54 protein-coding genes and 2 tRNA genes (1 of these 56 running past the window's edge) are annotated in these 57,671 nt (G+C 71.6%); 25 read left to right on the forward strand and 31 right to left on the reverse strand.

Features of this window, described 5'->3' with window-relative positions:
• The 7 genes from UO65_RS30675 to pknB form a co-directional block, all read left to right on the forward strand.
• Positions 1–404: FHA domain-containing protein (locus tag UO65_RS30675; protein WP_035289758.1), on the forward strand; the 404-nt coding region annotated here is incomplete at its 5' end.
• Positions 405–567: 163 nt separating this feature from the next.
• The gene (locus UO65_RS30680; RefSeq protein WP_035289761.1) at positions 568–1,026 is read left to right on the forward strand and encodes an FHA domain-containing protein FhaB/FipA; all 459 of its coding nucleotides are present in this window, start codon (positions 568–570) and stop codon (positions 1,024–1,026) included.
• On the forward strand, positions 1,023–2,456 hold the full coding sequence (locus tag UO65_RS30685) for a PP2C family protein-serine/threonine phosphatase (protein WP_052022037.1): 1,434 nt from the start codon (positions 1,023–1,025) through the stop codon (positions 2,454–2,456). Before UO65_RS30680 ends, UO65_RS30685 begins: the two co-directional genes overlap by 4 nt.
• A complete protein-coding gene (locus tag UO65_RS30690) occupies positions 2,456–3,925 on the forward strand; it encodes an FtsW/RodA/SpoVE family cell cycle protein (protein ID WP_035289764.1) in 1,470 nt (489 codons plus the stop codon). The genes UO65_RS30685 and UO65_RS30690 overlap by 1 nt, the downstream gene beginning before the upstream one ends.
• Complete coding sequence (locus UO65_RS30695) at positions 3,922–5,415, forward strand: peptidoglycan D,D-transpeptidase FtsI family protein (RefSeq protein WP_035289767.1); 1,494 nt, start codon at positions 3,922–3,924, stop codon at positions 5,413–5,415. The genes UO65_RS30690 and UO65_RS30695 overlap by 4 nt, the downstream gene beginning before the upstream one ends.
• 2 nt (positions 5,416–5,417) lie before the next feature.
• Positions 5,418–6,902 (forward strand): serine/threonine-protein kinase, encoded by a 1,485-nt coding sequence (locus tag UO65_RS30700; protein ID WP_035289770.1) that lies wholly within the window; start codon positions 5,418–5,420, stop codon positions 6,900–6,902.
• A gap of 64 nt (positions 6,903–6,966) precedes the next feature.
• Positions 6,967–8,964 (forward strand): Stk1 family PASTA domain-containing Ser/Thr kinase, encoded by a 1,998-nt coding sequence (gene pknB, locus UO65_RS30705; RefSeq protein ID WP_052022038.1) that lies wholly within the window; start codon positions 6,967–6,969, stop codon positions 8,962–8,964.
• A 60-nt stretch (positions 8,965–9,024) separates the two neighbouring features.
• On the opposite strand, the gene UO65_RS30710 is transcribed toward pknB, so the two are convergent.
• From UO65_RS30710 to UO65_RS30715, 3 genes are read right to left on the reverse strand one after another with little or no spacing between them, the layout of a single operon-like run.
• Positions 9,025–9,675 (reverse strand): aminodeoxychorismate/anthranilate synthase component II, encoded by a 651-nt coding sequence (locus UO65_RS30710; protein WP_035289773.1) that lies wholly within the window; start codon positions 9,673–9,675, stop codon positions 9,025–9,027.
• A gap of 28 nt (positions 9,676–9,703) precedes the next feature.
• Positions 9,704–9,859 (reverse strand): hypothetical protein, encoded by a 156-nt coding sequence (locus UO65_RS37700; RefSeq protein ID WP_181400039.1) that lies wholly within the window; start codon positions 9,857–9,859, stop codon positions 9,704–9,706.
• On the reverse strand, positions 9,859–10,731 hold the full coding sequence (locus tag UO65_RS30715) for a class E sortase (protein WP_035289775.1): 873 nt from the start codon (positions 10,729–10,731) through the stop codon (positions 9,859–9,861). Before UO65_RS30715 ends, UO65_RS37700 begins: the two co-directional genes overlap by 1 nt.
• A gap of 190 nt (positions 10,732–10,921) precedes the next feature.
• Here UO65_RS30715 and crgA point away from each other — a divergent pair, with 190 nt between their 5' ends.
• Both crgA and UO65_RS30725 read left to right on the forward strand, forming a co-directional pair.
• Positions 10,922–11,191, forward strand: a complete 270-nt coding sequence (gene crgA, locus UO65_RS30720; protein ID WP_035289778.1) for a cell division protein CrgA — start codon at positions 10,922–10,924, stop codon at positions 11,189–11,191.
• A 156-nt stretch (positions 11,192–11,347) separates the two neighbouring features.
• A complete protein-coding gene (locus UO65_RS30725; RefSeq protein ID WP_233427908.1) occupies positions 11,348–11,758 on the forward strand; it encodes a PH domain-containing protein in 411 nt (136 codons plus the stop codon).
• A gap of 7 nt (positions 11,759–11,765) precedes the next feature.
• Here the strand turns inward: UO65_RS30725 and UO65_RS30730 are convergent, their stop codons facing one another.
• The gene (locus UO65_RS30730; RefSeq protein ID WP_052022039.1) at positions 11,766–12,695 is read right to left on the reverse strand and encodes a rhomboid family intramembrane serine protease; all 930 of its coding nucleotides are present in this window, start codon (positions 12,693–12,695) and stop codon (positions 11,766–11,768) included.
• Positions 12,696–13,250 carry a peptidylprolyl isomerase gene (locus UO65_RS30735; protein ID WP_035289784.1) on the reverse strand — a complete coding sequence of 185 codons (555 nt, stop codon included), beginning with the start codon at positions 13,248–13,250 and terminating at the stop codon, positions 12,696–12,698.
• Positions 13,251–13,362: 112 nt separating this feature from the next.
• Here UO65_RS30735 and UO65_RS30740 point away from each other — a divergent pair, with 112 nt between their 5' ends.
• Positions 13,363–14,142, forward strand: a complete 780-nt coding sequence (locus UO65_RS30740; protein WP_052022040.1) for a hypothetical protein — start codon at positions 13,363–13,365, stop codon at positions 14,140–14,142.
• A 71-nt stretch (positions 14,143–14,213) separates the two neighbouring features.
• Here UO65_RS30740 and UO65_RS30745 read toward each other — a convergent pair whose 3' ends face one another.
• A complete protein-coding gene (locus UO65_RS30745) occupies positions 14,214–14,762 on the reverse strand; it encodes a DUF2020 domain-containing protein (protein WP_035289787.1) in 549 nt (182 codons plus the stop codon).
• Between the two features lie 151 nt (positions 14,763–14,913).
• Here UO65_RS30745 and UO65_RS30750 point away from each other — a divergent pair, with 151 nt between their 5' ends.
• Complete coding sequence (locus UO65_RS30750; protein ID WP_035289790.1) at positions 14,914–15,336, forward strand: DoxX family protein; 423 nt, start codon at positions 14,914–14,916, stop codon at positions 15,334–15,336.
• 95 nt (positions 15,337–15,431) lie between these two features.
• Here UO65_RS30750 and UO65_RS30755 read toward each other — a convergent pair whose 3' ends face one another.
• From UO65_RS30755 to dnaA, 12 genes are all read right to left on the reverse strand, one after another.
• Positions 15,432–16,598: a pyridoxal phosphate-dependent aminotransferase gene (locus tag UO65_RS30755; RefSeq protein WP_035290071.1), complete on the reverse strand. Its 1,167-nt coding sequence runs from the start codon at positions 16,596–16,598 to the stop codon at positions 15,432–15,434.
• Between the two features lie 61 nt (positions 16,599–16,659).
• A tRNA-Ala gene (locus tag UO65_RS30760) sits at positions 16,660–16,732 on the reverse strand.
• A 39-nt stretch (positions 16,733–16,771) separates the two neighbouring features.
• Positions 16,772–16,912 carry a DLW-39 family protein gene (locus UO65_RS37705; RefSeq protein ID WP_110080690.1) on the reverse strand — a complete coding sequence of 47 codons (141 nt, stop codon included), beginning with the start codon at positions 16,910–16,912 and terminating at the stop codon, positions 16,772–16,774.
• 485 nt (positions 16,913–17,397) lie between these two features.
• Positions 17,398–17,471, reverse strand: a tRNA-Ile gene (locus UO65_RS30765).
• 57 nt (positions 17,472–17,528) lie between these two features.
• The gene (locus UO65_RS30770) at positions 17,529–18,305 is read right to left on the reverse strand and encodes a DUF3566 domain-containing protein (protein WP_035290074.1); all 777 of its coding nucleotides are present in this window, start codon (positions 18,303–18,305) and stop codon (positions 17,529–17,531) included.
• Between the two features lie 177 nt (positions 18,306–18,482).
• Positions 18,483–22,013 (reverse strand): DNA gyrase subunit A, encoded by a 3,531-nt coding sequence (gene gyrA, locus UO65_RS30775; protein ID WP_035289793.1) that lies wholly within the window; start codon positions 22,011–22,013, stop codon positions 18,483–18,485.
• Positions 22,014–22,074: 61 nt separating this feature from the next.
• Positions 22,075–24,051, reverse strand: a complete 1,977-nt coding sequence (gene gyrB, locus UO65_RS30780) for a DNA topoisomerase (ATP-hydrolyzing) subunit B (RefSeq protein ID WP_035289796.1) — start codon at positions 24,049–24,051, stop codon at positions 22,075–22,077.
• Between the two features lie 208 nt (positions 24,052–24,259).
• The gene (locus UO65_RS30785; protein WP_035289799.1) at positions 24,260–24,763 is read right to left on the reverse strand and encodes a DciA family protein; all 504 of its coding nucleotides are present in this window, start codon (positions 24,761–24,763) and stop codon (positions 24,260–24,262) included.
• A gap of 265 nt (positions 24,764–25,028) precedes the next feature.
• Positions 25,029–26,186 carry a DNA replication/repair protein RecF gene (gene recF, locus UO65_RS30790; RefSeq protein ID WP_035289802.1) on the reverse strand — a complete coding sequence of 386 codons (1,158 nt, stop codon included), beginning with the start codon at positions 26,184–26,186 and terminating at the stop codon, positions 25,029–25,031.
• Positions 26,186–27,100 carry a phosphogluconate dehydrogenase (NAD(+)-dependent, decarboxylating) gene (gene gnd / locus UO65_RS30795; RefSeq protein ID WP_035289804.1) on the reverse strand — a complete coding sequence of 305 codons (915 nt, stop codon included), beginning with the start codon at positions 27,098–27,100 and terminating at the stop codon, positions 26,186–26,188. Before gnd ends, recF begins: the two co-directional genes overlap by 1 nt.
• Positions 27,101–27,131: 31 nt before the next feature.
• A complete protein-coding gene (dnaN, locus tag UO65_RS30800) occupies positions 27,132–28,265 on the reverse strand; it encodes a DNA polymerase III subunit beta (RefSeq protein WP_035289807.1) in 1,134 nt (377 codons plus the stop codon).
• Positions 28,266–30,606: 2,341 nt separating this feature from the next.
• The gene (dnaA, locus tag UO65_RS30805) at positions 30,607–32,220 is read right to left on the reverse strand and encodes a chromosomal replication initiator protein DnaA (protein ID WP_035289811.1); all 1,614 of its coding nucleotides are present in this window, start codon (positions 32,218–32,220) and stop codon (positions 30,607–30,609) included.
• A gap of 431 nt (positions 32,221–32,651) precedes the next feature.
• Here dnaA and rpmH point away from each other — a divergent pair, with 431 nt between their 5' ends.
• The 8 genes from rpmH to UO65_RS30845 all read left to right on the forward strand — a co-directional run bounded on the left by rpmH (position 32,652) and on the right by UO65_RS30845 (position 38,135).
• A complete protein-coding gene (gene rpmH, locus UO65_RS30810) occupies positions 32,652–32,789 on the forward strand; it encodes a 50S ribosomal protein L34 (protein ID WP_035289814.1) in 138 nt (45 codons plus the stop codon).
• A 15-nt stretch (positions 32,790–32,804) separates the two neighbouring features.
• Positions 32,805–33,245 carry a ribonuclease P protein component gene (rnpA, locus tag UO65_RS30815; RefSeq protein ID WP_035289817.1) on the forward strand — a complete coding sequence of 147 codons (441 nt, stop codon included), beginning with the start codon at positions 32,805–32,807 and terminating at the stop codon, positions 33,243–33,245.
• Entirely contained in the window at positions 33,242–33,565 is a 324-nt protein-coding gene (gene yidD / locus UO65_RS30820) for a membrane protein insertion efficiency factor YidD (protein ID WP_035289819.1), read from the forward strand. The genes rnpA and yidD overlap by 4 nt, the downstream gene beginning before the upstream one ends.
• 3 nt (positions 33,566–33,568) lie before the next feature.
• On the forward strand, positions 33,569–34,648 hold the full coding sequence (gene yidC / locus UO65_RS30825) for a membrane protein insertase YidC (RefSeq protein ID WP_035289822.1): 1,080 nt from the start codon (positions 33,569–33,571) through the stop codon (positions 34,646–34,648).
• 72 nt (positions 34,649–34,720) lie between these two features.
• Positions 34,721–35,233, forward strand: a complete 513-nt coding sequence (locus tag UO65_RS30830) for a Jag family protein (RefSeq protein ID WP_233427916.1) — start codon at positions 34,721–34,723, stop codon at positions 35,231–35,233.
• Positions 35,234–35,471: 238 nt separating this feature from the next.
• On the forward strand, positions 35,472–36,176 hold the full coding sequence (gene rsmG, locus UO65_RS30835; RefSeq protein ID WP_035289827.1) for a 16S rRNA (guanine(527)-N(7))-methyltransferase RsmG: 705 nt from the start codon (positions 35,472–35,474) through the stop codon (positions 36,174–36,176).
• 67 nt (positions 36,177–36,243) lie between these two features.
• On the forward strand, positions 36,244–37,140 hold the full coding sequence (locus tag UO65_RS30840; protein WP_035289830.1) for a ParA family protein: 897 nt from the start codon (positions 36,244–36,246) through the stop codon (positions 37,138–37,140).
• Positions 37,137–38,135 carry a ParB/RepB/Spo0J family partition protein gene (locus UO65_RS30845; RefSeq protein ID WP_035289833.1) on the forward strand — a complete coding sequence of 333 codons (999 nt, stop codon included), beginning with the start codon at positions 37,137–37,139 and terminating at the stop codon, positions 38,133–38,135. Before UO65_RS30840 ends, UO65_RS30845 begins: the two co-directional genes overlap by 4 nt.
• 70 nt (positions 38,136–38,205) lie before the next feature.
• Here the strand turns inward: UO65_RS30845 and UO65_RS30850 are convergent, their stop codons facing one another.
• On the reverse strand, positions 38,206–39,156 hold the full coding sequence (locus UO65_RS30850) for a D-alanine--D-alanine ligase family protein (protein WP_035289835.1): 951 nt from the start codon (positions 39,154–39,156) through the stop codon (positions 38,206–38,208).
• Positions 39,157–39,281: 125 nt separating this feature from the next.
• Positions 39,282–40,601, reverse strand: coding sequence for an aminotransferase-like domain-containing protein (locus UO65_RS30855; RefSeq protein WP_110080683.1), 1,320 nt, complete (start codon positions 40,599–40,601; stop codon positions 39,282–39,284).
• A 204-nt stretch (positions 40,602–40,805) separates the two neighbouring features.
• On the opposite strand from UO65_RS30855, the gene UO65_RS30860 reads away from it, so the two are divergent.
• Positions 40,806–41,435, forward strand: a complete 630-nt coding sequence (locus UO65_RS30860) for a GNAT family N-acetyltransferase (RefSeq protein ID WP_110080682.1) — start codon at positions 40,806–40,808, stop codon at positions 41,433–41,435.
• Positions 41,436–41,477: 42 nt separating this feature from the next.
• Here UO65_RS30860 and UO65_RS30865 read toward each other — a convergent pair whose 3' ends face one another.
• The 9 genes from UO65_RS30865 to UO65_RS30905 all read right to left on the reverse strand — a co-directional run bounded on the left by UO65_RS30865 (position 41,478) and on the right by UO65_RS30905 (position 51,961).
• Entirely contained in the window at positions 41,478–42,623 is a 1,146-nt protein-coding gene (locus UO65_RS30865) for an N-acetylmuramoyl-L-alanine amidase (RefSeq protein WP_035289844.1), read from the reverse strand.
• A 217-nt stretch (positions 42,624–42,840) separates the two neighbouring features.
• The gene (trxA, locus tag UO65_RS30870; RefSeq protein WP_035289847.1) at positions 42,841–43,170 is read right to left on the reverse strand and encodes a thioredoxin; all 330 of its coding nucleotides are present in this window, start codon (positions 43,168–43,170) and stop codon (positions 42,841–42,843) included.
• A 31-nt stretch (positions 43,171–43,201) separates the two neighbouring features.
• Positions 43,202–44,200, reverse strand: coding sequence for a thioredoxin-disulfide reductase (trxB, locus tag UO65_RS30875; protein ID WP_035289849.1), 999 nt, complete (start codon positions 44,198–44,200; stop codon positions 43,202–43,204).
• A gap of 152 nt (positions 44,201–44,352) precedes the next feature.
• Positions 44,353–45,141 carry a hypothetical protein gene (locus UO65_RS30880; protein ID WP_035289852.1) on the reverse strand — a complete coding sequence of 263 codons (789 nt, stop codon included), beginning with the start codon at positions 45,139–45,141 and terminating at the stop codon, positions 44,353–44,355.
• Complete coding sequence (sigM, locus tag UO65_RS30885; RefSeq protein ID WP_035289855.1) at positions 45,138–45,764, reverse strand: RNA polymerase sigma factor SigM; 627 nt, start codon at positions 45,762–45,764, stop codon at positions 45,138–45,140. Before sigM ends, UO65_RS30880 begins: the two co-directional genes overlap by 4 nt.
• Before the next feature lie 85 nt (positions 45,765–45,849).
• Entirely contained in the window at positions 45,850–47,406 is a 1,557-nt protein-coding gene (locus tag UO65_RS30890; RefSeq protein WP_035289859.1) for a protein kinase family protein, read from the reverse strand.
• Positions 47,407–47,487: 81 nt separating this feature from the next.
• Positions 47,488–49,170 carry a murein biosynthesis integral membrane protein MurJ gene (gene murJ / locus UO65_RS30895; protein WP_084176416.1) on the reverse strand — a complete coding sequence of 561 codons (1,683 nt, stop codon included), beginning with the start codon at positions 49,168–49,170 and terminating at the stop codon, positions 47,488–47,490.
• Positions 49,171–49,221: 51 nt separating this feature from the next.
• The gene (locus UO65_RS30900; RefSeq protein WP_052022042.1) at positions 49,222–51,390 is read right to left on the reverse strand and encodes a DUF6049 family protein; all 2,169 of its coding nucleotides are present in this window, start codon (positions 51,388–51,390) and stop codon (positions 49,222–49,224) included.
• A 22-nt stretch (positions 51,391–51,412) separates the two neighbouring features.
• The gene (locus tag UO65_RS30905) at positions 51,413–51,961 is read right to left on the reverse strand and encodes an NUDIX hydrolase (protein ID WP_035289861.1); all 549 of its coding nucleotides are present in this window, start codon (positions 51,959–51,961) and stop codon (positions 51,413–51,415) included.
• Between the two features lie 80 nt (positions 51,962–52,041).
• Here UO65_RS30905 and UO65_RS30910 point away from each other — a divergent pair, with 80 nt between their 5' ends.
• Genes UO65_RS30910 through UO65_RS30920 form a run of 3 tightly spaced genes read left to right on the forward strand, consistent with a single transcriptional unit; the run spans position 52,042 to position 53,977 of the window.
• On the forward strand, positions 52,042–53,478 hold the full coding sequence (locus UO65_RS30910) for a CCA tRNA nucleotidyltransferase (protein ID WP_052022043.1): 1,437 nt from the start codon (positions 52,042–52,044) through the stop codon (positions 53,476–53,478).
• 22 nt (positions 53,479–53,500) lie between these two features.
• Positions 53,501–53,743 carry a hypothetical protein gene (locus tag UO65_RS30915; RefSeq protein ID WP_035289863.1) on the forward strand — a complete coding sequence of 81 codons (243 nt, stop codon included), beginning with the start codon at positions 53,501–53,503 and terminating at the stop codon, positions 53,741–53,743.
• Positions 53,744–53,773: 30 nt separating this feature from the next.
• Positions 53,774–53,977, forward strand: coding sequence for a hypothetical protein (locus tag UO65_RS30920; protein WP_035289865.1), 204 nt, complete (start codon positions 53,774–53,776; stop codon positions 53,975–53,977).
• A 398-nt stretch (positions 53,978–54,375) separates the two neighbouring features.
• Here UO65_RS30920 and UO65_RS30925 read toward each other — a convergent pair whose 3' ends face one another.
• Complete coding sequence (locus UO65_RS30925) at positions 54,376–55,629, reverse strand: MFS transporter (RefSeq protein ID WP_035289867.1); 1,254 nt, start codon at positions 55,627–55,629, stop codon at positions 54,376–54,378.
• Between the two features lie 251 nt (positions 55,630–55,880).
• Here UO65_RS30925 and UO65_RS30930 point away from each other — a divergent pair, with 251 nt between their 5' ends.
• Entirely contained in the window at positions 55,881–56,453 is a 573-nt protein-coding gene (locus UO65_RS30930) for a YqgE/AlgH family protein (RefSeq protein WP_035289869.1), read from the forward strand.
• Here UO65_RS30930 and UO65_RS30935 read toward each other — a convergent pair.
• The gene (locus UO65_RS30935) at positions 56,450–56,866 is read right to left on the reverse strand and encodes an SdpI family protein (RefSeq protein ID WP_035289871.1); all 417 of its coding nucleotides are present in this window, start codon (positions 56,864–56,866) and stop codon (positions 56,450–56,452) included. The two genes, UO65_RS30930 and UO65_RS30935, sit on opposite strands and share 4 nt — an antisense overlap.
• Positions 56,867–57,105: 239 nt before the next feature.
• Here UO65_RS30935 and leuS point away from each other — a divergent pair, with 239 nt between their 5' ends.
• Positions 57,106–57,671, forward strand: the start of a protein-coding gene (leuS, locus tag UO65_RS30940; RefSeq protein WP_035289873.1) for a leucine--tRNA ligase. The gene runs 2,260 nt beyond the window's last position; only the first 566 of its 2,826 coding nucleotides appear in the window; its start codon is at positions 57,106–57,108; the stop codon falls past the right edge of the window.

Genomic DNA, 57,671 nt, shown 5'->3' on the forward strand with positions numbered 1-57,671 from the left:
GCCAGCAGCAGGGCGGCTACGACCAGCAGGGCTACGGCCAGCAGCAGGGGTACGGCCAGGACCCGTACGGGCAGCAGGGCGGTTACGCCCCGCCCGCGGTACAGACCCAGCGGCAGCTCTCGGCCAGCCTGCAGCTCGACGACGGTTCCAACCGCAACTACTCGCTCAAGCAGGGCGGGAACGTCGTCGGCCGGGGCCAGGACGCGGACTTCCGGCTGCCGGACACCGGCGTGTCGCGCAGGCACCTGGAGATCACCTGGGACGGTCAGAGCGCCACGCTGGCGGACCTGGGCTCGACGAACGGCACCACGGTCAACGGCACCCCGGTGCAGACCTGGCAGCTCGCCGACGGCGACGTGGTGCGCATCGGGCACTCTTCGCTGGTGTTCCGTACGCAGGGCTGACCGGCCTGCCCGCAGGGGCGGGCAACGTCCGAGAGGGGCCAGACGTCCTGGGGGGCTGTCCGGGGGTTCGTGGGCCCGGGCAGTCCTCGTGCTGGATCTGGCCCGGTGGGGTGGGTCCGGCGCGAGCGGACCTGCCGGTGAGAAGCGGGAGCGGCAACAACAAGTGCCAGAGTTGGTCATGCAGTTGACCAGAGCGGGGTTCCTTGCCCTGCTCTGGCTCTTTGTGCTTGCCGCGCTGCGGGTGGTCCGGTCGGACCTGTACGCCGCGTCCGGGCTCCGCGTGGCGGTGCCCGGGTTCCGCAGGTCGTCGGAGAAGAAAGTGCGCGGGAAGGCGCCCAGGCAACTGGTGGTGACGCACGGGGCCCTGCAGGGCACCCGGATCACCCTGGACGGGCGGCCGATCATGATGGGCAGGGCGGACGACTCGACGCTGGTGCTCGACGACGACTACGCCTCGACCCGGCACGCCCGGCTGTCGCTGCGCGGAACGGACTGGTACGTGGAAGATCTGGGCTCGACGAACGGGACGTACCTGGACCGGGCTAAGGTCACCCAACCCCTCCGGGTGCCGCTAGGCGTCCCGATCCGCATCGGCAAGACGGTGATCGAGCTGCGCTCATGACCCTGGTACTCCGTTACGCGGCCCGCAGCGACCGGGGCCTGGTGCGCTCCAACAACCAGGACTCCGTGTACGCGGGCCCCCGCCTGCTCTCCCTGGCCGACGGCATGGGCGGCCACGTCGCGGGCGAGGTGGCCAGCAAGGTGGTCATCGCCGCCCTGGCCCCGCTGGACGACGACGAGCCCGGCGACGACCTGCTCGGGCAGCTCCGCGAGGCGACCCTCGCGGGCAACGGCGCCATCGCCGAGCTGGTGGCGGGCGACCCGGACCTGGACGGGATGGGCACGACGCTGTCGGCGATCCTGTTCGCCGGGAACCGCCTGGGCCTGGTGCACGTCGGCGACTCGCGCGTGTACCTGCAGCGCAACGGCCAGTTCACCCAGATCACGCACGACGACACGTTCGTGCAGTCGCTGATCGACGAGGGCCGGATCACCGAGGACGAGGCCGCGGTGCACCCGCAGCGGTCGCTGCTGCTCAAGGCGCTGACCGGGCACGAGGTCGAGCCGACGCTGACCGTGCGCGAGGCCCGCCCCGGCGACCGGTACCTGCTGTGCTCGGACGGGCTGTCGGGGCCGGTGAGCCACGAGACGCTGAGCGAGGCCATCCAGATCCCGGACCCGCAGGAGTGCGCGGACCGGATGATCGAGCTGGCGCTGAAGTCCGGTGGGCCGGACAACGTCACGGTGATCATCGCCGACGTGGTGGACATCGACTACGGCGACAACAACCCGATCGTCGGCGGTGCCGCGGGCAACGGTTCCGACGAGCGGCCGCCGCCGGATTCCCCGGCGTCGCGCGCCGGTGCGATCACCGCGCCGCGCCCGGCGCCCCGGCCGCAGGTCCAGCCGGAACCGCCGGACCCCAAGATCAAGAAGCGCAAGCGGTTGCGCGCGCTGCTGGTCCTGCTGCTGGTGGCGCTGCTGCTGGGCGCGGGCGCGGTGGGGGTCCGGTACTGGGTCAACACGCAGTACTTCATCGGGGAGGGCGGCGCGGGTGAGGTCGCCATCTTCCAGGGCATCCAGGGCAGCGTCCTGGGGTTGTCGCTGAACAGCCAGGTCCAGGGGAGCTGCGGCCCGGAGGACCCGGTGCCGTGCGACCGGCTCTACGTCGACGACCTGAACTCCATCGGCCAGGACGTGGTGCGCTCGGGCCGCAACACCGCCGACAACCTGTCCGACGCCAGGGAGAAGCTCAGCCAGCTCCGCACGAACCGGCTGCCGCTGTGCGAGGACCCGGCCGACCAGGCGACCCCGACGGAGACCCCGGGCGCCCCGCCCGCGGCCCCCCTGCCGAGCACCGGCGTCGCCACGACCACGGCCGTGGGCCCGACCACGACGACCGACAGCGCCACGAGCACCACCGATTCCACCGACCCCGCACCGGCGGGCGCCTGCCGCCAGCCGCGCGACGAGGACAAGGGCGGCGGCTGATGGCATCACCGGCCCAGGGCGCGGTGGGGAGTCCGGCGGTCGGGCAGGGCGCGGCCGCCGAGAGCACCACGCCGACGCGGCGCGGCACCGAGCTGTGGCTGCTCGGCTTCGCCGCGGCGCTGGTGACCGGTGCGCTGATGCTGGTGGAGGCCAACCAGGAGCAGACGCTCACCTTCCGGATCGTCTGGTACGGCCTGGCCTTCCTGGCCCTGTTCGGCGTGGCGCACGTGGCGGTGCGCCGGTTCGCCCCGTACGCCGACCCGCTGATCCTGCCCTGCGTGGCGGTGCTCAACGGGCTCGGGCTGGTGATCATCTACCGGATCGACCTGGCGCTGAGCGAGCGCGCGATCCAGGCGGGCCGGGAGTTCAACAACGACGTCCCCAAGCAGATCCTGTGGACCACGGTCGCACTGGCGCTGCTGCTCGCGGTGCTGATCCTGATCAAGGACCACCGCACGCTGACCAAGTACAGCTACACCTTCGGCCTGGCCGGGCTGGTGCTGCTGGCGCTGCCCGCGGTGCTGCCCGGCTTCATCGCCCCGACCATCAACGGCGCGAAGATCTGGCTGCGGGTCGGTCCGTTCTCCATCCAGCCAGGTGAGTTCTCCAAGGTCTTGCTGCTGGTCTTCTTCGCGGCGTTCCTGGTCTCCAAGCGCGACCTGTTCATGGCCGCGGGCCGCCGGGTGCTGGGCATCGACCTGCCGCGCGCCCGCGACCTGGGGCCGGTCCTGTTCGCCTGGGCGATGTCGCTGGGCGTGCTGGTCTTCCAGAAGGACCTGGGCACCTCGCTGCTGTTCTACGGCACGATCCTGGTGATGCTCTACGTCGCCACCGAGCGCGGCGTGTGGGTGGGCATCGGCGTCACGCTGTTCGTCGGCGGCGCGTTCGTGGCCTACAAGCTGTTCACCCACGTGCAGCAGCGGGTGGCCAACTGGTTCGACCCGCTGGCCACCTACAACGACATCGGCGGCGGCTACCAGATCGCGCAGGCGCTGTTCGGCCTGGGCACCGGCGGGGTCGGCGGCACCGGCCTCGGCGCGGGCCGCCCGGACCTGGTGCCGCTGGCCAACACCGACTTCATCGTCGCCGCCATCGGCGAGGAGCTTGGCTTCATCGGCCTGGCCGCGCTGCTGCTGATCTACGCGGTGCTGGCGCTGCGCGGGATGCGCAGCGCGCTCGCGGTCCGCGACACCTTCGGCAAGCTGCTCGGCGGCGGCCTGTCGTTCCTGCTGATCATGCAGGTGTTCGTGGTCGTCGGCGGGGTCACCAAGCTGATCCCGATGACCGGCATCACCGCCCCGTTCCTGTCCTACGGCGGCTCGTCCCTGCTCGCCAACTACATCCTGGTGGCCCTCCTGCTGCGCATCTCCGACGCCGCCCGCCGCCCGCAGAGCGGTTCCCGGCCCCGGCCGGTCCCGCAGGCCCCGATCGCCGAGGCGCACACGGTCATGGTGGAGCGGCCGTCGTGAACACCCCGCTGCGCCGCGTCGGCCTGGCCATGCTCGGGATGGTCATCCTGCTGCTGGCCAACGTCACCTACATCCAGATCTTCAAGGCCGACGACTACCGCAAGAACATCAACAACAAGCGGATCGCGCTGGAGGAGTACTCCCGCGAGCGGGGCAAGATCCTCGTCCGCTCCGGCGACAACCCCGAGATCCTGGCGACGGTGCAGGCCACCAACGACCGCCTGCGCTACCTGCGCCAGTACACCAACGGCCCGCTGTACGCCCCGGTCACCGGCTTCTACTCGACCCGCTACGGCGCGGGCGGCCTGGAGAAGGCCGAGGACGAGATCCTCAACGGCTCCGACGACCGGCTGTTCGTGCGCAGGCTGTCGGACCTGATCACCGGTCGCGACCCGCGCGGCGGCAACGTCGAGCTGACCATCAACCCGGCCGCGCAGACCGCCGCCTACCAGGCGATGGAGAGCAACGGGTTCAAGGGCGCGGTGGTGGCGCTGAACCCGAAGACCGGCGAGATCCTGACCATGGTCAGCACCCCGTCCTACGACCCGAACCCGCTCTCGGCGCACGACGGCGACGCCCAGGAGCAGGCCTGGAACGGCTACAACAAGGACAACCCGGCCAAGCCGATGCTGAACCGGGCGATCGCCGAGAGCTACCCGCCGGGGTCGACGTTCAAGCTGGTGGTGGCCGCGGCGGCGCTGGAGGACGGCCGGACCAAGGACGACCCGGTCACCTCGACCGACCGGATCGCGGTCGGCGGGTCGGAGCTGCGCAACTACAACCGCGGCTTCTGCGACAACAACCGGGACTCGGTGTCGATGACGACCGCGCTGGCGCTGTCGTGCAACACCGCCTTCGCCCAGCTCGCGCACGACCTCGGCGACGAGAAGTTCCTGGAGCAGGCGGAGAAGTTCGGCATCGGCGAGGACAACCTGACCGTGCCGATGCCGGTGGTGCAGTCCTGCGTCGGCCCGAAGCCGGACGAGTGCATGTCGCTGTCGGACTCGAACGCGATCTACCAGAGCGCGATCGGGCAGCGCGACGTGCGGCTGACGCCGCTGCAGAACGCCGAGATCGTCGCCACCATCGCCAACGGCGGCGAGCGGATGCGCCCGCAGCTCGTGAAGTCGATCCTGGCGCCGGACCTGTCGAAGATCTCCGACTTCGACACCGACAGCCTCGGCGACGCCATGTCCCGCAGCTCCGCCGAGCAGCTCCGCGACATGATGGTCGAGTCCGAGGCGAAGACCGGCGGCGCGGGCAAGCGCGGCGACCTGGTGATCGCCTCCAAGACCGGTACCGCCGAGACCGGCAACGACCCGAAGAACACCCCGCCGTTCGCCTGGTACGTGGCGTTCGCCCCCGCCAACGACCCCAAGGTCGCGGTGGCCGTCGTGGTGGAGAGCAAGGACGTGGCCGCCACCGGCGGCAAGCTGTCGGCCGCGGTCGGCCGGGCGACCATCAACGCGGCGCTGGCCGGGGGGAGCTGACCATGCTCACCTCGGGCCAGTTGCTCGCCGACCGCTACCGGCTCACCCGCCGGATCGCGGTCGGCGGCATGGGCGAGGTGTGGGAGGCCGCCGACACCCGGCTGGACCGGCGGGTCGCGGTGAAGGTCCTCAAGCCGGAGCTGTCCGGCGACGGCGAGTTCCTGCACCGGTTCCGCACCGAGGCGCGCACCACCGCCTCGATCAACCACCCGGGCATCGCCGGGGTGCACGACTACGGCGAGACCGCCGCCGTCCTCGACGGCCCGGAGGACACCGCCTACCTGGTGATGGAGCTGGTCGAGGGCGACCCGCTGGCGGCGATCCTGGCCAAGGAGGGCAGGCTGGCCGCGGACCGGACGCTGGACGTCCTGGAGCAGTCGGCGCACGCGTTGCAGGCCGCCCACGAGCGCGGGTACGTCCACCGCGACGTCAAGCCCGGCAACATCCTGATCACCCCGACCGGCGTGGTGAAGCTGACCGACTTCGGCATCGCCAAGGCCGCCGACGCCGCCCCGGTGACCCGCTCCGGCATGGTCATGGGCACCGCGCACTACATCGCCCCCGAGCAGGCCCTCGGGCACGAGGCGGAACCGGCGAGCGACGTCTACTCGCTGGCCGTGGTCGGCTACGAGTGCCTCACCGGGCGCAGGCCGTTCCTGTCGGAGAACGCGGTGACGGTGGCGATGATGCACATCCGCGACCTGCCGCCGCCGCTGCCGCCGGACGTGCCGCCGGGCACCCGGGCGCTGATCGAGGCGACCCTGGTCAAGGACCCGAGGCAGCGCTACGCCAACGGCGGCGAGTTCGCCGCCGCGGTGGCCGCGGTGCGCGCGGGCCGCCCGCTGCCCGCCCCGTCCGGGCTGGCGATGGCGGGCGCGCAGCAGCACCACGGCGGGCCGGGGGTGGGCGCCCACCCGGGGACGCACCCCGGCATGGTCCCGGTGACCCCGCCCCCCGGTCAGCCCGGCGGGCCGTCCGGCGGCTTCGGGGCGCCCGCGCACCCGCCGCGGGAGTCGCGCACCGGCCTGTGGATCACCATCGCGGTGCTGGCGGTCGCGCTGATCACGGCGCTGGCGTTCGGCCTGCCCGCGATCTTCCGCGGCGACCAGGCCCCGCGCGACGCCGACGACCGGGGCGGCGAGGTCGAGACCACCCAGCAGCCCGAGCCGACGGAGTTCCCCGAGCCCACGGTGGAGGACACCGAGCCGGGCGGCCCCGGGCTGCCACTGCCGACCGCCAACCCGACGACCGGCGGTGGGCCGTTCGTCGACGTGGTCCGCGAGGACTACGTCGGCCGCGGCGCCGCCGACGTGGTGGTGGAGCTGGGCACGCTGCGGCTGCGGTCGACGGTGGTCACCGCGGGCCAGGGCACCACCCCGGAGGACCCGGCGAACTGCCTCGTCACCTCGCTCAGCCCGACCGGGATGGTGCGGGTCGGGACCTCGGTGCGGATCGTCTGCGACCCGCAGCGCGACGGACCGCCTTGATGGTCGGCGCACCGGGCACCACCTTGATGGGACAGGACTTGACTAGGAGCGGGACTACGCACTGATGACCACACCGCGACTGCTCTCCAACCGCTATGAGATCGGCGAGACGATCGGCTATGGCGGCATGTCCGAGGTCCACCGCGGCCGCGATGTCCGGCTCAGCCGCGAGGTCGCGGTCAAGGTCCTGCGCGCCGACCTCGCCCGCGACCCCCAGTTCCAGGAGCGGTTCCGCCGCGAGGCGCAGAACGCCGCCGCGCTGAACCACCCCGCGATCGTCGCCGTCTACGACACCGGCGAGACCCGGATCGACACGGGCCCGCTGCCCTACATCGTGATGGAGTTCGTCGACGGGCGGACCCTGCGCGACATCGTCAAGACCGAGGGACCGCTGCCCGGCCAGCGCGCCATGGAGATCATGGCCGACGTGTGCGCGGCGCTGGACTTCTCCCACCGGCACGGCATCGTGCACCGCGACGTCAAGCCCGCCAACGTGATGATCACCAAGACCGGCGCGGTCAAGGTGATGGACTTCGGCATCGCCCGCGCGGTGGCCGACGGCCAGGTCGCGGTCACCCAGACCTCGGCGGTCATCGGCACCGCCCAGTACCTGTCGCCGGAGCAGGCCCGCGGCGAGTCGGTCGACGCCCGCAGCGACGTGTACGCCACCGGCTGCGTGCTGTTCGAACTCCTGACCGGCGAACCCCCGTTCACCGGTGACTCCCCGGTCGCGGTGGCCTACCAGCACGTCCGCGAGGACCCGCGCTCGCCGTCGCAGGTCAACCCCCGGGTGAGCCCGCAGCTCGACGCGATCGTGCTCAAGGCGATGTCGAAGGGCGCGGCGAACCGCTACCAGTCGGCCGCGGAGATGCGCACCGACATCGTCCGGGTGCTGTCCGGGCAGCGGCCCGCCGCGCCGATGGTGATGACCGACGAGGACCGCACCGCCGTGCTCGGCGCGCGCAGCCCGCAGCCGGAGATGCGCGGGCGCCACCGCCCGGAGTCGATGGCCGACGAGTACGACTACGACGACTACGCCGACGAGGACGAGGAGCGGCGGCGCAGGCAGCGCAAGACCTGGCTGATCGTGCTGGTCGGCCTGATCGTGGTCGGCCTGATCGGGCTGCTGTTCTTCCTGACCAGCGGGGACGAGAAGCAGACCGGCGGGGACAACGTCCCGGTCCCGGACGTGGCGGGCAAGACCGAGGCCGAGGCGTTCGCCCAGCTCAACCAGCTCGGCTTCCAGCCGGTGCGCCAGGGCGTGCCGTGCCAGCAGACCGACGCGGGCACCCCGGGCCCGTGCGGCCCGGACCGGATCGACAAGGTCCTGGGCACCGACCCGGCCGCGGGCGCCAACCTGCGCAAGGGCGAGCGGATCACCGTCCGCATCGGCGAGTCGCCGCAGAAGGTCGCCGTTCCCGACGTGGCGGGCCAGTCGCAGCAGGAGGCGACCGCCGCCCTGCAGGCGGCCAAGCTCACCGTGTCGGCCACGGTCGACGAGGAGCAGACCGACGACGAGGACCTCTACGGCAAGGTGCTGCGGACCAGCCCGGCGGCGGGCACGCAGGCCAGCGTGGGCAGCGAGGTCCGGCTGACGATCGGCAAGCAGCCCGCCAAGGTGGACGTGCCGAACCTGGTCGGCCAGGACTACGACACCGCGGCGGCGAACCTCAAGGCGGTCGGGCTGACCCCGCAGCGCAAGGACGTGTCCTCGGACAAGCCGGTGGGCACGGTCGTCGACCAGGCGCCGAAGACCGGCAGCGTCGCACCGGGGCTGACGATCGTGCTGAGCGTCTCCAACGGCGACAAGATCGAGGTCGACATGCCGAACCTGGTGGGCAAGACGCGCGCCGAGGCCGAGGCCGCGCTCAAGCAGGTGGGCTGGAACGGTTCGTTCAACGTGGTCGACGACGAGACCCTCGACCCGCGCGAGGTCGGCAAGGTGACCGAGCAGGAGCAGCAGCCGGGCGACAAGATCGCCAAGGACGAGACGATCAACGTCCGGATCGGCACGTCCCCGCTCGGCGGTGGCGGCGGTACCTCCACCAACCCGACCCGGTAGTCGAACGCGCGGAGAGGGCCGCTCCCCGAGGTGGGGGGCGGCCCTCTCCGCGTTCCGGGTTCAGGAGGAGATGGCGGCGGTGAGCTTGCGCATCCCCTGCTCCAGCTCCGACACGGTGGCCTCGGCGACCGGGAACCCGGCCGACGCCAGCCAGTTGGCGAGCATCCGGTGACCGCCGTCGGTCAGCACCGACTCCGGGTGGAACTGCACGCCCTCGATCGGCAGCTCCCGGTGCCGCATGGCCATCACGATGCCGGTATCGGTCCGCCCGGTGACCTCGAACTCGTCCGGGATCGTCTCCGGCAGCACGGTCAGCGAGTGGTAGCGGGTGGCGGTGAACGGGTCGGGCAGCCCGGCGAGCACCCCGGCGCCGCTGTGGCCGACCAGGCTCGTCTTGCCGTGCAGCAGCTCCGGCGCCCGGTCGACCGTGGCGCCCCAGGCGACACCGATGGCCTGGTGCCCGAGGCACACGCCGAGCAGCGGCAGCCGGGCCTGCGCGCAGCGCCTGACCACGTCGATGCTCTGCCCGGCCCGCTCGGGCGTGCTCGGCCCCGGGCTGACCAGGACCGCGTCGAACCCGCTCAGCGCGTCGGCGGCCGACAGCTCGGGGGCATCGTTGCGCCAGACCGTGCACTCGGCGCCCAACTGGGCGAGGTACTGCACCAGGTTGTAGACGAAGCTGTCGTAGTTGTCGACGACCAGAACGCGCATACCCACAAGCTACCGCCGCCGTCCACCGCTACTGGGTGGTCACCTGGTTGAACGGCAGCTTCGGCTCCGCCCACGGGAACACCACGAACATCAGCAGCGCGACCACGCCCGCCACGAGCAGCACCGCGGTGATCGCCCGAACGGCGACCGGGCCGGGCAGGTGCCGCCAGATCCACCCGTACATCAGCTCGTCTCCTTCAACTCGGGCGGCGTCTCGCCGGGCTTGTCCGGGTTCTTGGCCCACTGCTTGACCATCACGGCGTGCACGACGAGCCGCTCGCGGTCGGAGAAGCGGGGGTGGCAGGTGGTCAGCGTCATCAGCGACGCGGTCGCGCCCGCGTTGTCGGTCACGTCGTCGCGGTTGGGCACCGGCAGGATCACCGAGCCCTGGGTGGGCGAGACGATCTCCTGGCCGACGACCCGGTCGTAGGGGGCGCCGAGCGGGCCGACCCCGGTGCACCGGGGGTCCGCGGCCCGACTCGCCCAGTCCGCCACCTCGTCGGCCTTGGGCAGCACCCGGTAGACGAACCAGCTAAAACGCGTCTCCACCACTATCGCGTCGCAGGAGTTCAGCAGGTCGATGTCGTTGAACGGGGCGCCCTTGCCGACCCGGTGGCCCGCGACGGCGAAGTTGCCGGGCAGGCCGGGGTCGCCGCTCTCGGTGTAGTGGCCGGGGCCGACCTCGAGGGTCTTCTCGGTGGTGCCCCGCAGGATGGTGAAGGAGTAGTCGGCGCCGAACGCGGGGACGTACATCTTGGCGATGCCGGAGCCCTCCGGGCCGTCGTAGTGCTCCTGGCGCTGCTGCTGCTCCTCGGGGGTGCTCTGCTGCCACTCCTGGTCGAGGGCCGCGGTCGCGTCGCGCTGCTTGGCCGCCGAGGTGATGTCGGTGACGTACACCTCGTAGACGACGAACAGCAGCACCACCAGGCCCGCGGTGATCAGCAGCTCACCGATCGCGCGCACGGCGGTGCGCACCGGGTCGCGCCGGTTGCCGCCACCCGCCGGGCCGACGCGGGTGTCGGAAACCGGGGGATCGCTGTGGTCCACCGTGCTCACGCGGGGCTCCTCCCTGCACGGCCTGCCCGCGGGCGGGGTCAGATCGTTGGCGACTGGTGATTCGCTGCCCTGTCCGTTTACGTTAACGTGTTGCTCCGGCGGGAGTTGCGCCTGTGCTGAACGAACCTGCCGGAACGACCTGCCAGAACGAACCGCACCGCACCCAACGCTCCACGTCAGGCGAGGACACATGCCCAAGTCCAAGGTCCGCAAGAAGGCCGTCTACACCGCCCCCACCACCGACCGGCGCACGCCGGTCAAGGTGAAGCAGGCGGGCCCGTCGCACCCGGTGTACGTCGTGGTGATGCTGGGCGTGATGCTGATCGGGCTCGCCTGGCTGGTCGTCAACTACATCGCGGGCGAGAAGATCGGCTTCATGGCCGAGCTGGGCAACTGGAACTTCGCCATCGGCTTCGCGCTGATGATCGCGGGCCTGCTCATGACGATGCGCTGGCGCTGACGCTCCGACACCCGCTCCGCGGAGCAGGACTCCCCCGTCGTGCGCTCCTCGCACGGACGGGTTGAGCCGTTTGGCCCAGCGTCATTGAACCACACGGATGTAAGTCATCCCCATTGTGGATAACTCCTGTGGACAGCTATGCGGCACCATGGAGGGGTGACCCCCCTGCACTGGTCCCCGCGCCCCGCCGTCGTCGGTGTCGCCTGGGCATCGGCCCTGGTCGCCGCCCTGCTGGCGGTGCTGATCGACGACCCGAGGGGCACGCTGCTGCTCGCCGTGGCCGCCGTGGCGCTGGGCGTGCCCGCGCTGTTCGGCACGCTCGCGCGCCCACGGCTGGCCGCCGACCCCGAAGGGGTGACCGTCCGCGGGCTGACCGGCAGCAGGCACTGGCGCTGGCGCGAGGTCAACGTCCGCCTGGTGCGGACCCGCAGGCTCGGCCGCGAGTCCAGCGTCGTCGAGATCGACGCGGACAACGCCGAGGTGCCCGGCCTGGTGCTGCTCGGGCAGCTCGACCTGGGCGTCGAACCGCACGAGGTGGTCGACGCCCTGCTCCGGCTGCGGACCTAGCCCAGGACTAGCCCAGGACCTGGTAGCACACCCCGGTGGTGGGCTCCGGGCAGAACACCTGCTCGTTGATCTGCGGCGTGCGGACGGCGAAGGCCACCGCCAGCACCACCAGCACCCCCGCGACGACGAGCGACTGCCACAGGGTGCGCCGCGCCGCGGGCGCGTAGAGCATCCCCGCGGTCAGCACCGCGCCGATGACCAGGCCGCCGAGGTGGGCCAGCAGCGAGATCTGCGGGATGGCCACGCTGAACGCCAGGTTCAGCGCGATGACCCCGACGACCTGCATCAGCGCGTGCCGGTCCTGCTTGAGCCGGATCACCGCGACCAGCAGCCCGCCGAGCAGGCCGTAGATCGCCCCGGAGGCACCCGCGCCCTCGGTGCCCAGGGCGCTGAACAGGTACGTCCCCACCGACCCGCCGACCACCGAAACCAGGTAGACGACGCCGAACCGCACCTTGCCCAGCAGCAGCTCCAGGTCGCGCAGGAACCACAGCGCCACCATGTTGACCACCAGGTGCAGCAGGCCGAAGTGCAGGAAGCCCGCCGTCACCACCCGCCACCACTGCCCCGCCGCGATGGACGGCGCGTAGGCCGACAGCGCGTGGAACAGGTCGGAGTTCTCGTTCGACATCGGGTCGCGGGCCAGCAGCGCGGTGATGGCGTACATCACCGCGTTGAGCCCGACGAGCACGGGCACCAGCACCGGCTTCGACGCGAGCGCCGCCCCGGCGACGGTGGTGGGCCGCCGGACGCCCCGGTTGCCCTCCCGCACGCAGTCGACGCACTGGAAGCCGACCGAGGCCTCGACCAGGCATTCCGGGCAGGCCGGGCGACCGCACCGGGTGCAGCTCAGCGCGGTCTGCCGGTCGGGGTGCCGGGCGCAGGCGGGCAGGCCCGCCTGCGCCCCGGGCTGCGGTTGGTGCGGCGGGTTTCCCACTCAGCCCTCGGCGCGCTCGACGGTGATGTTCTTGATCACGACGTCGGTCAGCGGGCGGTCGCCCGGGCCGGTCGGCGCGTGCCCGATCTTGTCCACCACGGTGCGCGAGCCCTGGTCGGCCACCTCGCCGAAGATGGTGTGCTTGAAGTTCAGCCAGGTCGCCGGGCCGACGGTGATGAAGAACTGCGAGCCGTTGGTGTTCGCGCCCGAGTTGGCCATGGCCAGCAGGTAGGGCTTGTTGAACTGGAGCTCCGGGTGGAACTCGTCGGCGAACTGGTAGCCGGGACCGCCGCGGCCGGTGCCGGTCGGGTCGCCGCCCTGGAGCATGAAGCCGTCGATGACCCGGTGGAACACCGCGCCGTCGTAGAACGGACCGGACTTGGTGCCGCTCGCGTTCTCCGTGCTGTAGTCCTTGGTGCCCTCGGCCAGCCCAACGAAGTTGGACACGGTCTTCGGAGCCTGGTCCGGGAACATGTTGATCCGGATGTCGCCCTCACTGGTGTGCAGGGTGACGGTTACCTTCGTCCCAACGAGGGATGCGTTGCTGTCAGCCACGACGCCATCGTGCCATCTTCGGCGAAATCCGTCTGGAACGGGCAGGATTGGGTACGTCGTGGAAGACAACTGTGTTCGAGCACGAGATCGACGAGATGGACGAGGTGAAGCCATGACCCGGGCCGGAGAGACGGTCGGCAAGGCCGTCGGCACCGGCTGGCGCGCGGTGCGAGAGGGCGCCGTTCGCGCCGGTCAGGCGGGTGCCGAGGCGGCACACGTCGCCGAGCAGAAGCTGGCCGCGAAGGGCCTCGCCCCGCAGCAGGTCGCCGGTGCGCTCGCGGAGAGCGCGCAGGTGGCCAGGGAGGAAGCGATGGCCTCGACCCGCAGGGCGCGCAAGCGCTTGGCCAAGACCGCCGAGCAGACCCGCAAGGACCTGGCGAAGGCCGCGAAGCAGGCCCAGAAGGACGCGGCGAAGAACAAGACGGTCAAGAGCGCCGTCGCCGCGACCGCGCCGGTGAAGAAGCAGGTCAAGCAGCTCAAGAAGGACCTCAAGCCGCAGGTCAAGCAGTACCGCGGCGAGTTGCAGGCGCAGATCAAGGCGGCCAAGGTCGCGGCGCGCGCCGCCGCCAAGGACCCGGCCAACAAGAAGAGCCGCCGCTGGCCGTGGCTGATCCTGCTGGCCGCGCTCGGCGCCGGTGCCGCCGCGGCGCTCAAGGGCAAGCAGCAGGTCCCGGCCCAGCAGCCGGTCGTGCCCGCCAAGCCGACGCCCGCCAAGCCCGCGCCCGCCAAGCCCGCCCCGACGGCTGCCGCCCCTGTGGCGAAGCCCACCCCGGCGGCGGCAGCGGCCCCGGCGGCTCCCGTGCCCCCCAAGGCGGCGGAGAAGCCGGTCGGCGCGCCCGAGACCAACGGCCAGGGCAAGCCCACCAAGCCGATCGGGTCCGACAAGAACTAGTCCGACGAGGACCGGCGTAGATCCCACTGGCCCGCACCCCCGCGATCCGGGGTTGCGGGCCAGTGGTCTGCCTACAGGCCCAGGTTCTCGATGGCGGCCTCGGCGATCCGCCTGGCCTTGATCGTCTGCTTCTGGTTGGAATCGACCACCACCGCCGAACCGCCCTTGGCGACGGCGTAGACGGCGTTCTCCTCACCCGAGATGGAGCCGCCCTCCCAGCCCGCGGGCGAACTCGCCGGGTTGGAGGTGTCGATCGGCGCCGCCTGGTCGACCAGCGCCTTCGCCACCGCGGGCTCCCCCTGGTACACCCGGATGGTGAGCTGGACGCTGCCGTCGGGGCGGTAGAAGAAGCACGCCGGGGTCGGCTTGTCCGCCGAGGTGCGCACCTTGGTGACGTGCTGCCCGTTCGCGTCGGCCACGACGGCGCTGGTCAGGTAGGGGCACGGCCCGTCGGCGACCGGCTCCGGCTCGGCGGGCGGCGCCGCCTCCGCCCGCGTGGTCGGCGCCGCGGGCCGGGTCGCCGAGGTCGTCGGGGCGTCCGACGCGGGCGGCGGCGCGGAGTCGGTGGTGCACGCCGCGAGGGCGAGCAGGGGCGCGGCAAGTATCACGGCTCGTCTCATAGCGAGAGCAAGTCAACCAGATCGAGACCCCCTGTGGTCCACAGCACTCTTTGAACCTCACTCACCGCAGAGGCATACACACCGTCGGTGGTCCCCCGCCACCAATGGAAGCCGAACACCTCCCTGCTGATTCGAGTGAGAGAGAGCGAAGATGGACTTGTTCGACCGGACCAAGCCCCACGTGCTCGCCCTGTTCCGGATCGTCGTCGGTCTGCTGTTCGCCGCCCACGGCGTCGCCACGCTGTTCGGCGTCCTGGGCCGGGCGGGTCGCACGCCCGAGTTCGCCGCCTGGCCGGGCTGGTGGGCCGCGGCCATCCAGTTGGTGGCGGGCGCGCTGGTCCTGCTGGGGCTGTTCACCAGGTGGGCGGCGCTGACCGCCTCGGGCTCCATGGCGTACGCGTACTTCGTCGTGCACGCCCCGGAGGGCCTGTGGCCGATGGAGAACGGCGGTGAGCCCTCGGCCATGTTCTGCTGGGCGTTCCTGCTGATCGCCTTCCTCGGCCCGGGCGCCTGGGCCGTCGACCAGTTCTTCTCCCGCTCCTCGTCGAGCCGCCGGGAGACCGTCACCGCGTGACCGACCACGGCCACCACCCGCCCGGACAGTCCCTCACCCGGGCGGGTGGTTTTGGCCCGGACCAGATCACGCGCAGTGTGGTTCCACGTGGAACCTCAGCCCAGCGCCCGCGCCAACCGCGCCAACGCCTCGTGCACCACGTCCACCGGCGCCGCGAACGACAGCCGCACGTACCCCTCGCCGCCCGCCCCGAACGCCACCCCCGGGGTGACGGCGACGCCCGCGTCCCGCAGCGCCCACTCCGCGAACCCGACCGAGCCGCCCTTCCCGGCGCCGGAGATGTCGGCGAACGCGTAGAAGGTCCCCTCCGGCAGGGCGCAGGACACCCCGGGCAGCGCGTTGAGCCCGTCGACCACCACCCGCCGCCGCCGGTCGTAGGACTCCACCATCCCCGCGACGTACTCCTCGGGCCCGCTCAGCGCCGCGATCCCGCCGCGCTGCACGAACGACCCCGCGCAGCTCACGGTGTGCTCCTGCACCTTCACCAGCTCCGCCATGACCGCACCCGGCCCGGCCACCCACCCCAGCCGCCACCCGGTCATCGCGTGGCTCTTGGAGAACCCGTTCACGGTCAGCGTCCGCTCGGCGCACCCCGGCAGCGCGGCCACGCTGAGGTGCCGCCGCCCGTCGAACAGCACCGCCTCGTAGATCTCGTCCGCCACCACGTAGAGGTCGTGCGCCACCGCGAACTCGGCGAGCACCCGCGCCTCCTCCGCGTCCAGCGCCCGCCCGGTCGGGTTGTTGGGCGTGTTGACCAGAACCGCCTTGGTCCGCCCCGACACAGCGCCTTCCAACACCTCCCGGGTCAACCGGAACCCGTTGGCACCACTCAGTTCCGCCTCGACGGGAACGCCGCCCACCAGCCGCGCCATCGCCTGGTAGCTGACCCAGCTCGGCGTGGGCACCACCACCTCGTCCCCCGGGTCCAACAGGGTCAGCAGCGCCGCGTACAACCCGTGCTTGGCCGACGGCGTGATCACGACGTCGGTGGGCGCAACCTCGATCCCGTTGTCCGCCAACAGCTTCGCCGACACCAACTCGCGCAGCTCGGGCAGCCCGCGGCTGGCCGTGTAGTGCGTGAACCCCTCGTGCAGCGCCGCCACCGCCGCCGTCACCACGTGCTCCCCGGTGGCGAAGTCCGGCTGCCCCCCACTCACATCCACAACGGACCGCCCCGCCGCCCGCAACTCCCCCACCAGGTCGAACAGCGACACCGTCGCCGACCGCCCCACCCCAGCAACCCGCCCCGACACCCCGCGCACCACAGCAACCTCCCAAAACGCCAGCGAGGCCGACCCACAGGATGGGCCGACCTCGTTCACGTGGAGATGAGGGGAATCGAACCCCTAACCCCTGCCTTGCAAAGGCAGTGCTCTGCCAATTGAGCTACATCCCCTCAGGCCGACACGGTACCCCGTGCCGACCGGAAGTACGTTCAGGCCTTCTTCGTGCCGTTGTTCGCGGCCGGAGCAGTGGCCTCGCGCCACAGGTCGGCCTCAGCCTTCGCCGCGCTCTTGCGACGAACGACAAAGAGCACACCACCCGCAACCGCAGCAAGCGCGAGGAGCTTCTTCACGTCCGATGCCTCCTTAAGGCACTACAACACACCAACACAACACCAACGCCCCAGAAACCCCCGAGACGCCCCCCACATCCTGCCACACCCCCCAACCCCCCCAGGACGAGGGAGACCCCCAGAAGACAACGAGCGGAAGGAAGCAGCAGCAAGAGAAGAGAGGCAGGCAGCAGGGAGAGGAACAGAAAGCAGAGGCGAGGCGAGGCGAGGCGAGGCGAGGCGAGGCGAGGCGAGGCGAGGCGAGGCGAGGCGAGGCGAGGCGAGGCGAGGCGAGGCGAGGCGAGGCGAGGCGAGGCGAGGCGAGGCGAGGCGAGGCGAGGCGAGGCGAGGCGAGCGAAGCTCCCTCAAGCCCCAAACAGCGGCAAAGCCGCCAACCACGCTGGTTCAGCAACCAACCGCACCGTGGGGGTCTGGGGGGTCGCCCCCCAGAACGAGGACGGACGACCCGGCTCGCGCTTTCCGCGAGCATGGGTCGCCCGAGTCCGTGGGCCTAGGAGGACTTGAACCTCCGACCTCTTCGTTATCAGCGAAGCGCTCTAACCGCCTGAGCTATAGGCCCCTGTGGGAACGCAGGAAGATTACCGCATCCCCCTGCGCGACCCCAAATCGGTATCCCCTACTCGCGTTCGGCGAGGGTGACCTCAAGCCCTCCGGCCAGGTCGGCGGACACGTTGTAGACGAACGCGCCGACCGTCGCCAGGGCGCTGAACAGCACGATGTTGATGGCGCCGATGATCGCGGCGATGCCGAAGACGCGCCCGGCGCTGATCAGCGGGTCGCCGCTGGAGCCCTCGGAGGCGTTGAGGAGTTCACTGGAGATGCCGTTGACCTTGTCCCAGACGCCCATGCCGTCGAGGACGGCGTAGAGGACGCCGACGGCGACGAGCCAGACGAAGAACAGGGAGACGCCCAGGACCAGGGAGAGCTTGAGCACCGACCACGGGTCGAAGCGCTTGACCTGGAGGTTGGCCCGGCGGGGGCCGCGGCCGGGCCTGCGCAGGGCGCTGGGGGGTGTGCTGGAGGCGCCCGTGGCGGTGGGGGTGCCGCCGATGCCCGGGGGGGCCGCGGAGCGGTCGTCGTCGGTGCTGGTGCCGAAGAGCCTGCCCGCCGCGGTGCCGGTGACGACGGGGCGCGGGACGTTGATCGTGGGTTCGGAGTCGGCGCTATAGGGATCGGCACTGTAGGGATCGGCGCCGTGGGGATCGGTGCCGTAAGAGCCGGGGGCGTGGGCGGCTGGGGTGTGGGAGGCGGGGGTGTGGCCGTTGCCGACCGGGGGCAGGGCCTGGGTGGCGTCGCCCCCGGCTTCGGCTTGGGCGTCGGCGGTGACCCTGGCCCACGGCGGCGGGGTGTGGTTGTCGCCGCCGGGTTCGCCCGCGGGTTTCGGTGTCTGCACGGTGGTGTCCGCGTCCGCGGGCTGGGGGTCACCCGCCGGGGCGGCCGCGGCGGGCGCGGTGGCGCCCGCCGCGGTGCCGTCGGTGATGATCGACGTCCGCTCCGATTCGGCTGCGGTGGTGTCCGGCTTCTCGGCTGGTGTCACGAGCGGGTTCCCTACTGCCTTCGTCTGCGGGTCTTACTCGGCGGTCGGTTCGTCGGTGGAGCCGGTCTCTTCTGTCGACGCGTGCTCGGCCGCGACGACCTCGGCGGGCGTCCCGGTGGCCGGGGTGGGGTCCCCGGACTCGATGGCGTCGGCGACGGCCTCCACCGTCTCGACGGCCGCCGCGGTCTCCTCGGCGCTGCGGGCGATGGCCACCAGGGTGGTCCCTTCGCCCAGGTTCATCAACCGGACGCCCTTGGTCTGCCTGCCCGCCTTGCGCACTTCCGCCGCGGTCGTCCGAATCACCCCGCCGGAGGAGGTGATGGCGTACAGCTCGTCCTCCAGCTCGACGATGACCGCGCCGACCAGCCTGCCGCGCCTGCTGTCGTGCTGGATGGTGAGCACGCCCTTGCCGCCGCGGCCCTGCACGGAGTAGTCCTCCATCGGGGTGCGCTTGGCGTACCCGCCGTCGGTGGCGACCAGGACGAACGTGCCGTCCTTGACCACGCCGAGGGCGAGCAGCTCGTCACCGGCGTTGAAGCGCATGCCCTGCACGCCGGAGGTGGCCCGGCCCATCGGGCGCAGCGCCTCGTCGCTGGCGTGGAAGCGGATGGACTGCCCACCGGCGGAGACCAGCAGCAGGTCGTCATCGGCCGAGCACAGCACGGCGCCGACCAGTTCGTCGTCCTCGCGCAGGTTGATGCCGATCAGGCCGCCCGCGCGGTTGCTGTCGAAGTCCGACAGCTTGGACTTCTTGACCAGGCCGTCGCGGGTGGCGAGCACCAGGTACGGCGAGACGGTGTAGTCCTTGATCTGGATGACCTGGGCGATCTGCTCGTCGGGCTGGAAGGCGAGCAGGTTGGCCACGTGCTGCCCGCGCGCGGCCCGGTTGGCCTCGGGCAGCTCGTAGGCCTTGGCCCGGTAGACGCGGCCCTTGTTGGTGAAGAACAGAATCCAGTCGTGGGTGGAGCACACGAAGAAGTGCGCCACGATGTCGTCCTGCTTGAGCGCCGCGCCCTGCACGCCCTTGCCGCCGCGCTTCTGCGCCCGGTACAGGTCGGTCTTGGTGCGCTTGGCGTAGCCGGTGCGGGTGATGGTGACGACCACGTCCTCGACGGCGATCAGGTCCTCGATGGAGACCTCGCCGTCGAACGGGATGATCTTGGTGCGCCGGTCGTCGCCGTACTTCTCGGCGATCTCCTTGAGCTCGTCGCGGACGATCTCGCGCTGCCGCTGCTCGCTGGCCAGGATCTCGTTCAACTCGCCGATGTAGCGCTCGATCTCGCCCAGCTCGTCGATGATGCGCTGGCGCTCCAGGGCGGCCAGGCGGCGTAGCTGGAGTTCCAGGATCGCGGTCGCCTGGACCTCGTCGACCTCGAGCAGCGCCATCAGGCCGCTGCGCGCCTCGTCGGCCGAGGGCGAGCGGCGGATGAGCGCGATGACCTCGTCGAGGGCGTCGAGGGCCCTGGCGTAGCCGCGCAGGATGTGCGCGCGCTCCTCGGCCTTGCGCAGCCGGTAGCGGGTGCGCCGGACGATGACCTCGAGCTGGTGCTTCACGTAGTGCCGGATGATCTGGTCGAGCCGCAGCGTGCGCGGGATCTGATCGACCAGGGCCAGCATGTTGACGCCGAAGTTGTGCTGGAGCTGGGTGTGCTTGAACAGGTTGTTCAGCACGACCTTGGCCACCGCGTCGCGCTTGAGCCCGATCACGATGCGCATGCCGATGCGCCGGTTGGACTCGTCGGCCACGTCGGAGATGCCGGTGATCTTGCCGTCGCGCACGAGCTGCGCGATGTTCTCGATCAGGTTGTCCGGGTTGACCTGGTAGGGCAGCTCGGTGACGACGAGGATGGTGCGCCCCTTGGCGTCCTCCTCGACCTCGACCACCGAGCGCATCCGCACCGAGCCGCGACCGGTCCGGTAGGCGTCCTCGATGCCGCCGGTGCCCAGGATCAGGCCCCTGGTCGGGAAGTCCGGGCCCTTGATCCGGGTGAGCAGCGCGGCCAGCAACTGGTCGTCGTCGGCGTCGGGGTTGTCCAGCGCCCAGACCACGCCGTCGGCGACCTCGCGCAGGTTGTGCGGCGGCAGGTTCGTCGCCATCCCGACCGCGATCCCGGAACCGCCGTTGACCAGCAGGTTCGGGATGCGCGACGGCAGGACCAGCGGTTCCTCGGTCTTGCCGTCGTAGTTCGGCGCGAAGTCGACGGTGTCCTCGCCGATGTCGCGCAGCATCTCCATGGCCAGCGGCATCAGCCGGGCCTCGGTGTTGTGGCTGATGAACCCGTCGGTGACGAACGCGTGGTCCTCGGTGTCGACCCGCAGGCTGAACACCGGCTGGACCCCGGCGTCGGCGACGGCGGTCACCTCGGCGTAGTGGAACCGGCCGTCGACCAGCGGTTCCGCGGCGGCCCGCAGCTCCGGGTCGTCGATGCCCGCCAGCGGGTCGACCGCCTCCACCGGGGCCTCGGCCAGCGCGTGCACCAGCTCGTCGTGCGCGACCGAGCGCAGCCCGACCCGGGCGGCGAGCAGGCTCACGTCGTGGTGGCCGACGACGACCAGCGCGGGCACGCCCTCGCTGGTGCTCAGCCGCGACAGCACGCCGAACTCCAGCAGCATCCGCTGCACGTCCGACACCAGGCCCGCGCTCGCGGCGGTGTAGGTGAGCCGGATCGTGCCGTCGTCGGTGAAGACGGTCCCGCCCGCGGTGAGCAGCAGGCGGAGGAACACCCGCTTGAGCACCGGGCCACCGCGCCACACGTGCTCGGGGGCGCGGTCGGCGTCGGTGGGGTGCTTGGTGAACCGGGCCGCGGCACCGAGGGCGTTGGCCTGCTCGCGCGCGGTCGGCTGGTCCACGTCGTCGATCGGCACCCGCTGGACGGCGACCCGGTCACCCGGCTCGACCTCCTCCAGCAGCTTCCACAGCAGCGTCGGCACGCCCTCGACCGACACCAGCGCCAGCACCGGGTGGTTGCGGGTGCCGGTCAGCTCGAAGCCCTCGGCGGTGCGCAGGGTCAGCGTGGGGTGCTCGCCGGAGTGGAACAGCGCGTCGGCGCGCACGGGGTCGCCGTTGCGGTCGAGGACCTTGAGGTCGACCTCGTTGTCGGAGTTCGGCGCCGCGTCGGGCACCAGGTCGCCGATGCGCGGGGTGGACCCGTCGGCCAGCTTGACCCGCGTGTCGGCCACGACGCAGTAGCGCATGGCGGCGGCGGGGTCGTTGCCCGGGGAGCCGAAGTTGCCCTGGCCGTCCACCAGCGGGTAGCGCATCGACCACGGCTGGGCCAGGCGGACCAGGGTGTCGTAGATCGAGGTGTCACCGTGCGGGTGGTAGTTGCCCATCACGTCGCCGACGACGCGGGAGCACTTCACGTAGCTGCGGTCGGGGCGCAGACCGGTGTCGAACATCGAGTACAGCACCCGCCGGTGCACCGGCTTGAGGCCGTCGCGCACGTCGGGCAGCGCCCGGCTCACGATGACGCTCATGGCGTAGTCGATGTAGGAGCTCTGCATCTCCTGCTGGATGTCGACTGGCTCGATGCGATCGCCAGGCGGCGGCAGGGTTTCGGTCACGACCGGGTTTTCCCTTCGGGATTTCGGCTAGGGCGGTGCGGGGTTCTCGGCTGCCGGGTGCTCAGACGTCGAGGAACCGCACGTCCTTGGCGTTGCGCGTGATGAACGACCGGCGGGCTTCGACGTCCTCGCCCATGAGCACGCTGAACAGTTCGTCGGCCTGGGCGGCGTCGTCGAGGGTGACCTGGCGCAGCAGCCGGTTGGCCGGGTCCATGGTGGTCTCCCACAGCTCCTCGGCGTTCATCTCGCCGAGGCCCTTGTAGCGCTGGATGCCGTCTTCTTTGTTGATCTTCTTGCCCGCGGACAGCCCGGTCTGGAGCATCCCGTCGCGCTCGCGGTCGGAGTAGGCGTACTCCGGGTCGGTCCGCTGCCACTTGATCTTGTAGAGCGGCGGCTGGGCCAGGTACACGTGCCCGTGCTCGATGAGCCCGCGCATGAACCGGAACAGCAGCGTCAGCAGCAGCGTGGTGATGTGCTTGCCGTCGACGTCGGCGTCGGCCATCAGCACGATCTTGTGGTAGCGCAGCTTGGTGACGTCGAAGTCCTCCTGGATGCCGGTGCCCAGGGCGGTGATGAGACTCTGCACCTCGGTGTTCTTGAGCACCCGGTCCAGCCGGGCCTTCTCCACGTTGATGATCTTGCCCCGGATCGGCAGGATCGCCTGGTACAGCGAGTCCCGGCCCTCCTTGGCCGAGCCGCCCGCCGAGTCGCCCTCGACGATGTAGAGCTCGCACTCCTCCGGGTTGGTGGAGCGGCAGTCCTTGAGCTTGCCCGGCAGGCCGCCGATGTCCAGCGCGCCCTTGCGGCGCACCAGCTCGCGGGCCTTGCGCGCGGCGAGCCGGGCCTGCGCCGACGACACCGCCTTGGTGACGATCGTCTTCGCGTCCGCCGGGTTGCGCTCGAACCAGTCGGCCAGCCACTCGTTGCAGGTCTGCTGCACGAACGTCTTGGCCTCGGTGTTGCCCAGCTTCTGCTTGGTCTGGCCCTCGAACTGCGGCTCGGCCAGCTTGATCGACACGATCGCGGCCAGGCCCTCGCGCACGTCGTCGCCGCCGAGGTTGGTGTCCTTCTCCTTGAGCAGCTTCTTCTCCCGCGCGTACACGTTGACCACCCGGGTCAGCGCGGCGCGGAAGCCCTCCTCGTGGGTGCCGCCCTCGGGGGTGTTGATCGTGTTGGCGAAGGTGTAGACCGACTCGCTGTAGCCGGTGTTCCACTGCATCGCGACCTCGACCTGGACGCCCTTGCCCTCGGCCTCGAACGCGATGACGGACTTGTGCACGGCCTCGCGGCTGTGGTTGATGTGCTTGACGAAGTCCTCAAGCCCACCGGGGTAGTGGTAGGTGCGCTCCTTGATCCTGGCGGCCACCCCGTCGGCGTCCGCCTCGGCCTCGGCGTCGGCGACCCGCTCGTCGCGCAGCACGATGGTCAGGCCCTTGTTGAGGAAGGCCATCTCCTGGAGCCTGCGCGCGACGGTCTCGGCGTTGTACTCGGTGGTCTCGAAGATGGTGTCGTCGGCCCAGAAGGTGATCGTGGTGCCGGTCTCGGCGGTCTCCGCGCCCCTGGCGACCGGGTCGACCGGCTTGGAGTCGCGGTAGGTCTGCGTCCAGACGTACCCGTCGCGCTTGACCACCGCCTCCAGCTTGGTGGACAGCGCGTTGACCACGGAGATGCCGACGCCGTGCAGGCCGCCGGAGACCGCGTAGCTGTCCGAGTCGAACTTGCCGCCCGCGTGCAGGACGGTCATCACGACCTCCAACGCGGACCGCTTCTCCTCCGGGTGCTCGTCGACCGGGATGCCCCGGCCGTCGTCGACCACCCGGACACCGCCGTCGGCGAGCAGGGTGACCTCGACCCTGGTGGCGTGCCCCGCCATCGCCTCGTCGACGGAGTTGTCCACGATTTCCCAGATCAGGTGGTGCAGTCCGCGCTCGCCGGTGGAACCGATGTACATGCCGGGGCGCAGCCGGACCGCCTCAAGCCCCTTGAGCACGCCAATGGAACCGGCGCCGTACGAGTTCTCCTGCTTGTCTGCTGCCACGTGCCCGGTGTCTCCTCGTGCGTCGGATCGACTGCGACGGCGGTGCGTGCTCCCGCCAGTCCGGCCGGGGCCCGTCACACCTCTCCCGACATAGTACCGGTGCGGTCCCGCAGAACGGGGTCAAGGACACCCCTGGTTTGCTCACAGAGCGATCGGACGGAACGGGCACGTGTCCGGCCGTCGGCAGGGCAGGTTCGAGGCGCGAGGTTCAGCCGTAGGTGTCCCGGGGTCCGCGTCCGGAGACGTGCCGGGTGCCGAACCGCCAACTCGGCGCCGAAGGGCCCTGCACCTTGAGCCTGCGCACGACGTCCGGACCGACCCCGGCGGCGATCTTGACCAGCAACTGGCGCTGCAACAGCCGCAACTGGGTGGCCCAGGCGGTCGACTCGGCCTGCACGGTCAGCTCGCCGTCCCGGAGCGCGATCGGCTTGGCGTGCTCGGCGACCTCGGAACCGACCAGTTGCGTCCACCGGCCGAAGACCTGCCCACCGGCAAGATTCTCGTGCCAGTTCCGCTCGGCCGCGACCCGGGACGCGAGCCTGCCCAGCGGCTGCGGGTCGCGGTCGTCGGACCCCGCACCGGACCACCGGCGCCGGGCTCGCGAGCCCCCGCCCGCTGTTCCACGTGGAACAGTCCGCCGCTTGGGCTTGGCCCGGGCGACCTGCCGCGCGGCCTCCAGGGCGGCTCTGGCAAGATCTGGTCCCCTGAGCACGGCGCCGCCCTCCGCGGCCTCGGAGCCACCACTCTCCGCAGTCGGATTCCCGTCGCCCACGGGCGCGCCTGTGGATGGATTGCCGAGTTTTCCACCGGGGGCTGTGGATTGATCTGCGCCCAGCGGTCGGTCTGATACTCCAGATGGTGGGCGGCGGACCGAGTTGTCCACACTATCCACAGGTTTATCCCCAGATGTGTGTCGGGGGACGTCACGGTCCGTCACCGGCTGTGACGGGGTCAGCGCACCCCCGAAGAGGTCGTCCTCAGTCACGCTCCACCACCCCGTCCGCCACCGTGTACCGCGCCCCGGTCAGCTCACCGGGCACGTCCTCCGCCACCGCGGCGGTCACCAGGACCTGCTCGGCCGCCACGGCCACCTCGGCGAGCCGCTGCCGCCTGCGCCGGTCCAGCTCGGCGAACACGTCGTCGAGCACCAGCACCGGTTCGCTGCCGTCGGCGCGCAGCAGCTCGTAGGACGCCAACCGCAGCGCCAGCGCGAACGACCACGACTCGCCGTGGCTGGCGTAGCCCTTCGCGGGCGCCTCCCCCAGCACCAGGTCCAGCTCGTCGCGGTGCGGCCCCACCAGGCTCACCCCGCGCTCCAGCTCGTTGTCCCGCCGCCGCACCATCTCCGCCAGCAGGATCTCGGCGACCACCTCGGGGTCCGCGCGCTCCCCGTCGGGCTTGCCGTACCCGGCGGGCAGCGCGTCCTCGATCTTCGAGCGGTAGCCGATCTGCGCCGGGCGCGACTCCGGGGCCACCCCCGCGTACGCGGCCGCCACCCTCGGCCCCAGGTCCGCCACCAGGTCCAGCCGGGCCGAGAGCAGCGCGGCCCCGTGCGCGGCCAGGTGCCCGCTCCACACGTCCAGGGTGACCAGCGCGTCCGGGTCGCTGCGCCGGGCCCGCCGGTTCGCGGCGGCGCTCTTGAGCAGCGCGTTGCGCTGGCGCAGCACCCGGTCGTAGTCCGAGCGCACCCCCGCGTACCGGGGCGCCCGCAGCACCAGCAGGTCGTCCAGGAACCGGCGGCGCTCCCCGGGGTCACCCCGGACGAGCGCCAGGTCCTCCGGCGCGAACAGCACCGTGCGCAGGATTCCCAGCACGTCGCGCGGGCGCGGGACCGGGCCGCGGTTGACCCTGGCCCGGTTCGCCTTGCCCGGGGTGATCTCCAGCTCGACGGTCAGCTCCCGGCCGTCGTTGACCACCGCGGTCCGGATGATCGCCCGGGACGCGCCGAGGCGGACCAGCGGCGCGTCCGAGGCGACCCGGTGCGAGCCGAGCGTGGCGACGTACCCGATCGCCTCCACCAGGTTCGTCTTGCCCTGCCCGTTGCGCCCGACCAGCACCGACGGCCCCGGCTCCAGCTCCAGGTCGGCCTGCTCCCAGGAGCGGAAGTCGGCGACCTGCAAGTGCCGGACGTGCACTACTTGGTTTCGCCGGACCCGGAGGTCGGACCCGCCTTGTGCACCGCGTGCCCGCCGAACTGGTTGCGCAGCGCCGACACGGCCTTCATCGCGGGCGAGTCGGCCTGCCGCGAGGCGAACCGGGCGAACAGCGCCGCGGAGATGACCGGCGCGGGCACCGAGTGGTTGATCGCCTCCTCGACGGTCCACCTGCCCTCGCCGGAGTCCTCGACGTACCCGGACAGCTCCGCCAGGCCCGGGTCCTCGTCGAGCGCCTTGACCAGCAGGTCGAGCAGCCACGACCGGACCACGGTGCCGCGGGTCCACGCCTTGAGCACGGCCGGGACGTCGGTGACCTCGCCCGCGGCGTCGAGCAGTTCGTAGCCCTCGGCGTAGGCCTGCATCAGGCCGTACTCGATGCCGTTGTGCACCATCTTCGCGTAGTGCCCGGCGCCGACCTTGCCCGCGTGCGCGAAGCCCTCGTCGCGCGGACCCTCCGGGCGCAGCGCGTCGAAGATCGGCATCGCCCGCTCGACCAGCTCGGCGTCACCGCCGACCATCAGGCCGTAGCCGTTCTCCCTGCCCCACACCCCGCCGGACACACCGCAGTCGAGGTAGCCGACGCCCTTGGTGGCCAGCAGGTCGGCGTTGCCCCGGTCGTCGGTGTAGCGGGAGTTGCCGCCGTCGATGACCAGGTCACCCTCGCTGAGCACGTCGCCGAGGTCGGCGACGGTCGCCCTGGTCGGCTCACCCGAGGGCACCATGACCCACACGACCCGCGGCGCCTCGAGCTTGCCGACCAGGTCGGCCAGCGACTCCGAGTCGCTCACGTCGGGGTTGCGGTCGTAGCCGACCACGTCGTGGCCCGCCGCGCGCAACCGCTCGCGCATGTTGAAGCCCATCTTGCCCAGGCCGACGAGTCCGAGCTGCACGATGAAGTTCCTCTCCGTCAGGGGGTGCCGGGGATCAGCCCGGCAAGCGCACCGGCATCAACAGGTAGAGATAGCCGGGGGTGACCTCGCCGTCGGCGTTGACGGGCTTGATCAGCGCGGGTCGGTTCGGAGTGGTGAACGACAGCTCGGCGCGGTCGGCGTGCAGTGCGGCCAACCCGTCCTGGAGGTAGCCGGGGTTGAACGCGATCATCACCGGCTCGCCGGTGAACTCCACCGGCAGTTCCTCCTCGGCGCTCCCCTCGTCGTCGCCACCCGCGGACAACCGGAGCACGCCGTCGGCGAACTCCAGCCGCACCTGGGTACCACGGTCGGCCACCAGCGACACGCGCTTGATCGCCTCGACCAGCGGCGCGACCCCGATGATCGCGCTGGAGGTCTGCTCCGACGGCAGTAGCTGCCGGTAGCGCGGGAACTCCGCGTCGAGCAGGCGGCTGGTGGTGCGGCGGCCGGAGCCGGACAGGCCGAGCAGGCCGTCGGTCGGCGACAGCGCCAACTCCACCGAGCGCCCGGCGCTGCCCAGCGCCTTGGCCGCGTCGGCGAGCGTGCGGGCGGGCACCAGCACCGCGGCGTCCTCGACGTCACCGGAGGGCTTCCACTCGAACTCGCGCATGGCCAGCCGGAACCGGTCGGTGGCGACCAGGGTCAGCTTCTCCCCGGTCATCTCCACCCGGACCCCGGTCAGCATCGGCAGCGTGTCGTCCTTGCCCGCCGCCACCGCGACCTGGCTGACGGCCTGGCCGAAGACCTCACCGGCCAGCTCCCCGGCGTGCTGCGGCATCGCGGGTAGCTGCGGGTAGTCCTCGACCGGCATGGTCGGCAGGCTGAACTTGGCGCTGCCGCACGCGATCGCCACCCGGGAACCGTCGACGGAGATCTCCACCGGCTGCGCGGGCAGCGACTTGGTGATGTCGGCGAGCAGCCTGCCGGAAACCAGGGTCCGACCGCCGTCGGCGACCGTGGCAGGCACGCCGACCGTCGCCGAGACCTCGTAGTCGAACCCGGAGACGGTGAGCCCCTCGGAGCCGTCGGTGGCACCGGCGTCCAGCAGCACCCCACCCAGCACCGGAACCGGAGGCCGGGAGGGGAGGCTGCGGGCGACCCAGGCGACGGCGTCGGCGAGGCCGTCGCGCTCGACGCGGATCTTCATGGGAGTCCTTTCCAGGCCCGACGACCCGCACCGCGCACCGTGTCGTGCGAGCCGGGTCCGTCGAGCTGTCCACGCTGTAGGGCCCAACCGTAGAGCGTGGCCCGCCCCGCCGTCATCCCGGGCGGTCGGTGCCCGCACCGCTCCGAGGGCCGCTTGTCCCCAGATCCACAGCTCCCCTATTTCTTTTCTTTTCTTCTTCTGGAGAAGAGAAAAAGACAGCAGTACCAGTAGGTCCTGTGGATTGTGTGGACAACCCCTGTATCAGCAGGTCGGACCACCACCAACCCTGTGGAGAACCCGTGTGTGGAACCCGTGGACAACTCGGGCCCCCCGTGGATGAGTTATCCACAGGCCAGATCCATCCACAGGCAAGCCGAGTTGTCCACAAAACTGTCCCCAGATGTGTGCCAAGTTGCCAACAGGTTGCGCGTCGGCCACCCACAGGCTTGTCCACAGGCAAAGTCCCCCATACCGGTGACGCAGACCACCCAAAACCAGCCCTGGTGCTGGGTTTTTGTGGGTGTGGAGCGGTCTCCCCAACCGGGAAAAACCCGCGCGCCAGCCTGCTTCGAGGGATCGAGAGGCCCACCGGGCCCGAGGTCGGGAGTCCACACCGACCGATCGCGCCGAAGCGCAGACTTTTCTGCCGCTGTGCACCGGCCTCCACGGCGGCAATAAAACCCCCGCACACGCGACCCAACCGTGACCCAGGCAGCGGCCATCCGCCCACCGCGCGCTGCCTGGCCCGCCCAGGCGACCCGGCCTGGCTCAGCCCGCCCCGCCCCGGCCCGGTTCGGCCCGGTTCGGCCCGGCCGAGCTCAGCTCGGCCGGGCCTGGCCCGGCTCAACTTGGCCCGTCGGCTCGGCCCGATTCGGCCAAGTCCAGCCAGGTCGAGCTGGACCTGCGACGAGTCCGCCCGACACCTGGCAGGCAGGCCAGGTGCCGGACCTCGAGTGTGTGACTCGGCGCCGGTTCAGTGCAGAGTTCGGTTGTCCGGCCCGGGTGCCCGGCGCTTGGCCGGGCTGGGTGCCTGACCCCTCGGCACCCGACGGCCACGCAGCGGCCGCGACCTTTTTTGGTTCCGGGGAGGCCTGCGCACAGCGGCAATAAGGACGTGCGGACGGCAGGCGCCCCGCAGAACCGCCGTGCTAGGAGGCCGCAGGCCGGCGTTGCGGGTTGGTGCTGCGAGACCGAGCGCGGCTCACCGCACGCGGACGATCACCGGGCGAAGTCTGCCGGCCCCCGCGGCCGCCCCCGATCGCGGCCGGCATTCTGCGTCGCCGGGAACCGAACGCCCGCACGAGCCCACGACCGCGACCCAAGCGGCCGCGACTTTTTTCGGGTGGTGGAGGCCCGTCCCCAACAGCAAAAAGATCGCGCGCCCAGCGGTGGTCGCAGTGGCGGGCACAACGGTGGGATGCGCAGCCGAACGCGGCTGACCGCAGCCGAACGCGACCGATCGGTGACGCACTGGAGTCTGCTGGCCGCGATGCCCACGCCAACCCGACCCCAGTGGTGCTGAGCAAGTACAGCTCAAGCGGTCGCGACTTTTTTCAATCGGTGGAGGCCCCTCCCCCGGAGCAAAAAGATCGCGCCAACACCGGAGTTGTCGGAGTGCGAGGGACGGCTCCGCTCTCAACCGCCGCTCTCCGCCCTGGCCCGGCCCGGCCCGGCCCGGCCCGGCTGGGCCCGGCCCGGCTGGGCCCGGCCCGGCTGGGCCCGGCCCGGCTGGGCCTGGTTCGGCTGGGCCAGGTTCGGTCTGCCCTGGTTCGGTCTGGTCTGGCCAGAGCGGCTTCGCTCAGTTCGGCTCGACTGATTTGGCCAGGTCAAGCGGGGTCTGGTTCGGCTGACCTTGGTCTTGCGCGGCGGTGCGGCGTGGCGGCCTGGTCCAACTCGGCCGGGTTGATCGGTTGTCGGGTGGGTGGTGGATGCGGGTGCCGTCGGCGGGGACCGGGGTTGCCGGGGGGTTGGCCGGGGCGGGGGTTCGCGGGTTTTTGCCTGCCTGGGGAGGCTGCTCCACGACCGCAATAAAAAGTGCGCCGACTCGTGGGTGCTCGGGGGTGTGGGCGCCGCAGGGGTCAGGGAGAAGGGTGCCGGCTTCCGGTGCCGGCCGGGCGCAAGCGCGCATGACTTTTATTGGTGTCGTGGAGGGTTGTCCACCGGTGCAATAAGAAGACCCCGCACCCGGGGTCGGGTGTGGGGTCGGCAGGGGGCGGGGCGCAGTGGTTCGCGGTGGGGCGGGTGGGTTTGCTGGGCGGGCGGGCCCGGGAAGACCGGCAGGTCAGGGCGGGCGGGCAAGGCAAGGCAGGTGGGTAGGGCGGGGTAGGCGGTGCGGGCTGGGTCAGCCGCGGGCGCGCTGCTTGATGCGGGAGGTCAGTTCCTGGACCTGGTCGTACACGCGCCTGCGCTCGGCCATCTCCTTGCGGATCTTCTTGTCCGCGTGCATGACCGTGGTGTGGTCGCGGCCGCCGAAGGTTTGGCCGATCTTGGGGAGGGAGAGGTCGGTGAGTTCGCGGCACAGGTACATCGAGATCTGGCGGGCTTGGGCAAGCGCTTTCGTCTTGCCGGGGCCGCACAGGTCGTCGATGGCTACGCCGAAGTACTCGGCGGTGACGGCCATGATCGTGGCGGCGCTGATCTCGGGGGCCTGGGAGTCGGGGATCAGGTCGCGCAGGACGATTTCGGCCAGGGTGACGTCGACGGGTTGGCGGTTGAGGGAGGCGAACGCGGTCACCCGGATGAGGGCGCCCTCCAGTTCGCGGATGTTGGCCTCGACCCGGGCGGCGATGAACTCCAGGACCTCGGCGGGGGCGGCCAGGCGGTCCTGGGCTGCCTTCTTGCGGAGGATGGCGATGCGGGTTTCCAGCTCGGGGGGCTGGATGTCGGTGATCAGGCCCCACTCGAACCGGGTGCGCAGGCGGTCCTCCAGCGTCTCCAGGCGCTTGGGGGGGCGGTCGGAGGAGACGACGATCTGCTTGTTCGCGTTGTGCAGGGTGTTGAAGGTGTGGAAGAACTCCTCCTGGGTGCCTTCCTTGCCCTCCAGGAACTGGATGTCGTCGACCAGCAGCACGTCGATGTCGCGGTAGCGGCGCTGGAAGGCCACCTTGCGGTCGTCGCGCAGCGAGTTGATGAAGTCGTTGGTGAACTCCTCGGTCGACACGTACCGCACCCGCATGCCGGGGAACAGGCGCTGGGCGTAGTGGCCGACCGCGTGCAGCAGGTGGGTCTTGCCCAGGCCGGACTCGCCCCAGATGAACAGCGGGTTGTAGGCGCGGGCGGGTGCCTCGGCCACCGCGACCGACGCCGCGTGCGCGAACCGGTTGGAGGCGCCGATGACGAAGGTGTCGAACGTGTACTTCTCGTTCAGCCGGGTCTTGGAGGTCTGCGGCTGGGCGGGCGCGGTGTAGGGCTGCCCGCTGACCGGGGGTTGGCCGGTGAACGTCGGCCAGATCTCGTGGACGGTGGCGAGCGCGTCGGCGGTCTCGTCCACTTCCTCGGAGTCGTCGTCGTCGAGGGAGAGCACCGGGTGGGCCGCGTCGCCCGTGTACTGGCCGGGGGCCTCGGCGACCGGGGTCCCCGCGGCGGCGGCGACGTCCGCGGCCGGGATGGTGATGGTGTCGCCGTCGAGGTTCAGCGGGGGGGCGACCGGCGGGAGGACCGGCGGCGGCACCGCGGTCCGGCTCGGGGCGGTGGGGGCGGCGTCGACCTTGACCGCCAGCGACACCACCCGGCCCAGCCGCCGCGACAGGGCCGCGGTGATCGGCTCGCGCAGCGCGCGCTCGATCGCCTCCTTGGCGAAGTCGCTCGGCGCGGACAGCAGCGCGGTCCCGTCGAGCAGGCCGATCGGCCTGGTCATCCGCATCCACGCGCGCTGCGATGGGGACAGGGTCCCGGCGGACAGCTCGCGCACGACCTGTTCCCAGACCACACCGAGATTCATCTGGTGCTCGGACAACGCCGCTCCCCTCCCCTCGCGGGCATGCTCGATCCAAGGCTCGTGCCGGATGTTGGGTCAGGACCGTGGGTGTCGTCAAACGAGCATCCACAGGGTTGTCCACAACTGTGTACGAAGGTACGGCGAACCTCAGGAGGCACCCGGCGTGGGGCTTCAAGGTACTCAGTGGTTCTGCGGCACCGACCCGGCAGGGGCTCCCATCCCCGGCAGTCGGGCAAGGGACAGCACGGTAACAACGGCCGCCCGCCGCCACAAGGCGCCCCCGTCCGGCGACCCGGATTTGAGCCCCGGCGACCGGGTGCGTACCCTCAACAGGTCTCCCGCTTGCGGCGGGTGGGTTCCGCGTGCCATTCGGCCGCGACCCACCGGGTCGTGGACCGGCAGGGGGGCCGTGGAGACCTGATAGACCAGCCAGACCGGGAGATTGAGTCGTGAGCAAGCGCACCTTCCAGCCGAACAACCGCCGTCGCGCCAAGACGCACGGCTTCCGCCTGCGCATGCGCACCCGTGCGGGCCGGGCCATCGTCGCCGCCCGCCGCCGCCGGGGCCGCGACAAGCTGTCGGCCTGATCCCAGCCCGTCGCCGTGCTCCCCGCGGCCTCGCGGCTGACCGACAGCGCGGACTTCCGCTCGGTGACCAAGCGCGGTCGTCGAGCGGGCCGTCCCCGACTCGTGGTGCACGCCGTGACGGCGGGGACGCGTGACGCCCAACCCGAAGCCGACCCCCGCGCGTCGCGGACCCCCGCGACGCCGAGGGTCGGTTTCGTCGTGAGCAAGGCAGTGGGCAACTCGGTGGTCCGCCACCGGGTCGCCCGCAGGCTCCGGCACGTGGCGGCCGACCGGCTCGGAACTCTTCCCCCGGGCAGCGCGTTGGTCGTGCGGGCTCTCCCCATGGCGGCCGAGGCGAGCAGCGCCGAACTCGGTCGGGACTTCGACGCGGCGATCCGCAGGCTCGGCCTGCTCGGTGGTGGTCGCGGCGGTGATGATCGCGCAACTGACGATCGCGGCACTGGCGGTGGCGGGTGAACGACGGGACGACGGTCGACGACCGGGCGGCCGATGCCGCCCGGCCCGGCCCGGTGGCCGCGGTCCTGCTGCTGCCGGTGCGCGCCTACCGGCGGTGGATCTCGCCGTTCCTGCCTCCCGCGTGCCGGTTCCACCCGAGTTGCAGCGCCTACGCGGTCGAGGCGCTCACCGCGCACGGCGCGGTCCGCGGCTCTTGGCTCGCCCTGCGCAGACTGCTGCGGTGCGGCCCCTGGCACCCTGGTGGGCTCGACCCCGTGCCACCCAGGACACACGACCCCGGGAAGACCGACCCGGCCGATCAGACAGCAGCCGAGGAGTAGTCCGTGCTCGATTTCATCTACTACCCGGTGTCCTTCATCCTCTGGTGTTGGCACTGGGTCTTCGGCCACATCTTCGGTGAGTCCAGCGCGGTCGCCTGGGTACTGGGCATCGTCTTCCTGGTCTTCACCCTGCGCGCGATCATGTTCAAACCCATGGTCAACCAGGTGCGCTCGATGAAGAAGATGCAGGAGTTCGCGCCGGAGATCAAGAAGCTCCAGAAGAAGTACGCGAACGACAAGCAGAAGCTCGCCCAGGAGATGCAGAAGCTCCAGTCGCAGCACGGGGTCAACCCGCTCGGCGGCTGCCTGCCGATGCTGCTGCAGATCCCGGTGTTCATCGGCCTGTTCCACGTGCTCCACGAGTTCAAGCCGGGCAAGACCGAGAACTACTACTTCGACGAGCAGGGGGTGGCCTCCTACATCCAGGCCGACCTCTTCGGCGCCCGCCTCGGCAACTGGATCACCCAGCCCGCCGCCGAGCTGGCGAACTTCGAGGTCTCCCGCAGCTCGATCATCCTGGTGGCCATCCCGCTGCTGCTCACCGCCAGCGCGCTGACCCACCTCACCGCGCGGCACTCGGTCAGCAGGCAGAACCCCGAGTCGGCCACCCCGCAGACCGCGATCATGAACAAGCTGACGCTCTACATGTTCCCGCTGGGCGTCCTCGTCGGTGGCTTCTTCTTCCCCTTCCCCATCGGCCTGATCCTGTACTGGCTGAGCAACAACAGCTGGACCCTCTGGCAGCAGCGCTTCGTCTACAAGCGGATCGACGCCGAGGAGGCCGCCGCCAAGGAGGCGGCGATCGCCAAGCGCTCCGCGACCGCCCCCAAGCCGGGGCAGCGGCCGACCGCTCCCCGCCCGGGGCAGAAGCCGCAGGCGAAGAAGCCCACCGCCCAGCCCGCGGACGCCACCACCGCCGAGGCCCCCGAGTCGGACCCGACGAAGGCGACGTCCGCCGAGAAGCCGACCGGCACCGGCTCGACCGCGTCGACGGGGTCCACCGGCTCCTCCGCGGGCGGCACCGAGATTCCCGGTCTGATCTCAGACCGTTCCCGCAAGAAGTCAGGTCGCAAGAACCGCTGACGCAGTTCGACCTGGAGAGGAGAGACCGTGCCGGAGACGGTGCAGGAAGCGTCCGAGCCGGCCACCACCGAGGTGGCCGGGGACGGGTCCGAGGGGAACGCCGAGCGCTCCCCCGGCTCGACCGAGGAGCTGCTGGTCCAGGAGGGCGACATCGCCGGTGACTACCTGGAGCGCCTGCTCGACATCCTCGACTACGACGGCGACATCGACCTCGACGTCGAGGCCAGCCGCGCGGTGGTGAGCATCGACGGCGGTGAGGACCTGGAGAAGCTGGTGGGCCCCCGGGGCAACGTCCTGGAGTCCCTCCAGGAGCTGACCCGCCTGGCGGTCCAGCAGGAGACCGGCACCCGCAGCAGGCTGATGCTCGACATCGCGGGCTGGCGCGCGGACCGCCGCGAGGAGCTGAAGGACCTCGGCACCGCCACGGCGCAGAAGGTCCTCTCCAGCGGCGAGCGCGTCCGCCTCCAGCCGATGACCCCGTTCGAGCGCAAGGTCGTCCACGACGCCGTCGCGGCGGTCGCGGGTGTGCACAGCGAGAGCGAGGGCGAGGACCCCCGCCGCCGCGTGGTGGTCTTCCCCCAGTAGTCCGCCAGCACGAAGGCCGAGGCGCGGCCCCCTCCCGGTCGGAGGGGGCCGCGCCTTTTTGTGTGCCCACGTTTCACGTGAAACGTGGGCACATGGAGGCGGCGATTCCGGCGCGGTGGTGGCGGTGTGCGATCGCGGCACCCGATCGAGCGCCTACCCGTGAGCCGACGTCGTCCACGCTGCGTCATGGGTGAGAATGGGGACGGACGTTTCACGTGGAACATGGATGGTGTGCTGCATGACCGAGGTCGACCGGTTGGAGGTGCCTTCGGTCGCTGCGGAGGTGTTCGGGGACCAACTCCCCCGGGCTGAGCGGTTCGTCGAACTGCTCGCCGTGCACGGGGTGGAGCGGGGGTTGATCGGGCCGCGCGAGGTCGATCGGCTGTGGTCGCGGCACGTGCTGAACTCCGCCGTCATCGGCGAGCAGGTCCCCCGGGACGCGCACGTGGTCGACGTGGGTTCGGGCGCGGGACTGCCCGGGGTGCCGCTGGCCATCGCTCGGCCGGACCTGCGGGTGACACTCGTCGAACCGATGGCCCGGCGGGTGGCGTGGCTGGACGAGGTCGTGGAGACTCTGGGCTTGTCGATGGTCACCGTGCTGCGGGGGCGGGCGGAAGAGCCCGCCATCGTCGCCCAGGCGGCAGGCGCCGACGTGGTCACCGCCCGGGCCGTCGCCCCGCTCGCCAAGCTCTGCGGTTGGTGCCTCCCACTGGTTCGCCAGGGCGGCGCGGTCGTGGCGTTGAAGGGGGCGAGTGCGGCCGAGGAGATCGAGCGGGACCGGCGTGCCGTGGTGAAGGCCGGTGGTGCCGAACCCCGCGTGGTGACCTGCGGGGCCGTGCTGGACGAACCGACGACGGTGGTCGTCGTCGAACGCGTGAGGCCCGTCGCCGGGCGTGATCGGCCCCGGCGGGCGAGGAAGGATCAGGGTGCACATCGAGCTTGAGATCGGAGCCATGATGTTCCACGTGAAACCGGCGTCGGAAACCGCGCCGCGAGGAGGGTGCTGACCGATGGACCAGCCCTCCCCCTCGTCCGTCGCAGGCTGGACGCCGATCGCCGAGGAAGCCGCCCGGGCCACCCGCCTCAAGCACCCGGACCGGATGTTCCCACCGCCCGCGCACCGCCGGGTCATCACCGTCGCCAACCAGAAGGGCGGCGTCGGCAAGACGACCAGCACGGTCAACCTCGCCGCCGCGCTCGCCATGCACGGGCTCCGGGTGCTCGTCATCGACCTCGACCCGCAGGGCAACGCCAGCACCGCCCTCGGCGTCGAGCACCGCTCCGGCACGCCGTCGGTCTACGAGGTGCTGCTGGGCGAGGTGACCGTGGCGGACGCCGCCCAGGTGAGCGACCAGTCCGACAGCCTGTTCTGCGTGCCCGCCACCATCGACCTCGCCGGTGCCGAGATCGAGCTGGTTTCGATGGCCGCCCGGGAGTCCCGGCTCAAGGAGGCGCTGTCCGACGAGGCGCTCGACGAGCTGAACCCGGACTACGTCTTCATCGACTGCCCGCCGTCCCTCGGGCTGCTGACCGTCAACGCGATGGTCGCCGCCCAGGAGGTGCTGATCCCGATCCAGTGCGAGTACTACGCGCTGGAGGGGTTGAGCCAGCTACTCCGCAACATCGAGCTGGTGCAGGCGCACCTGAACCGCTCCCTGGTGGTCTCCACCATCCTGCTCACCATGTACGACGGCCGCACCAAGCTGGCCGACCAGGTGACCAACGAGGTCCGCCACCACTTCGGCGAGACCGTGCTCAAGACCGTCATCCCGCGCAGCGTCAAGGTGTCCGAGGCCCCCGGCTACGGCCAGACCGTGCTCGCGTACGACCCCGGCTCCCGCGGCTCCCTGAGCTACTTGGACGCCGCACGTGAGGTAGCCGAACGAGGAGCGGAGAAGCCGCAATGAGCGGTTCAGGACCAGCCGGACGCAAGGGCGGACTGGGTCGCGGCCTGGCCGCGCTCATCCCCCAGGGACCGCCCACGGGGAACTCGCTGCCCGGTTCGGGCAGCCTCAAGCTGCCCACCCGGACCGCCGAGGCACCGGTGGACGCCGCCGCCGCTCCCCCGGCCGAACACACCGGCGCGGTGGCGGGGGCGGTGTACCGGGAGATCCCGACGTCGGCGATCAAGGCGAACCCGAAGCAGCCCCGGCAGGTCTTCGACGAGGACGCGCTCAGCGAGCTGGAGCACTCGATCCGCGAGTTCGGCCTCATGCAGCCGATCGTGGTGCGGGAGCTGGGCGACGACACCTACGAACTGGTCATGGGCGAGCGGCGGCTGCGGGCGTCGCAGCGGGCCGACATGGACCGCATCCCGGCGATCGTGCGGCAGACCGCGGACGACGCGATGCTGCGCGACGCCCTGCTGGAGAACATCCACCGGGCGCAGTTGAACCCGCTCGAAGAGGCGGCGGCCTACCAGCAACTGCTGGACGAGTTCGCGGTGACGCACGAGGAGCTGGCGGGTCGGATCGGGCGCAGCAGGCCGGTCATCACCAACACCATCCGGCTGCTCAAGCTCCCCCTCCCCGTGCAGCGCCGCGTCGCGGCCGGGGTGCTGTCGGCCGGGCACGCCCGCGCGCTGCTCGGCCTGGAAGACGCGGGGGCGCAGGAGGAGCTGGCGACCCGGATCGTCGCGGAGGGGTTGTCGGTCCGCGCGACCGAGGAAGCGGTGACCCTGGCGAAGGGCGAGCCCGCGGCGAAGCCGAAGGCGGCCCCGCGCAAGCCGATGCAGGCGCCGGGGCTCCAAGCGGTCGCGGAGCGGCTCTCGGACAAGTTCGACACCCGGGTCAAGGTCGAGCTGGGGCGTCGGAAGGGCCGGATCGTGGTCGAATTCGGCTCAGTGGACGACCTGGAGCGCATCGTCGAGATGATGTCCGACAAAGGGGCAAATCGGACATGAGAAAGGCGCAGGGGATCACCCCGGCGCCTTATGTCACGGTGACGATTGCTCCGCGTGCAGCGGAACTGACTCAGCGTGCGCGGGCCACGGCCCGTTCGACGAGCCCCGCGTAGATCTCCCCGAAGGACAGACCGGCCGCCTCGATCGCCATCGGCACCAGCGAGGTCTCGGTCAGTCCGGGTGAGAGGTTCACCTCGAGGAAGTGCACCGCGCCGTCGGCGTCCACGACGGCGTCGGTGCGCGACACGTCCCGCAACCCGAGCAGCCGGTGCGCCGACACGGCGAGGTCGGCCACCGCCGCCGCGGTCTCCGCGCCCAACCGGGCCGGGGTGTGGAAGGTCGTGAGCCCGGCGGTGTAGCGGGCGGTGTAGTCGTACACCCCGGACTCCGGGGCGATCTCCACCGCGGGCAGCGCTGTCGGCCCGTCGGGCCCGTCGATGACGGTCACGGCCACCTCGACCCCGTCGACGTACTTCTCCGCCAGCACGGCGTCGCTGTAGGCCAGGCAACCGACCATCGCCGTGGGCAGCTCACCCGCCTCCCGCACGACCTGCGCACCCAGCGCCGAGCCGCCCTGGTGGGGCTTGAGCATCATCGGCAGCCCGAGCCGCTCCACCATGGCGTCGAGCACCGGCTGCGCGCCCAGCTCGCGGAACGTGCTGTGCGGCAGCACCACCCAGTCCGGCGTCAGCAGCCCGGCGCGGGCCAGCTCCGCCTTGGCGCTCGGCTTGTCCCACCCGCGGCGGCAGGCGTTGACGTCGGCGCCCACGTACGGGATGCCGAGCAGCTCCAGCACCGTCTGGATCGACCCGTTCTCCCCCTCGCCGCCGTGCAGGGCGATCACCACCGCGTCCGGCCGGGACTCCCGCAGCCGCGGCAGCAGCGACGCGTCGGCGTCCCACTCCTCCACCACGACCCCGGCGGAGCGCAGCGCGGCCGACACCCGGCGACCGGAGCGCAGCGACACGTCGCGCTCGTGGGACAGACCTCCGGCGAGCACAGCGACCCAGCGGTCGGACACGGCGAACTCCTCGGTGTGACCGGTTGTCGAACCGGGCTGCGGGCATCAGGACAGGACCGGCGGCGGGCACCGCAACAGCGACGGGCCCCGCCGCACGGGCACCGGACGGTACCGGGTGCCGGACGTCAGGCCGTGTCGGGGGAAGGCGTCTGCGGACCGGTCAGCGAGCGGCTGGTGGTCGGGCCGAACGTGTTGAGCAGGTCGATCTCCTGCGCCAGCACGCCCGCGAGCCGCCGCACGCCCTCGGAGATCCGCTCCGGCGGCGGGTAGCAGAACGACAGGCGCATCTGCCTGCTGCCGAACCCGTCCGCGTAGAACCCGGTGCCCGGCACGTACGCCACCCTGGCGGTGACCGCGCGCGGCTGCATCGCCTTGGTGTCCACGCCCTCGGGCACGGTCATCCACACGAAGAAGCCGCCGTCGGGGTTGGTCCAGCTGCACCCGGCGGGCATGTGCTGCTCCAGCCCGGAGATCAGCGCGTCGCGCCGCTCGCGGTACATGGTCTGGAAAGACTTGATCTGGCCCTTCCAGTCGTGCGTGGCCAGGTAGCGGGACACGACCATCTGGTTGAGCGTGGGGGCGCACAGCGCGGCCGACTCGGCGGCCAGGACCAGCTTCTCCCGGACCGCGTGCGGGGCCAGCGCCCAGCCGACGCGCAGGCCGGAGGCGAAGGTCTTGGAGAACGAGCCCAGGTAGATGACGTTGTCGCGGTCCATCGAGCGCAGCGCCGGGTAGACCTGCCCGTCGAAGCCGAGCAGGCCGTACGGGTTGTCCTCGACGACCAGCACGTCGTGCGCGGCGCAGATGTCGAGGACCTCGGCCCGCCGGGCGACCGCCATGGTCACCCCGGCGGGGTTGTTGAAGTTCGGGATCGTGTAGAGGAACTTGACCCGCCGCCCGGCCTGCTTGGCGGCGTCCAGGGCGGCGCGCAGCGCCTCCGGGACCAGGCCGTCGGCGTCCATCACCACGTGCCGGACCTCGGCCTGGTAGGAGGCGAAGGTGCCCAGCGCGCCGACGTAGGACGGCCCCTCGGCGAGCACGATGTCGCCCGGGTCGCAGAAGATGCGGGTGACCAGGTCCAGGGCCATCTGCGAGCCGACCGTGACGACCAGGTCGTCCGGGTGCCCGGAGATGCCCTCCAGCGCCATGACCTCGCAGATCTGCTCGCGCAGCAGCGGGACGCCGTGCGCGGAGCCGTACTGCAGGGCGGTGAGCCCCTCCTCCGCGATGATCCGCCCGACCTGCTCCGACAGCGACTCCAGCGGCAGCGCCGCCAGGTTCGGCATCCCACCGGCCAGCGAGACCACCTCGGGCCTGCTCGCCACCGCGAACAGCGCCCGGACCTCGGACGCGGTCATCCCGCCCGCCCGTGCCGCGTAGCGCCGCAGGTGCGGGTCGAGGCTGCGGGAGCCGGTTCTCTCGGGCTGCTGTCCAGGCGTGGTCATGGCTCGCTCCGTCGCTGTCAAGTCCGATCGAGTGTAACCGGAGGGGTGACTTACCTCCGATAATCGGTCCCTGCGGTTCCGGCGCAGCTCACATCGCCCTATTGTTGGACGGGTCATATTGTGTTGGCCGTTGTCACCCATGCAACTCGCCGTCGGCGATCCGTGCGGGCGTTGCGACAGGTCCGCGAGGCATCAGGAGGTTGGGTGTCCCGACGTGTCGTGGGCGTCACCCTGGACAACCTGGAGCACCTGCCGAAGCACTGCCGCGGCTGCGTGTACTGGGAATTGGCGCCGCACCTGAAGGAGCAGGCCGAGGAGTTCGGCACGACCGAGCTGGAGAAGGAGGCCTGGGTCTCCAGCGTGCTGCTGGAGTGGGGCTCCTGCGGTCGGGTCGTCTACAGCGACAAGCTCCCGGTCGGGTTCGTGCTCTACGCCCCGCCGAACGCCGTGCCCCGCGCGTCGGCCTTCCCGACGTCGCCGATCAGCGCCGACGCGGTCGTGCTGACCGGCTTCCACATCGTCCCGGAGTTCCGCGGCGGTGGCCTGGGGCGGATGCTGGTGCAGGCGGTGGCCAAGGACCTCACCCGCCGCGGCGTGAAGGCGATCGAGGCCTTCGGCGACGCGCAGCCGGACGAGGAGCGCTCCTGCGTGGTCCCGGCCGACTTCCTGACCAGCGTCGGCTTCAAGACCGTGCGCCCGCACCCCCGCTGGCCCCGGCTGCGGTTGGAGCTGCGCACCGGGATCACCTGGAAGGAAGACGTCGAGGCGGCCCTGGAGCGCCTGCTGAACACCGTCTCGGTGTCCACCGCGAACCCGGTGCTGCAACGCGGATAAGTCCTGGCAGACGCCCCCGCAAAGGCTTGCGGGGGCGGTCGGTCAGCCCCGGGCCAGCAGCTCGTGGGCCATCACGTCGGCGAAGCTGAACGTGCCGGTCGGCTGGTCGTTCTCCCCCAGCAGGTACAGCCGCTTCACCGCCACGACGATGCCCTCGGCGACCACGTCCCGGAACGCCGGGTCGACCAGCCGGGCCCGGTCCTCGGCGTTGGACAGGTAGCCGATCTCGATCCGCACCGCCGGGCAGCGGGTCAGCCGCAGCACGTCCCACGTCTTCGGGTGGGTGCCGCAGTCGCGCAACCCGGTGCGCATGGCCAGTTCGCGCTGGATCAGCCCGGCCATCGCCTCGCCCAGGGTGGACGTGGCGCCGTTGCCGGTGCCGAAGTGGAAGCTCGCCACCCCCTGCGCGTGCGGGGAGCTGTTGGCGTCGGTGTGCAGGGACAGCACCAGGTCGGCCCCGGCGTCGTTGGCGAACCGGGCGCGCTCGGACTCGTCCGGGCACTGGTCGGGGCCGCGGGAGAGCAGCGCCTCCATGCCGGTGGCCACCATCCGGCCCTCCAGCCTGCTGGCCAGGTCCCACATCAGCGCGGCCTCGGTGACGTCCCCGGCGACGATCCCGGTGTCGGCACCGCCGTGGCCGGGGTCGATCACGATCCGCTTGCCGCGCAGCCGCGGCCCCGAGCGGCGGACCCGCTCCTGCTCGCGCAGCAGCACCGGGCGACCGCCGCGGGCGCGCGGGGAGAGCTGGCGCAGCGCGCGCACCGTCTCCGGGCCGCAGATGCCGTCCACGGTCAGGCCGTAGTCGCGCTGGAAGTTGCGCAGCGCCGACTCGGTCTGCCCGACGAACACGCCGTTCGGGCGGCCCGCGTCGTAGCCCAGCTCCAGCAGCCGCTCCTGCAGCGTCAGGACGTCGTCACCGGTGATCGGCGCGGACACCATGTACGCCAGCGGGCGACCGCCGAGCTGGTGGGTGGCGTCGCGCAGCGCCCGGTAGGTGGCCGGGCCGACCAGCCCGTCGGTGATCAGCCCGCGCTGCTGCTGGAACGCGCGGATCGCGCCCTCCATCAGCGGGTCGAACAGGACTTGCTCGGCCGGGCCGGTGACCGGGGGCAACAGGCCCAACGCTGCGAGCGTGGACCGAACCTCGGCCACGGCCGGTCCCCCATCGCCGCGGCGCAGTACCCGCATTCACGCTCTCGCTCTCCGGACGGGCACCCGCGGGAAGGGACGGGCGCGGAATCGGTGACGACTGACCATTGTGCCTTGTCCACCTGGCTTGCACCCGGAGGGGCGTGCGACGTGCGAACGGGGCCCGTGCGTCGCACACAGGACGCACGGGCCCCGGGTCGGGGTTGCCTCGGTTTGGGCTGATCAGCCCGGCTCAGCCCGGGATCAGCCCGGGATCTCAGCCCAGGTAGTCGGCGAGGTCCTTGAGCAGCACGGCCTTCGGCTTGGCGCCCACGATCGTCTTCACCGCCTTGCCGCCCTGGAACACGATCATCGTCGGCACCGACATGATCTGGTAGTCGCGCGCGGTGCCCGGGTTCTTGTCGATGTCGACCTTCGCCACGGTGATCTTGTCCTTGTTCTCGCCCGCGATCTCGTCCAGCACCGGCGAGACCATCCGGCACGGCCCGCACCAGGTCGCCCAGAAGTCCACGATCACCGGCTTGTCGCTGGTCAGGACCTCGTCCACGAAGGTCTTGTCGGTCACGTCGACGGTGTTGCCAGCCATCTCTTCTTCTCCTCAGACAGGTTGCGGGATGTCAGTTGGTGCCGGGGCCGTAGCCGCCGCCGACCAGCTCGGGGGCCGACTCGGCCTGCGCCGAACCGTGCTCGGCGAGCCAGCGCTCGGCGTCGATCGCGGCCGCGCAGCCCGACCCCGCGGCGGTGATGGCCTGGCGGTACTCGTGGTCGACCAGGTCGCCCGCGGCGAACACGCCGTCGAGGTTGGTGTAGCTGCTCTTGCCCCTGGTCACCACGTAGCCCTCGGCGTCCACGTCGACCTGGCCGGTGACCAGCGCGCTGCGCGGGTCGTGGCCGATGGCCAGGAAGAAGCCGGTGACGTCGAGCACCGACTCCGCGCCGGTCGCGGTGTCGCGCAGCTTCAGGCCCTTGACGGTGCCGTCGCCGGTGACCTCGGTGACCTCGGAGTTGAGCTGCCAGCGGATCTTCTCGTTGGCCCTGGCCCGCTCCAGCATGATCCGGGAGGCGCGGAAGTCCTCGCGCCGGTGGATGACGGTGACCGACCTGGCGAACCGGGTGAGGAAGGTGGCCTCCTCCATCGCCGAGTCGCCGCCGCCGAGCACGGCGATGTCCTGGTCGCGGAAGAAGAAGCCGTCGCAGGTGGCGCACGCCGACACGCCGCGGCCGAGCAGCTCCTGCTCACCGGGCACGTTCAGGTAGCGCGCGGCGGCACCCATCGCCAGGATGACCGCGCGCGCGGCGTAGCGGACGCCGTTGGCGGTGACGTACTTGACCTCGCCGGTCAGCTCGACCTCGTCGACGTCCTCGGCGCGCAGCTCGGCGCCGAACCGCTCGGCCTGCGCGCGCATCTGCTCCATCAGCTCGGGGCCCATGATGCCGTCGCGGAAGCCGGGGAAGTTCTCCACCTCGGTGGTCGTCATCAGCGCCCCACCGAACTGCGATCCCTCGAACACCAGCGGTTCGAGCTGGGCGCGGGCGGCGTACACGGCGGCCGTGTACCCGGCCGGACCGGAACCGACGATGATCAGGTCACGGATCTGGTCCGCTTGCGCAGCCATGCTGCTCCTCCGTCGACAAGTCGCCCGGGCCGTTTCCCTGGCGCTCTGGTGTCAACGCGATCGTATGCGCCGGTTGTTCCGCGCCCGCCGGTGACGGGTCGCACCGGCGCGACCCGGAGGAAAACCGCAGCGGGAGGACCGCCGCGACCGCGTCAGCCGATGACGGTGTCGGCCAGCGCGGAGCAGTCCGGCTCGACCACCAGCACCCGGAACTTCCCCAGTTCGCCGGGCACCAGCAGGATCGCCATCGTCCCCGGCTTCCCGTCGAGGGTCACCGGGCGCACGCCGATCGTCTGCGCCTTGGCCGGGTCGACGTCGTTGGCCGCCAGGCACCGGTCCAGCCCGGCCTGGTCGCCGAGGTCGCCGTAGTCCTTGGTGGTGCCGACCTTGCCGATCGCGCCACCCAGGTCGGAGCTGGAGGCCGCCAGCGGCGGCTGCGCCCCCGGGACCTGGGTCTGCCCGCTGGGCGGCATCGCAGCCTTCGGCACCCCCGTCGTCGACGTGGGCACGACCGCGATCGAGATCGCCACCGCGGCGGCGGCCGCGGTCAGCAGCCCACCGGCCCACGCGGCCATCCGGTTGCGCTTGCGCCGCGCGGCGTCCAGGTCGACCACCGGGGCCAGCCCCGGCTGCGGCGGCAGCGGCGCGACCGCCACCCCACCGCCGGGAGCCCGTCGGGCCTCGGCGTCCAGTGCGGCGTCCAGGCGCGCGGCCAAGTGGGCGGGCATCGGCGCGACCGGGGCCGCGCCGAGGTCACCGAGGTCGGTGCGCACCGATTCCAGCGCGTCCAGGATCGCCCGCGCCGCCGGGTCCGCCTTCACCCGCGGCCACAACCGGGCGCTCTGCTCCCGGTCCAGCACCCCCGCGTGCAGGTCGGCGAGGAGGTCGACAGACCACGGCGGGCCTGAGGGGCCTCGACCGCCCCGAACCTCGTCCGTCATCGTCCCTCCCGCTGGCGCCTGCTCGGCACATCTCGCCCGTCCATACCGCCACCTGGGACGTTCGCATCTGCATCGGGGTTCCGCAGATGTCCGAGAACTTTCGCCAGCTTCGCCCGACCGCGCGCACAACGGCTCTTCACGGTGCCCTCGGCAATGCCCAGCATCTTCGCCGTCTCGGCCACCGAGTAGCCCTCGACGTCCACCAGCAGGATCGGCACCCGCTGGTCCTCGGACAGCTCCTGCAACGCCGTCTGCACCACCAGCCGCGTCTCCCGCTCCGCCATCGCGTCGCGCGGGGTGACCGGCTCGCCCGGCCCGGTCTCCGGCAACGGCACCGTCGGGCGGGCCTGCCTGCGCCGGACCCGGTCCAGGCAGGCGTTCACCACGATGCGGTGCAACCACGTGGTGACCTGGGACTCGGCCCGGAACGACCCCGCCGCGCGGAACGCGGAGATGAACGCCTCCTGCAGCGCGTCCGACGCCTCCTCCGGGTCGCGGAGGGTGCGCAGCGCGACGGCCCACATCCGGTCCCGGTGGCGGCGCACGAGCTCGGCGAAGGCGCGTGCGTCCCCCGCGGCGTGCGCCGCGATGAGGTCGGCGTCCGAACTGGCAGCGGCGGTCACGCGAACAGGGTATAGGGCACTTCCCGGGCGGTGTGACCGGCTCCGACCAGCGGTGACGGGCTGTGCCCGACCGGCGGACCCGCCGTCACCGGGAACGCACGAACCCGACCTCGGTGAGTTCGGACACGTTCCCCTCGCCCAGGGCGGTGATCCAGACCAGCAGGTGCTGGGACGGCTCGGCGCTGTCGAGCTGGAGCTTGTTCTGCCCCGCCGACAGGGTGGCCCGCCCGATCACCCTGGTCTCCTCCAGCGACGGCTTCTCCGACGGGGCCGTGCGGATCTCCACCACGGTGCCCGCGCTCGGCGAGTCGATGGTGACCTCGGCGAAGCGGACCGGCTCGGCGAACGAGGCCATAATCCCCACACCGGGCTTGAGCGCCGGGAACTGCCGCTGGTACCTGTCGGTCTTCCACGCGGTCTGCGCGTCGCCGTCGACCGCGCGGCTGGCCCGGTTGGGGTTGTCGGCGGTGCCCTTGACGTTGAACACCTTCACGCTGGCGGCGTCGATCGGCTGGGCGGGCTGCGGCGGGGCGGGCGCGTTCTCCGGCACGCCGCCCGGGGCCGTGGCCACCGCGACCGGCCCGCCCGCGCTGGGGCCGTCGTCGCCGAAGAAGCCGATGAGCTGGGTGCCGAGCCAGGCCAGCACGCCGACGGTGGCCACCGCCAGCGCGGTCACGCCGATGGCGAGCTTGCGCCGCTTGGTGCGGTCGTTGCTGGGCCGCCGGGTCGTCCAGACCGCGCCGTCGTCCTCGTACTCCTCTTCCTCGTCGACCGCCGCGATGGTCTCGGTGACGTCCGGGGCCGCCTTCGCCCGCTCCAGCACCCGGATCAACCCGGCGCTGGTGCGGATGCCGCCGGTCTCGTCGTCGGACAGGCTGCGGACCGCGGCGGCGGAGAGGTCGTGCGGGATGTAGCCGAACATCGCCCGCGGCGACACGACCCGGCCGTCCGGCCCGGTCGGCGCGGCGGGCACCCCGGCCGGGCCGTCGGGCAGCGGCCAGCGGCCGGTCAGCAGCAGGTACAGCAGCGCGCCGAGACCGCGCACGTCGTCCTGCAGGTCGGTGTCGGGCAGCGGGCCGGGGAAGGCGAGCTTGAGCGTGCCCTCGGGGCTGACCAGCACCCGCTGCGGGTGGTCGACGCCGAGGACCAGGCCGCTGTGGTGGGCCAGTTCGACCGCGGCGGCCAGCGGTTCCAGCAGCCGGGCGGCGGTCGCGGGCGGCAGCGGGTGCTCGGCGATGACGTCGAGCAGGTCGGTGCCCTGGGTCCAGTCGGCCACGATCATGCCCAGCAGGCCCTCGCCGTGGCCGATGCCATTGCCGGGGCTGAGCACGTCGAGCACCCTGGCCTGGCCGGGGTGGGTGATCGGGGCGGAGTAGGTGACCCGCTCCAGGGTGCGCCGGGCCGCCGCGGCGGCCGCGCCGTCCCCCGGGTCGGCGACCAGCAGCGTCAGCGCCACGTCGCGGCGCAGTTGCCCGTCCTGGGCGCGCCACAGCTCGGCGCGGGCGCGCTCGTCGACGCCGAACCGGGCCAGCAGCCGGTAGCGGCCGTCGCCGACGACGGCACCGGGCACGAGGAGACCGTCCTTGGCCCGCAGACCAGCCGATCCCTCGCCCCCTGGGTACTCGGTCCGTCTTGTCGTCACCGTTCTCTCCGCCTGCCGACGCCCCTGCCGACGTTGCTCACGAGGGTACGGGAAATCCGCCGCCCACCGGCGACGAGCGGATCAACCGCGGCGCACCAGTCGGGTGATCCGGTCGGTCGCGGGCTTGAGCTCGGGTACCCGGAACAGCGCGAGCACGCCGAACGCGACCACGCTCGCCACCAGCCCCTGCACCACCAGCGCCACCCACGCGCTGACCCGCCCCTCGACCCCGGCGGGCAGCACCAGCCCGGTGACCAGCCACCCGGCGGCCACCCCGGCGACCCCGGCCACCACGCTCATCGCGATGACCTTGACGACCTTCTTGCTGTGCAGGTTGCCCAGCCGCACCCACAGCCACATCTGGCCCAGGACCGCGCCGACGACGAAGGTCAGCGAGTTGACCAGCATCACGCCGATGACCACCTGGTCGGGGCGCACCACGGCGGCGGTCATGTACAGCAGCGGGACCTTCACCACGGTCATCACGACCATGATCAGCGTCGGCGTGCGCGCGTCCTTCATCGCGTAGAACACCCGGAGCTGCAACATCACCAGCGCGTAGGGCAGCAGGCCGAACGCGGAGAACGCCAGCGCCAGGCCCAGCCGCTGCGCCGCGACGAAGGTCGTCTCACCGGCGTTGAACAGCGCCACGCCGATCGCCGACCCGGTCACCGTCAGCACCGCGCTGATCGGCACCAGCATCACCGTCGACAGCCGCGCCCCCACCGACAGGTCGTCGACCAGCTTCTTCGTGTCGCCCGCGGCCGCGGCCCTGCTCATCCTCGGCAGGATCGCGGTCAGCAGCGAGACGCCGATGACGCCGTAGGGGAGCTGGAACAGCAGCCAGGCGTTGGCGTAGATCGTCGCGCCACCGTCGGCCGCCGCGGTCAGCACCCGCTGGGTGATCACCATGCCCGCCTGGCTGATCGCCACGTACCCCAGAATCCACAGCGCCAGCCCGCCGAACTCCTTGAGCCGGGCGTCGATGCCCCAGGTCCAGCGGAACCGGAACCCGATCCGGCGCAGCGCGGGCAGCAGCATCGCCGACTGCACCACGATGCCCAGCGTCACCCCGACACCGAGGGTCAGCACGTGCGCGTCGGTCATCCGCACCGGGTCGATGGTGATCTCGCCGGGCAGCAGCGCGTAGGCGCCGAGGGTGGCGATGATGACCAGGTTGTTGACCACCGGCGCCCACGCGGTCGGCCCGAACACCTGCCGGGCCTGCAGGATCGCCGAGAGCAGCGCGAACAGCCCGTAGAACAGGATCTCCGGCAGCAGCAGGTAGGCGAACACCGTCACCAGGTCCGGGTTGGCCCGGCCGGTCGAGCCGTCCACGTAGAGCCAGGTGAACAGCGGCGCGGCGGCCACCGCGACCACGGTGCCGACCGCCAGCCCGGTGAGCCCCACGGTGAGCAGCCGGTTCGTGTACTCGGCGCCGCCGTCCGGGTCGTCCTGCGAGCGCACCAGAAGCGGCACCACGATGCTCGCCAGCACCCCGCCGAGCAGCAGCTCGAAGATGATGTTGGGCAGCGTGTTGGCGATGGTGAACGAGTCGGACACCACGTCCGTGCCGACCACCCAGGCCAACATGATCTTCCAGAAGAACCCGGTGATCCGGCTGACCAAGGTGGCGATCGCCATCGACCCGCTGGCCTTCGCCAGCGACGGCGTCGGCGCGGCCGCCCGCTGGGCCGGGGGCACCTGCGCGGTGCCCTCCCCGGGCGCGTCCTGCTGCACGCTGTCCGTCCTCGGTGTGCTCACTTGTACCCCGCCTGAGAGCTGGTCCTGCCCCGAGCCACCGCCGGGGCACCGTCAGAGCTGGTCGGTCACCGCGGTGCCCGCCGTGCGCCGCGCGCGAATCCTGCGGAACAACCGCAGGCCGACCAACAGCACGAGAACACCGGCGGCCAGGAAGGTTACCGCCAGGGTGATGCTGCCGTACGAGGTCGAGTTCAGTTCGACCCGGGAGGTCCCGCCGAGCCGGGTGCCCTGCTCGGTGGTCAGCCAGATGTCGACGCTGAACCGGCCGGACCGGGTGACCTCGGCGGGCAGGTAGCGCGGCAGCGACGCCTTCGCCGGGATCTGCACCACGATCTGCTGCTCCGGCTTGAGCCCGGGGGTGGACCCGAGGTTGATCCGGGCCTGCACCTTCACCGGCAGCCAGTTGGTGATGTAGACCGGGATCGGGCTGTCCGCCGAGGCCAGCGACAGCGGCCTGCCCGGGTCGGTCACCGTCACCTGCGACAGCAGCGCCGACATCTGGTTCGACACCTCGTTGGTGGCCGCCCCCGCCCGCTCCGGGGTGGACCGCCAAGCGGCCGACGACGCCCGGATCAACCCGGCGCGCAGCGGCTGCACCAGCGCGTCCGGCTGCACGAGCTGGGTGTCGTCCTCGAACAGCACGGTGCTGGTCAGCTCGCGCTGCGTCGCGTCGACCTGGGCCACGGCCGCGACCGCCGACGACGGCAGCTCGGCGGCGGTGTCGGCGGCGGAGTAGTCCACCCCGCCCGCCTGCCCCTGCTCGGCGCCGTCGACCAGCGACTGCAACCCCAGCGTGTCGAGGTAGCCCTGGGCCTCCAGCGACTCGATGGCCTGCAGGAACACGGTCAGCTCCGCGCCGGATGCGTTCCACCTGCGCGGCGGGGCGACCAGCTCGACCTGCCCGGGAACGGCCTGGAAGGCGGCGCGGAACACCAGGGTCGCCAACCCGTTCTGCACCGAGGACGTCTTCACCCCGGAGTCGTCGCCGGTGGTCCGCGGGGACAGCGAGTTGGCGATCAACTGGTCGTGGGGGACGGCGTTGAGGTTGTCGCCCAGCCGGTACGGCGCCGCGCCGGAGGTGTCGCGCAGCTTGCCGGAGTCGACCAGCACCGTGGTGCGGCGCAGCTTCGCCAGGTCGCCCAGGGTGCGCGCGTCGAGGGTGCCGGTCTCCGGCCACACCACCCCGGCCAGCGGTTTCGTGCCCAGCGCGGTCTCCACCAGCGCGGCCACGTCGAGCGCGTCGGCCTGCAGGGTCGTCGCCCCGGCCCGCGACAGCGCCGCCAGGTCCGCGTCGGCGTAGGGCAGCGCCACCACGCACTGGCCGCGGGTCAGCTCCTTCACCCGGTCCAGCCACAACTGCGCGGCCCGGCCGCCGCTGCCGTCGACCAGCCGCCCGTCGGCGGTGCGCACCCGGTAGCCGGTGGTCATCACCTGCACGGACTCCAGCAGGTCCGGGTCCACGGCGAAGCACAGCGAGCGCAGCACCGCCGCGTTCGACCGCGCCGCCCGCTGCACCGCGTCGACCAGGTTGAACAACCGGCCGCCGGACACCGAGGAGGACAGGCCGTCGTCGGAGAACACCGGCGGGGTCCCGTCGAGCGGGGTCTGCACCCGGCGCGGCCGGTCGTCGACCAGCGGCCACAGCACGGTCAGCCTGCTCGGCGCGGCGGGCGGGGGAACCGCGCCGCCACCGGGGACCGACAGCACCGGCAGCAGCGTGCTCAGCGCGCCGACCCGCTCGGTGCGGCCGAACTCCGGGTCGCCGTTGAAGTTGAGGGCCACCGGGTACACCCCGGGCCGGTCCAGCTTCAACGCGCCCCTGTCCGCGCCCAGCGGCACGGAGATCGAGAACTCCGCCGACTCACCGGGGTCCAGGCGGTCGGAGATCGGCTGGAAGGTGGAGCTGACCTGCGGGCGGTTCACCGCGTCGGTCTTCTGCGGGTCGTTGAGCGCGCCGCGCAGCGCCGACTCGGTGTCGAGCACCGCGCCGCGCTGCAACCGGGCCTCGATCTGCTCGACGTTGCGGTCACCGGTGTTGGTGATCCGCCCGGTCACGGTGATGGCCTGCGCCGCCGCGTCCACCACCCGGGGCAGCAGTTGGTCGAGGTCGACGCGCAGCCGCCCCGACTGCTGCGCCGCCGCCGAGGGCAGCGGCACCACCAGCGCCGCCAGGACCGCGGTGAGCACCACCAGGCCGGTGCGGCGCAGTCGATCAGTCACGGGTTCGCTCCAGGCATCGCGTTCAGGCCCGTCCGACCTCGGGCAGGTCCGACTCCACCGGATCGGGTGACAGTGGATGCTCGGAGAGTAGTTGGCGGGCTTTGCGCACCAGACGGCGCTCATCGGCGTAGGCCAGCCGGGCGTCGAGCTCGTCGAAGTCCACCCAGGCCACCTCGGTCACCTCGACGTCCTCGTCGGACAGCTCGAAGGAGTGCGCCACCAGCAGGAAGTGGTGCACGGTCTTGTGGATGCGCCGGGTGCCGTCGGCCACGAACCAGTAGTCGATCGTGCCGAGCGGGCGCACCACCTCGCCGTCGATGCCGGTTTCCTCGGCGACCTCGCGCACCGCGGTCTGCTCGGGGGTCTCCCCGGCCTCGATGTGCCCCTTCGGCAGCGACCACAGCAACCGCCCCCGCCGGTCCAACCTGCCGATCAACGCCACCCGGAAGGTGGAGCGGTCGATGACGAGACCACCCGCGGAGGTCTCGTCGACCGTGGTCAGCTTCCGGCCGCGGCGGCGCAACCGGCGGCCGGACCGCGCGCCTCGGGACCTGCCGGAAGACGGGGGCATGGAGGCGATGGTAGTGCGATCGGCGCAGTGGGGGCGGCGGGCGGACGGCGCGCGGGCCGTTGCGGATAACCTCGTCAACCGTGTCCCGAACCTCGGCAGCCCAGAACGCGGTGGTGGAGCTGCTGCGCGTCTCCCCCGTCGCAGACGACCTGGCGGCCCGCTTCGCGCGTGCAGGCCACAGCCTCTACCTGGTCGGCGGCAGCGTCCGCGACGCCATGCTCGGCCGGTTGCACGGCAACGACCTCGACTTCACCACCGACGCCCGCCCGGAGCAGATCCTCGCCCTGGTCTCCCCCTGGGGCGACGCGGTCTGGGACACCGGCATCGCCTTCGGCACCGTCGGCGCCAGCAAGGGCGGCATCGTCTGCGAGATCACCACCTTCCGCTCCGACGCCTACGACCGGGTCACCCGCAACCCCGAGGTCCGCTTCGGCGACACGGTCGAGGCCGACCTGGTCCGCCGCGACTTCACCGTCAACGCCATGGCCATCGACCTGGCCTCACGCGAGTTCATCGACCCCCACGACGGCATGTCCGCCCTGGACGACCGCGTGCTGGACACTCCGGCGACCCCCCAGGAGTCCTTCGCCGACGACCCGCTGCGGATGCTGCGCGCGGCCCGCTTCGCCAGCCAACTCGGCCTCACCCCGGCCCCCCGGGTGCTGGAGGCCATGACGTCGATGTGCGCCGAGATCGCCCGCATCACCCCCGAACGCGTCCAGGCCGAGCTGTCCAAGCTCCTCTGCGGCAAGTTCCCCCGCCGCGGCGTCGAGCTGCTGGTCGACACCGGCCTCGCCGCCCACGTCCTCCCCGAGCTGCCCGCGATGCGCCTGGAGATCGACGAGCACCACCAGCACAAGGACGTCTACGAGCACTCCCTCGTCGTCCTCGACCAGGCCATCGACCTGGAGGAAGAGGGCGCCGAACCGGACCTGGTCCTGCGCCTGGCCGCCCTCCTGCACGACATCGGCAAGCCCGACACCCGCCGCCACGTCGAAGGGGGCGGCGTCAGCTTCCACCACCACGAGGTGGTCGGCGCCAAGATGGTCCGAAAGCGCTTGCGGGCCCTGCGCTACAGCAAGGACCTCACCGAGGACGTGGCCAAGCTGGTGTTCCTGCACCTGCGCTTCCACGGCTACGGCAAGGGCGAGTGGACCGACTCCGCGGTCCGCCGCTACGTCACCGACGCGGGCGACCTCCTCCCCCGCCTCCACAAGCTCGTCCGCGCCGACTGCACCACCCGCAACCGCCGCAAGGCCAACGCCCTCCAGCGCACCTACGACGGCCTGGAGGAGCGCATCGCCCGCATCGCGGAGGAGGAAGACCTCGCCAGGGTCCGCCCCGACCTCGACGGCAACGAGATCATGCGCCTGCTCGGCCTCCCCCCGGGTCCCCTGGTGGGCCAGGCGTGGCGCCACCTCAAGGAACTCCGCCTCGACCGGGGCCCCATGGACCACGACGAGGCCATCGCCGCCCTGCGCGAGTGGGCGCGGGAGCAGGGCATCACCCCCGCTTGATCCCGGGTGCGAGGATGGGCCGGTGAAGCTGAACGAACTCACGGATTGGCTGGACGAGCGCCTGCGCGCACTTGACCACGATGAGATCACCGAGTTCGTGGACATGCGGCGGGGAGTGGAATTGTCCCCGGACGTGGCCTACAACCACGTGCTGATCAAGGCGAACTTCGCCAACGGTGGCACAGGTGCCGTCCAGGTGATGCAGACCAGCGGCCCGGGCATCCCGGACCACAGGGACTACCAGCCGCCGAAGCAGGGGTGGTGAGCCGTGCGCAACAGCCGTTTTCGGGCTCTGGTGAGTGATCTGCTCACGGAGCACCCCGGAGTCTCCTCGGTCGAACCGGTGGACCTAGGCAACCGGGGCCAGGTGCTGCGAGTCACCTGCGCCGACGGGGTCGTCACCGACCTCCTGGTCACCAACATGGCTCCACCCGGGGGCGACAACTACCAGGAAGACGAGCGGATCGTGAGCAAGCGCGAGACGGCACCGGGGAGGTAGCGCGTTAGCAGGTGGTGGCATGCCCCTTATGCACTCACAGCGCGCAGCGACGAACCCGGGTGACACGCGTGCGATGCACCAGGGCTCGACCGGCGCCACGTCCGCGAGCAGCGGCCAGACGGCGAGGTAGCACACGGCCCGGAACGGCTTCGGCACCTGCACAGCACCACAAACCCCGTACCTGAGGTGCGAGGAAACCGCGTCATTCCACCCTGCCCGGATGCGGCTATCAAGGCAGGTCCGCGGCCACCCGCCCGCAAAGCAGCCCCCGCCACTCCCTGGGGGGCGTCCCCGAAGCCAGTCTATCGCTCCTGACCTGCGGGAACAGACCTGCCGAAAACCTGTGGACAACCATGGAGTGACGCGGCGGAAAAACCCTCGCCTGTGGACAACCCGCGTCACCCGTGGCGGGTGACCGCCGTGAAGCCGACCAGGCCCACCAGGTAGCACCCGCCCGCCGCCAGGATCAGCCCCGGCGACGCCCCGTCCGGGGCCACCACCAGCGCGGCCGGCGCCACCGCCGCCACCTGCGTGACGTTGAACAGCGTGTCGTAGAGCGCGAACACCCGCCCGCGCGTGTCGTCCCCGATGTCACGCTGCACCGCCGCGTCCACGCACAGCTTCACGATCTGCCCGGCGAACGAGATCAGCAGTGCCGCCGCCAGCACGGTCGGCATGGCCAGCGGCAGCCCGAGGCCCACGATGGCCACCGCCCCCAGCACCAGCACCCCCTGCACGGTCCGCCGCCGCCCGAACCGGGCGACTATCCGCGCGGTGGTCAGCCCGGCGACCAGGATGCCCACCCCGAACAGCCCGGCGACCAGGCCCAGACCGCCCAGGCCGGAGTCGAACCGGAACCGCATCAGCAGGACCACCAGCAGCAGCGCCACCCCGAACGCCGCCCGGTGCGCCAGCAGCGCCACGAACCCGGCCAGCACCGACGGTGTCCGCACCGCCGCCCGACCGCCGTCGAACAGGCCGCGCGCGATGGCCCGCACGGTTTCCCTGGGCTCGTTGACCTCGTCCGGTCCCAGCGCACCCGCCGCGAACCGGCCTGCGAACCAGGCCGCCGCCACCGAGCCGAGCACCGCGAACGCCGTGGTCGCCCCCGACCCGACGTCCCCGTCGCCGAACACCGCGCGCAGGCCGACCGCGCAGACCGCGCCGAACACCGTCACCACCGAGCCCAGGGTGGTGGCCAGGGCGTTCGCCTCCACCAGCGTCGGCACCGGCACCACGTGCGGCAACGACGCCGACAGCCCGGACCCCACGAAGCGGCTGATCCCCACGACCACCAGCGCCAGCCCGAACAGGCCGGTCGACCCCAGTGCCACGGCCAGCGCCGACACCAGCACCAGGACCCCGCGCAGCAGGTTCGCCACGACCAGCACCCGCCGCCGGTCCCAGCGGTCGAGGAGGGCGCCCGCGAACGGGCCGACGAGCGAGTACGGCAGCAGCAGCGCGGTGAAACCGGCGGCGATCGCCAGCGGGTCGGCCTCGCGCTCCGGGTTGAACAGGACCGCCCCGGCCAGACCGGCCTGGAACAGGCCGTCACCCCACTGGGCGGCGAAGCGGCTGTACAGGAGTCGGCGGAACCCGGCCCCAGCGAGGAGCGCCCGCGCTCCGACCCGGTCGTGCCCGACGGTGCTCACGACGGGACAGCCTAGAAAACCGGATTGGGCGGCCCCGAGGGACCGCCCAATCCGGGGTCGACACCCGGTCGCCTCACGGCGGGTCGCGCAACGTGGCTCCAGCCGAGCGGTATTCCACGAAGGCGGTTCAGGTTGAGCCCGGGGGACACGGTGGTGCCGACCACCCCCTTCAACGCGCGACTCGCCGGTGTTGTTCCCGTCTGCGCCGTGTTGGCTGCCGCCTCCCGCCGCCGAGGTGGGATCATGGCGGGGTGACCTCCGATCCCGAGGTCGAGCCGGGAACGCTGCTCGTCGCGGCGCCGAGCCTGCTCGACTCCAACTTCCGCCGCACGGTGGTCTACGTCATCGACCACCGGGGCGAGGGCACGCTCGGGGTCGTGCTCAACCGCCCCAGCGACGTCCCGGTGGACGACGTGCTGCCGAACTGGGGCCCGCACGTGACCCGCCCCGGCTCGGTGTTCGTCGGCGGCCCGGTCGAGCAGAAGACGGCGCTGTGCCTGGCCGCCATGCGCACCGGGGAGAACCTCGACGGCGTCACCGGCCTGATCAGCGTGCGCGGCCCGGTGGCCCTGGTCGACCTCGACGCCGACCCGGAGGTCCTGGTCCCCAAGTTCCGGGGGATGCGGGTCTTCGCCGGTTACGCCGGGTGGGACGTCGGCCAGCTCGCGGGAGAGATCGACCGCGGCGACTGGATCGTGGTCCCGGCGCTGCCCAACGACGTGCTGGCCCCCGCGGAGGAGGACCTGTGGGGCCGGGTCCTGCGCAGGCAGGGGATGCCGCTGGCGCTGCTGGCCACCCACCCGGGTGACGTGAAGGACAACTAGGCGGTCTTGGTGAACGTCCCGCAGCCGCCCGCGCCGCACTGGCACCCGGCGCAACCCGCGGGCAGTTCCGGCGCGGGCTCCGGCACCGCGTCCGCCGCCCGGTTGCCCAGCACACCGCCCGCCAGGGTGATGGCGACCAGCCCGACGAACGCGATCAGCGCCACCACCAGCAGCCCGCCGGTCCCCGGCATGGCCCACGCCGCGACCGCGCCCAGCACCCCGACCGCGCCCGCGACCAGCGTCGGCAGCCCGGCGACCTTGTTGCCCACCCGGAACGCCTCGTCGCTGCGCAGCGTGGCCGGGGTCCGCACCCCGCCGAAGCGGTTGCGCGGCAGCCGCTCGGTCAGGCCGAGGAATCCGACGGCGAGCAGCGGGAGGCCCGCGACCAGCGGGGCGAGCGGCACGAGGTTCACGGCTCGATGGTAAGCGGCGCGCCGGGATCGCTTGGACGGGGTTCGCCGCAACCGGGGAGCGCTACCGAAAAGCGCTGCACGGGTGCGGTACCCTGTTCCACATGAGTACGGCTCGCCTGCTCCTTGCTGGGCCGCGCTGACCAGCCACTGGTGAGCGCGGCAACCCCTCATGCCATTCGTTGGCTGAGGGGTTTCTTGTTGTCAGGGCAAGCAGGAGACGCAGTGGAAGGAACCCTCGGATGAGCGACACCACACCGGACACGGTCCCGGGGCACCGGTACACCGCCGAGCTGGCAGGCCGGATCGAGCAGCGCTGGCAGGAGTACTGGGAGGCCAACGGCACCTACCACGCGCCGAACCCGGTCGGCCCGCTGTCGGGCGGCGCGGAGGTCCCGGCCGACAAGCTGTTCGTGCAGGACATGTTCCCGTACCCGTCGGGCGCGGGCCTGCACGTCGGCCACCCCCTGGGGTTCATCGGCACCGACGTGTACGCCCGCTACCACCGGATGACCGGTCGCAACGTGCTGCACACCATGGGCTTCGACGCGTTCGGCCTGCCCGCCGAGCAGTACGCGGTGCAGACCGGCCAGCACCCGCGCAAGACCACCGAGGACAACGTCCAGACCTACCTGCGCCAGATCCGCAGGCTGGGCCTGGGCCACGACGAGCGGCGCCGGATCTCCACGATCGACCCGGAGTACTACCGCTGGACGCAGTGGATCTTCCTGCAGATCTTCAACTCCTACTACGACGCCGAGCGGGGCAAAGCGCGCCCGATCGCCGAGCTGGAGGCGAAGTTCGCCGC

It is taken from the genome of Actinokineospora spheciospongiae, from assembly GCF_000564855.1.
Taxonomy (GTDB): Bacteria; Actinomycetota; Actinomycetes; order Mycobacteriales; family Pseudonocardiaceae; genus Actinokineospora; species Actinokineospora spheciospongiae.

Excerpts from the sequence above, each read along its gene's own strand:
- UO65_RS30685 (WP_052022037.1), top strand. The coding sequence starts at position 1,023 with ATGACCCTGGTACTCCGTTACGCGGCCCGCAGCGACCGGGGCCTGGTG.
- UO65_RS30690 (WP_035289764.1), top strand. The coding sequence starts at position 2,456 with ATGGCATCACCGGCCCAGGGCGCGGTGGGGAGTCCGGCGGTCGGGCAG.
- UO65_RS30700 (WP_035289770.1), top strand. The coding sequence starts at position 5,418 with ATGCTCACCTCGGGCCAGTTGCTCGCCGACCGCTACCGGCTCACCCGC.
- pknB (WP_052022038.1), top strand. The coding sequence starts at position 6,967 with ATGACCACACCGCGACTGCTCTCCAACCGCTATGAGATCGGCGAGACG.
- UO65_RS30710 (WP_035289773.1), bottom strand. The coding sequence starts at position 9,675 with ATGCGCGTTCTGGTCGTCGACAACTACGACAGCTTCGTCTACAACCTG.
- UO65_RS37700 (WP_181400039.1), bottom strand. The coding sequence starts at position 9,859 with ATGTACGGGTGGATCTGGCGGCACCTGCCCGGCCCGGTCGCCGTTCGG.
- crgA (WP_035289778.1), top strand. The coding sequence starts at position 10,922 with ATGCCCAAGTCCAAGGTCCGCAAGAAGGCCGTCTACACCGCCCCCACC.
- UO65_RS30740 (WP_052022040.1), top strand. The coding sequence starts at position 13,363 with ATGACCCGGGCCGGAGAGACGGTCGGCAAGGCCGTCGGCACCGGCTGG.
- UO65_RS30745 (WP_035289787.1), bottom strand. The coding sequence starts at position 14,762 with ATGAGACGAGCCGTGATACTTGCCGCGCCCCTGCTCGCCCTCGCGGCG.
- UO65_RS30750 (WP_035289790.1), top strand. The coding sequence starts at position 14,914 with ATGGACTTGTTCGACCGGACCAAGCCCCACGTGCTCGCCCTGTTCCGG.
- dnaN (WP_035289807.1), bottom strand. The coding sequence starts at position 28,265 with ATGAAGATCCGCGTCGAGCGCGACGGCCTCGCCGACGCCGTCGCCTGG.
- rsmG (WP_035289827.1), top strand. The coding sequence starts at position 35,472 with ATGACCGAGGTCGACCGGTTGGAGGTGCCTTCGGTCGCTGCGGAGGTG.
- UO65_RS30840 (WP_035289830.1), top strand. The coding sequence starts at position 36,244 with ATGGACCAGCCCTCCCCCTCGTCCGTCGCAGGCTGGACGCCGATCGCC.
- UO65_RS30845 (WP_035289833.1), top strand. The coding sequence starts at position 37,137 with ATGAGCGGTTCAGGACCAGCCGGACGCAAGGGCGGACTGGGTCGCGGC.
- UO65_RS30855 (WP_110080683.1), bottom strand. The coding sequence starts at position 40,601 with ATGACCACGCCTGGACAGCAGCCCGAGAGAACCGGCTCCCGCAGCCTC.
- UO65_RS30865 (WP_035289844.1), bottom strand. The coding sequence starts at position 42,623 with ATGCGGGTACTGCGCCGCGGCGATGGGGGACCGGCCGTGGCCGAGGTT.
- trxA (WP_035289847.1), bottom strand. The coding sequence starts at position 43,170 with ATGGCTGGCAACACCGTCGACGTGACCGACAAGACCTTCGTGGACGAG.
- trxB (WP_035289849.1), bottom strand. The coding sequence starts at position 44,200 with ATGGCTGCGCAAGCGGACCAGATCCGTGACCTGATCATCGTCGGTTCC.
- UO65_RS30880 (WP_035289852.1), bottom strand. The coding sequence starts at position 45,141 with ATGACGGACGAGGTTCGGGGCGGTCGAGGCCCCTCAGGCCCGCCGTGG.
- UO65_RS30905 (WP_035289861.1), bottom strand. The coding sequence starts at position 51,961 with ATGCCCCCGTCTTCCGGCAGGTCCCGAGGCGCGCGGTCCGGCCGCCGG.